The sequence below is a fragment of the Roseateles puraquae genome (assembly GCF_002205845.1).
GTDB classification, from domain to species: Bacteria; Pseudomonadota; Gammaproteobacteria; order Burkholderiales; family Burkholderiaceae_C; genus Pelomonas; species Pelomonas puraquae.
In genome coordinates this window covers 339,104-395,799 of the sequence record NZ_NISI01000005.1, presented here as the reverse complement: position 1 = coordinate 395,799, position 56,696 = coordinate 339,104, and the positions used below count along the sequence as shown (strand labels likewise).

At 69.7% G+C, this 56,696-nt stretch carries 47 protein-coding genes, 2 tRNA genes and 1 pseudogene (2 of these 50 running past the window's edge); 31 read left to right on the top strand and 19 right to left on the bottom strand.

Features of this window, described 5'->3' with window-relative positions; translation table 11 throughout:
* The 3 genes in view from CDO81_RS14295 to CDO81_RS14285 are tightly spaced (at most 20 nt apart) and all read left to right on the top strand, a layout consistent with a single transcriptional unit that may run on beyond the window.
* Positions 1-15, top strand: partial view of a TonB C-terminal domain-containing protein gene (locus tag CDO81_RS14295; protein WP_088483891.1) — the 3' end only. The gene continues 666 nt to the left of window position 1, outside the view; only the last 15 of its 681 coding nucleotides appear in the window; its start codon lies off the left edge, out of view; it ends in the stop codon at positions 13-15.
* A 20-nt stretch (positions 16-35) separates the two neighbouring features.
* The gene (locus CDO81_RS14290; RefSeq protein WP_088483890.1) at positions 36-1,685 is read left to right on the top strand and encodes a putative porin; all 1,650 of its coding nucleotides are present in this window, start codon (positions 36-38) and stop codon (positions 1,683-1,685) included.
* 17 nt (positions 1,686-1,702) lie between these two features.
* Positions 1,703-2,350 (top strand): hypothetical protein, encoded by a 648-nt coding sequence (locus CDO81_RS14285; RefSeq protein WP_158218286.1) that lies wholly within the window; start codon positions 1,703-1,705, stop codon positions 2,348-2,350.
* A 3-nt stretch (positions 2,351-2,353) separates the two neighbouring features.
* Here the strand turns inward: CDO81_RS14285 and ligD are convergent.
* Positions 2,354-4,650: pseudogene (gene ligD / locus CDO81_RS14280) on the bottom strand (DNA ligase D).
* Between the two features lie 311 nt (positions 4,651-4,961).
* Between ligD and CDO81_RS14275 the strand changes: the two are divergent.
* On the top strand, positions 4,962-6,974 hold the full coding sequence (locus CDO81_RS14275; RefSeq protein WP_144397251.1) for an ATP-binding protein: 2,013 nt from the start codon (positions 4,962-4,964) through the stop codon (positions 6,972-6,974).
* A gap of 51 nt (positions 6,975-7,025) precedes the next feature.
* On the opposite strand, the gene CDO81_RS14270 is transcribed toward CDO81_RS14275, so the two are convergent.
* From CDO81_RS14270 to rpoN, 4 genes are all read right to left on the bottom strand, one after another.
* Positions 7,026-8,882: a PAS domain-containing sensor histidine kinase gene (locus CDO81_RS14270; RefSeq protein WP_144397250.1), complete on the bottom strand. Its 1,857-nt coding sequence runs from the start codon at positions 8,880-8,882 to the stop codon at positions 7,026-7,028.
* Between the two features lie 171 nt (positions 8,883-9,053).
* Positions 9,054-9,713: a YiaD family glycine zipper/OmpA-like lipoprotein gene (locus CDO81_RS14265; RefSeq protein WP_088483886.1), complete on the bottom strand. Its 660-nt coding sequence runs from the start codon at positions 9,711-9,713 to the stop codon at positions 9,054-9,056.
* 89 nt (positions 9,714-9,802) lie between these two features.
* Positions 9,803-9,991, bottom strand: coding sequence for a CsbD family protein (locus CDO81_RS14260; protein ID WP_088483885.1), 189 nt, complete (start codon positions 9,989-9,991; stop codon positions 9,803-9,805).
* 435 nt (positions 9,992-10,426) lie between these two features.
* Entirely contained in the window at positions 10,427-11,887 is a 1,461-nt protein-coding gene (rpoN, locus tag CDO81_RS14255; protein WP_088483884.1) for an RNA polymerase factor sigma-54, read from the bottom strand.
* 420 nt (positions 11,888-12,307) lie between these two features.
* Here rpoN and CDO81_RS14250 point away from each other — a divergent pair, with 420 nt between their 5' ends.
* The 3 genes from CDO81_RS14250 (at position 12,308) to CDO81_RS14240 (ending at position 16,376) form a co-directional block, all read left to right on the top strand.
* Entirely contained in the window at positions 12,308-13,435 is a 1,128-nt protein-coding gene (locus tag CDO81_RS14250) for an AI-2E family transporter (RefSeq protein WP_158218285.1), read from the top strand.
* A 78-nt stretch (positions 13,436-13,513) separates the two neighbouring features.
* Positions 13,514-15,814 carry a response regulator gene (locus CDO81_RS14245; protein WP_088483882.1) on the top strand — a complete coding sequence of 767 codons (2,301 nt, stop codon included), beginning with the start codon at positions 13,514-13,516 and terminating at the stop codon, positions 15,812-15,814.
* A gap of 106 nt (positions 15,815-15,920) precedes the next feature.
* The gene (locus CDO81_RS14240; RefSeq protein WP_088483881.1) at positions 15,921-16,376 is read left to right on the top strand and encodes a PA2169 family four-helix-bundle protein; all 456 of its coding nucleotides are present in this window, start codon (positions 15,921-15,923) and stop codon (positions 16,374-16,376) included.
* 100 nt (positions 16,377-16,476) lie between these two features.
* Here the strand turns inward: CDO81_RS14240 and CDO81_RS14235 are convergent, their stop codons facing one another.
* The 4 genes from CDO81_RS14235 to CDO81_RS14225 are packed head-to-tail and all read right to left on the bottom strand — an operon-like array spanning position 16,477 to position 19,436.
* Positions 16,477-16,998 (bottom strand): GNAT family protein, encoded by a 522-nt coding sequence (locus tag CDO81_RS14235; RefSeq protein ID WP_088483880.1) that lies wholly within the window; start codon positions 16,996-16,998, stop codon positions 16,477-16,479.
* A gap of 53 nt (positions 16,999-17,051) precedes the next feature.
* Complete coding sequence (locus tag CDO81_RS14230; protein WP_241517004.1) at positions 17,052-18,161, bottom strand: zinc-binding metallopeptidase family protein; 1,110 nt, start codon at positions 18,159-18,161, stop codon at positions 17,052-17,054.
* A gap of 26 nt (positions 18,162-18,187) precedes the next feature.
* Positions 18,188-18,325: a hypothetical protein gene (locus CDO81_RS28100; protein ID WP_158218284.1), complete on the bottom strand. Its 138-nt coding sequence runs from the start codon at positions 18,323-18,325 to the stop codon at positions 18,188-18,190.
* A gap of 55 nt (positions 18,326-18,380) precedes the next feature.
* Positions 18,381-19,436, bottom strand: a complete 1,056-nt coding sequence (locus tag CDO81_RS14225; protein WP_088483878.1) for a DNA topoisomerase IB — start codon at positions 19,434-19,436, stop codon at positions 18,381-18,383.
* A 70-nt stretch (positions 19,437-19,506) separates the two neighbouring features.
* Between CDO81_RS14225 and CDO81_RS14220 the strand changes: the two genes are divergently transcribed.
* Positions 19,507-20,754 carry a glycosyltransferase gene (locus tag CDO81_RS14220; protein ID WP_158218283.1) on the top strand — a complete coding sequence of 416 codons (1,248 nt, stop codon included), beginning with the start codon at positions 19,507-19,509 and terminating at the stop codon, positions 20,752-20,754.
* The gene (locus CDO81_RS14215; RefSeq protein ID WP_088483876.1) at positions 20,727-21,581 is read left to right on the top strand and encodes a DUF2334 domain-containing protein; all 855 of its coding nucleotides are present in this window, start codon (positions 20,727-20,729) and stop codon (positions 21,579-21,581) included. The genes CDO81_RS14220 and CDO81_RS14215 overlap by 28 nt, the downstream gene beginning before the upstream one ends.
* A gap of 78 nt (positions 21,582-21,659) precedes the next feature.
* Here the strand turns inward: CDO81_RS14215 and CDO81_RS14210 are convergent, their stop codons facing one another.
* Positions 21,660-23,126 carry a sigma-54-dependent transcriptional regulator gene (locus CDO81_RS14210; RefSeq protein WP_088483875.1) on the bottom strand — a complete coding sequence of 489 codons (1,467 nt, stop codon included), beginning with the start codon at positions 23,124-23,126 and terminating at the stop codon, positions 21,660-21,662.
* Positions 23,127-23,280: 154 nt separating this feature from the next.
* Between CDO81_RS14210 and CDO81_RS14205 the strand changes: the two genes are divergently transcribed.
* Positions 23,281-24,705 (top strand): phospholipase D-like domain-containing protein, encoded by a 1,425-nt coding sequence (locus CDO81_RS14205; RefSeq protein WP_088483874.1) that lies wholly within the window; start codon positions 23,281-23,283, stop codon positions 24,703-24,705.
* A 75-nt stretch (positions 24,706-24,780) separates the two neighbouring features.
* Positions 24,781-25,284 carry a hypothetical protein gene (locus CDO81_RS14200; protein ID WP_144397249.1) on the top strand — a complete coding sequence of 168 codons (504 nt, stop codon included), beginning with the start codon at positions 24,781-24,783 and terminating at the stop codon, positions 25,282-25,284.
* Here the strand turns inward: CDO81_RS14200 and CDO81_RS14195 are convergent.
* The 3 genes from CDO81_RS14195 to CDO81_RS14185 form a co-directional block, all read right to left on the bottom strand.
* Entirely contained in the window at positions 25,227-25,916 is a 690-nt protein-coding gene (locus tag CDO81_RS14195) for an N-acyl amino acid synthase FeeM domain-containing protein (protein ID WP_088483872.1), read from the bottom strand. The genes CDO81_RS14200 and CDO81_RS14195 overlap by 58 nt on opposite strands.
* Before the next feature lie 232 nt (positions 25,917-26,148).
* A complete protein-coding gene (locus CDO81_RS14190; RefSeq protein ID WP_088483871.1) occupies positions 26,149-26,883 on the bottom strand; it encodes a SapC family protein in 735 nt (244 codons plus the stop codon).
* Positions 26,880-28,184: a hemolysin family protein gene (locus tag CDO81_RS14185; RefSeq protein ID WP_088483870.1), complete on the bottom strand. Its 1,305-nt coding sequence runs from the start codon at positions 28,182-28,184 to the stop codon at positions 26,880-26,882. The genes CDO81_RS14190 and CDO81_RS14185 overlap by 4 nt, the downstream gene beginning before the upstream one ends.
* A 162-nt stretch (positions 28,185-28,346) precedes the next feature.
* Here CDO81_RS14185 and CDO81_RS14180 point away from each other — a divergent pair, with 162 nt between their 5' ends.
* From CDO81_RS14180 to CDO81_RS14160, 5 genes are all read left to right on the top strand, one after another.
* Positions 28,347-29,171: a symmetrical bis(5'-nucleosyl)-tetraphosphatase gene (locus CDO81_RS14180; protein ID WP_088483869.1), complete on the top strand. Its 825-nt coding sequence runs from the start codon at positions 28,347-28,349 to the stop codon at positions 29,169-29,171.
* Between the two features lie 14 nt (positions 29,172-29,185).
* A tRNA-Ser gene (locus tag CDO81_RS14175) sits at positions 29,186-29,275 on the top strand.
* Between the two features lie 274 nt (positions 29,276-29,549).
* Positions 29,550-30,113, top strand: a complete 564-nt coding sequence (locus CDO81_RS14170; protein ID WP_158218282.1) for an RNA polymerase sigma factor — start codon at positions 29,550-29,552, stop codon at positions 30,111-30,113.
* Positions 30,110-30,679, top strand: a complete 570-nt coding sequence (locus CDO81_RS14165; protein ID WP_088483867.1) for a hypothetical protein — start codon at positions 30,110-30,112, stop codon at positions 30,677-30,679. The genes CDO81_RS14170 and CDO81_RS14165 overlap by 4 nt, the downstream gene beginning before the upstream one ends.
* Before the next feature lie 42 nt (positions 30,680-30,721).
* Positions 30,722-32,350 (top strand): serine hydrolase domain-containing protein, encoded by a 1,629-nt coding sequence (locus CDO81_RS14160; protein ID WP_158218281.1) that lies wholly within the window; start codon positions 30,722-30,724, stop codon positions 32,348-32,350.
* Positions 32,351-32,380: 30 nt separating this feature from the next.
* On the opposite strand, the gene CDO81_RS14155 is transcribed toward CDO81_RS14160, so the two are convergent.
* The 4 genes from CDO81_RS14155 to CDO81_RS14140 form a co-directional block, all read right to left on the bottom strand.
* Complete coding sequence (locus tag CDO81_RS14155; RefSeq protein WP_088483865.1) at positions 32,381-34,297, bottom strand: hypothetical protein; 1,917 nt, start codon at positions 34,295-34,297, stop codon at positions 32,381-32,383.
* Positions 34,298-34,373: 76 nt separating this feature from the next.
* A complete protein-coding gene (locus CDO81_RS14150) occupies positions 34,374-35,942 on the bottom strand; it encodes an ABC transporter substrate-binding protein (protein ID WP_088483864.1) in 1,569 nt (522 codons plus the stop codon).
* Between the two features lie 80 nt (positions 35,943-36,022).
* Complete coding sequence (locus CDO81_RS14145; RefSeq protein WP_088483863.1) at positions 36,023-37,270, bottom strand: HD-GYP domain-containing protein; 1,248 nt, start codon at positions 37,268-37,270, stop codon at positions 36,023-36,025.
* A 128-nt stretch (positions 37,271-37,398) separates the two neighbouring features.
* Positions 37,399-38,043, bottom strand: a complete 645-nt coding sequence (locus CDO81_RS14140) for a c-type cytochrome (protein ID WP_088483862.1) — start codon at positions 38,041-38,043, stop codon at positions 37,399-37,401.
* Positions 38,044-38,143: 100 nt separating this feature from the next.
* Between CDO81_RS14140 and CDO81_RS14135 the strand changes: the two genes are divergently transcribed.
* Genes CDO81_RS14135 through CDO81_RS14115 form a run of 5 tightly spaced genes read left to right on the top strand, consistent with a single transcriptional unit; the run spans position 38,144 to position 43,472 of the window.
* A complete protein-coding gene (locus CDO81_RS14135) occupies positions 38,144-38,998 on the top strand; it encodes an AAA family ATPase (RefSeq protein WP_088483861.1) in 855 nt (284 codons plus the stop codon).
* Positions 38,998-39,225, top strand: a complete 228-nt coding sequence (locus CDO81_RS14130) for a hypothetical protein (RefSeq protein WP_088483860.1) — start codon at positions 38,998-39,000, stop codon at positions 39,223-39,225. Before CDO81_RS14135 ends, CDO81_RS14130 begins: the two co-directional genes overlap by 1 nt.
* Positions 39,222-39,818: a GNAT family N-acetyltransferase gene (locus CDO81_RS14125; RefSeq protein WP_088483859.1), complete on the top strand. Its 597-nt coding sequence runs from the start codon at positions 39,222-39,224 to the stop codon at positions 39,816-39,818. Before CDO81_RS14130 ends, CDO81_RS14125 begins: the two co-directional genes overlap by 4 nt.
* On the top strand, positions 39,815-41,818 hold the full coding sequence (locus CDO81_RS14120) for a S9 family peptidase (protein WP_241517003.1): 2,004 nt from the start codon (positions 39,815-39,817) through the stop codon (positions 41,816-41,818). Before CDO81_RS14125 ends, CDO81_RS14120 begins: the two co-directional genes overlap by 4 nt.
* A gap of 4 nt (positions 41,819-41,822) precedes the next feature.
* Positions 41,823-43,472 (top strand): M28 family metallopeptidase, encoded by a 1,650-nt coding sequence (locus CDO81_RS14115; protein WP_088483857.1) that lies wholly within the window; start codon positions 41,823-41,825, stop codon positions 43,470-43,472.
* On the opposite strand, the gene CDO81_RS14110 is transcribed toward CDO81_RS14115, so the two are convergent.
* The gene (locus tag CDO81_RS14110; protein WP_088483856.1) at positions 43,456-44,709 is read right to left on the bottom strand and encodes an EAL domain-containing protein; all 1,254 of its coding nucleotides are present in this window, start codon (positions 44,707-44,709) and stop codon (positions 43,456-43,458) included. The genes CDO81_RS14115 and CDO81_RS14110 overlap by 17 nt on opposite strands.
* Before the next feature lie 135 nt (positions 44,710-44,844).
* Between CDO81_RS14110 and CDO81_RS14105 the strand changes: the two genes are divergently transcribed.
* The 6 genes from CDO81_RS14105 to CDO81_RS14080 all read left to right on the top strand — a co-directional run bounded on the left by CDO81_RS14105 (position 44,845) and on the right by CDO81_RS14080 (position 52,654).
* Positions 44,845-46,035 (top strand): vWA domain-containing protein, encoded by a 1,191-nt coding sequence (locus CDO81_RS14105; protein ID WP_088483855.1) that lies wholly within the window; start codon positions 44,845-44,847, stop codon positions 46,033-46,035.
* Complete coding sequence (locus tag CDO81_RS14100; RefSeq protein WP_088483854.1) at positions 46,032-47,840, top strand: autotransporter assembly complex protein TamA; 1,809 nt, start codon at positions 46,032-46,034, stop codon at positions 47,838-47,840. Before CDO81_RS14105 ends, CDO81_RS14100 begins: the two co-directional genes overlap by 4 nt.
* Positions 47,837-51,727, top strand: a complete 3,891-nt coding sequence (locus CDO81_RS14095; protein WP_088483853.1) for a translocation/assembly module TamB domain-containing protein — start codon at positions 47,837-47,839, stop codon at positions 51,725-51,727. Before CDO81_RS14100 ends, CDO81_RS14095 begins: the two co-directional genes overlap by 4 nt.
* A 114-nt stretch (positions 51,728-51,841) precedes the next feature.
* Complete coding sequence (locus tag CDO81_RS14090; protein WP_241517001.1) at positions 51,842-52,075, top strand: hypothetical protein; 234 nt, start codon at positions 51,842-51,844, stop codon at positions 52,073-52,075.
* 98 nt (positions 52,076-52,173) lie between these two features.
* Entirely contained in the window at positions 52,174-52,506 is a 333-nt protein-coding gene (locus tag CDO81_RS14085) for a hypothetical protein (protein ID WP_144397248.1), read from the top strand.
* Positions 52,507-52,579: 73 nt separating this feature from the next.
* Positions 52,580-52,654 (top strand) — tRNA-Arg (locus tag CDO81_RS14080).
* A gap of 9 nt (positions 52,655-52,663) precedes the next feature.
* Here the strand turns inward: CDO81_RS14080 and CDO81_RS14075 are convergent.
* The gene (locus CDO81_RS14075; RefSeq protein WP_206602105.1) at positions 52,664-53,257 is read right to left on the bottom strand and encodes a DUF2306 domain-containing protein; all 594 of its coding nucleotides are present in this window, start codon (positions 53,255-53,257) and stop codon (positions 52,664-52,666) included.
* Positions 53,258-53,712: 455 nt separating this feature from the next.
* Here CDO81_RS14075 and CDO81_RS14070 point away from each other — a divergent pair, with 455 nt between their 5' ends.
* From CDO81_RS14070 to CDO81_RS14060, 4 genes are all read left to right on the top strand, one after another.
* Complete coding sequence (locus CDO81_RS14070; protein WP_088483849.1) at positions 53,713-55,590, top strand: potassium transporter Kup; 1,878 nt, start codon at positions 53,713-53,715, stop codon at positions 55,588-55,590.
* A gap of 127 nt (positions 55,591-55,717) precedes the next feature.
* Positions 55,718-55,870: a hypothetical protein gene (locus CDO81_RS28095; protein ID WP_158218280.1), complete on the top strand. Its 153-nt coding sequence runs from the start codon at positions 55,718-55,720 to the stop codon at positions 55,868-55,870.
* 2 nt (positions 55,871-55,872) lie between these two features.
* The gene (locus CDO81_RS14065) at positions 55,873-56,196 is read left to right on the top strand and encodes a hypothetical protein (RefSeq protein WP_088483848.1); all 324 of its coding nucleotides are present in this window, start codon (positions 55,873-55,875) and stop codon (positions 56,194-56,196) included.
* A gap of 9 nt (positions 56,197-56,205) precedes the next feature.
* Positions 56,206-56,696: the 5' portion of a cell division protein FtsI gene (locus CDO81_RS14060; protein WP_088483847.1), read on the top strand. 46 nt of this gene lie beyond the right edge of the window; only the first 491 of its 537 coding nucleotides appear in the window; the start codon lies at positions 56,206-56,208; its stop codon lies beyond the right edge, outside the window.

The following is a 56,696-nucleotide window of genomic DNA, read 5'->3' as shown; positions in this document are numbered from 1 at the left end:
CGGCCCCAAGCCTGATTCCCACCTTTCATCCCGCCATGAAACCCCTCTTTGCCCTGCTGACCGCCGCCCTCGTGGCCGCACCTGCCAGCGCCCAGAATTCCGACAAGGAAGAGCTGGTGCGCCTGCGCGCCACCACCCAGGCCCTGATCGACGCCTTGGTGGCCCAAGGCCTGCTGACGCGCGACAAGGCCGAGGCCATCTTGCGCCAAGCCCAGGCCACGGCTGCCGCCCCCGCCGCCGCAGCCACGGTCCAGCCCGAGCCGCCCAAGGTACTGCGGATTCCCTACGTCCCCGAATCGATGCGCCAGCAGATGCGCGACGAGATCAAGACTGAAGTCCTGGCCCAGGCCAAGACCGAGCGCTGGGGCCAGCCCGACGCCCTGCCCGACTGGATCGGCCGCATCCGCGTGAGCGGTGACATCCGCGCACGTGCCCAGGCCGAGTTCTTCGACGACCACAACCTGCCCGCCGAGATCTACCGCGCGCAGACCGCCTCGCCCGCCTGGGCGCCCGACCTCTCCAACACCTCCACCGACCGCCAACGCATGACTCTGCGTGGCCGCCTCGAGGTGGACGCCAAGCTCAGCGACCAGGTGCTCGCCGGTGTGCGCATCGCCACCGGCAACACCGCCAATGGCGCCACCTCGACCTCGCAGACGCTGGGCAACAACTTCAACCGATATACCCTCGGGCTGGACCGTGCCTACATCCGCTGGCAGCCGCCACTCTTCATGAACGGCCTGTCAGCCGATGTCGGCCGCATGGCCAACCCGTTCTACAACACGGACCTCGCCTGGCCCGAAGACCTCGCCTTCGACGGCGTGGCGGCCAAGCTCAGTCATGCCTTCACGCCACAACGTTCGGCGTTCATCACCGCGGGCCTGTTTCCCCTGGAGGAGCTCAACCTCGCCACACGCGACAAGTGGCTGCTGGGCGCCCAGGTCGGCGGCGAGTTGGCGCTCGCGCGTGGCGTCCAGTTCAAGATCGGCTTGGCGGGCTACCAGTTCCGCCACATCGAAGGTCGGCGTGAAGCCGCACCGCCGCCCAGCGGCCCGCGCAACGGGGCGACCAACTACTTTGCTTCGCAGTACGCCAGCAGCCTGCGCCTGAAGGGCAACACCCTGATCAACATCAACGACCCGACCAGCACCGCCGCCCCCACCTGGGGCCTGGCCTCGCGCTTCAAGCCGATGGACCTGACCCTCGGCCTCCAGCTCACCGAGCTGCTGCCGGTGCCGCTGAACATCACGGCAGACTTCATCAAGAACACCGGCTTCAACCTGCAGGACATCCAAGCCCGCGCCGGCATCCCCCTGCCAGACCTGCGCGACAAGACCAAGGCAGCCCAACTCCGCGTGCAGGCCGGCGCGCCCAAGCTCGCCCGGCGGGGCGACTGGCAGGCCTTCGCTGCGCTGCGCCTGGTGGAACGCGACGCCTGGGTGGACGGCTTCACAGACACCACCTGGCATCTGGGCGGCACCAACTACAAGGGCTGGAGCCTGGGCGGCAACTACGGTCTGGACCACAATTTCTGGCTGGGCGCGCGCTGGACCAGCACTCGCAACCTCGATGACGGCGTGCGCTTCCTCGCCGTGCCCGGTGACCCGACCTCGCTCAGCGGCAACCTGAGCAGCGCGCCGCTTCGCATCGACGTGTTCCAGCTCGACCTGAACGTGAGGTTCTGACCATGAGGGGCCTTGCCATGCTGCCGCTTTCGGCGCTGCTGCTCTCAGCCCTGCTCGTGTCGGGCGTGCAGGCCCAGGAGGGCAAGCCCTCCAGGGAACGCGAAGCCCTGCGCCGCGCCCAGGCCGCCCTGCGCACCGCCCAGGAGCAACAGGCCAGCCTGAGCGCCGACAAAACCAAGGCCGAAGCAGCCGCCGCCAGCTCACGCCAGGAAGCTGCCAGCGCCAGGGCCCAGATGGCTGGCACTGCGGCACGCCTGAAGGCACGCGAAACCGAAGTCGAGACCCTGCGGTCGCAGCTGCAGGCCGCACAGGGCGCGCAGCGCGACACCGAGGCTCGAGCCACCGAACGGGAGCAGACCCTGCAACGCCAGTTGCTGGCGGCACGCCAGGACGGCAGTGCGCTGCTGCAAGCCAACCAGGCCCTGGCTCAGTTGCTGGAGCGCAGCACCCAGGCGCTGGCCGATGCCGAGGGCAAGAACCACCAGCTCTACACCCTGGGCCAGCAACTGGTGCAACGCCTGAGCCAGCGCAGCCCGCTCGAACAGGCGCTGCAACAAGACCCGGTGCTGGGCCTGACCGCCGTCCGCCTGGAGGACCAGGCCGAGGCCCTGCGCGCCGAATTGGCCGCCAAGCGACTGGTACGCCCCGGTGCCGAAGCCCGCTGAGTTTCAGTCCTGCGGCGGCCAGCGCTTGATCGCCTGGCGCGCGCGCCAATAGTCGGCCCAGGGATCGTCCGGCACCAGCGACAGATACTCGCGCGCGGTGCGCACGGTCCACTGGGCGGCGCTCTTCAGCTCCGCCAGCTGGGCCCAGTCGATGGGCATGGACACGCCCATGCCGGGCCGTGCGCGCGGCGAGAACGCGGCGACGGTGGTCTGGCCCTCGCCATTGCGGAGTTAGTCGATGAAGATGCGACCCACGCGATTGGCCGGCCCGCTCTTGGCCACGAAGCGCTGGGGCAGCGTGCGGGCCATGTGCAGGGTCACCGCCTTGGCGAACGCCTTGACCTCGTCGTCCTCGCGCCGCGCCTGCAGCGGCACCACCACGTGCAAGCCTTTGCCGCCGCTGGTCTTGAGCCAGCCGCGCAGGCCGAGTTCCTCGAGCAGGGTTCGCATCAACAGCGCCGCCTCCTTGACCTGCGACCAGGGCACGCCCTCGCCGGGGTCCAGGTCGAACACGACCCGGTCCGGCCGGCGCAGCTGGCGCGTGGTGGCATTCCAGGTGTGGAACTCGATGACATTGAGCTGCGCGGCCTCGACCAGCCCCTCGGCCCGGCTGACCACGAGCAGAGGCGCATGCCCCGGCCAGCGCTCAGCGTCCAGCACCCTCACGCCGGCCATCGGCGCCTCGGCGTGCTTCTGGAAGAACTGCTGCCCGGCCACGCCCTGCGGCGCCCGCACCAGCGACACCGGCCGCTGGCGCAGATGCGGCAGCATGCGATCGGCCACGCTCTCGAGATAGCGCACCACATCGATCTTGCGCAGGCCGGACGTGGCATCAACGACACGATCGGGATGCGTGATGACGACCGGCGCCGTCACCCGGCCCCCAGCGCTCGTCGAGGCCGCCCGCACGGGCTGCGCGGCCTCCCGCTGCACCCCCGCTGGCGCCTTGTCTGCGCGTACACCCCGGAACACCGCATGGCGGATGCGCCCCTCCGGTGCCCAGCCGCCGAAGGCCACCTCCACCACCATCTCCGGCTTGACCCAGCGCTCACTGCCCGGCGCCCGCCGCGACCAGCGGTTGCCCGGGGTGGCCACCGTAGCAGGCTCGGCGGTCTCCTGCCGGGCCAGCTGCCGGTGCAACGCCCGCCCCTGTGCCGCCGACCAGCCGGTGCCCACCGCACCGGCCGACTTCAGTTCCCCCGCTTCGTGGTAAGCCAACAGCAGCGCGCCGACTTCCTCCGGTGCATCACGCCGATCGGTGAAGCCGATGACGATGAACTCCTGGCGCTGCTGACACTTCAGCTTGAGCCAGCTGTCGGAGCGACGACCCACGTACGGGCTGTCGGCCCGCTTGAGCATCACGCCCTCCAACCCCAGGCGGCAAGCCGCGGCCAGCGCCTCGGCGGGTGACGCGGGCAGCGCCTCGCTGAAGCGAAGCTGCTGCGTTTCTCGTGCCGCCAGCAGCGCCTGCAATTGCCCCCGACGCGCTCGCAGCGGCACCTCGCGCAGGTCCTGGCCGTTCACGAATGGCAGGTCGAACAGGAAGAACACCAATTCGCCCGTGTGGGCGTTGTCGATGGCGTTTTGCAGCCGGTTGAAGTCCGGCAGGCCGTGTTCATTCAAGGCCACGACCTCGCCATCCAGCCAGGCAGGCGGCAGCTTCAGTGCCTCAAGCGCCTCGGCCAGGGGACGCAGACGATCGGTCCAGTCGTGCCCCGCGCGCGTGAAGAGCGCCACACGGCCGCGCTGCACGCGGGCCGCGATGCGGTAGCCATCCAGCTTGTGCTCGACCACCCAGTCCCCACCGGCCGGAGGTTCGGCCGCCAGCGTCGCCAGCTGCAGATCGAGCCGCGCCGGCAGGGCTGCACGGCGCGCGCTGCCCGGTCTGGCGGCTCGTCTCGGCCTCCCGGGTGCCGGAGACAACACACTGTCGGGCATCGCGGTGATCACGTCGAACTCGTCGCTGGGCCGCACCGCGGCATCACCGCGGCGCTTGATCAGCAGCCATGTCTCCTGCTTGGACGAGCCCGGCCGCAATGTGCGGATCAGCTCCCACGCCCCGCGCAGCTTCTCCCCCTCCAGCTCGAAGGTCAGCTTGCCGCGGGCGAGGCCGTCGCGCGGGTCCCCGAGCGGCCGCCAATAGCCCTGGTCCCAGACGATGACGCGCCCGGCGCCGTAGTGGCCGGCTGGAATGCCGCCCTCGAAACTCCGGTAGCTCAGCGGATGGTCCTCCACCCGCACCGCCATGCGCTTGTGCGCCGGGTCCAGGCTGGGGCCCTTGGCACGGCCCAGCTCAGCATGACGCCGTCGAGTTCCAGCCAGAAGTCGTAGTGCAACCGCGAAGCCCAGTGCTTCTGGATCACGAAACGCAGCGACGCCACCGTGCGGGCGCGGGCGAGCCGCCCCTCAGGCTCGGCTGTCACGCCGAAATCGCGCTTGGCGTTGTAGCGGGCAAGCGGCGCGTCAGACGCCGTCACCCGGCGAGAGGAGGTGGTCATGGCGGTGACGATGGGTCAGCCCGCGCGAGCCGCGTGTCAGACAAGCGGCCGATCTGGGAGCGGCGCGTTCCACTGGGCACAATGCAAGCGCTCCGATCCCACACCAACTGCCCGTGCCCTTCGACGTCGTTCACCAGCAGGCCTCTCCGCGTCAGCGGCGCGCAGTGGCGGCGTTATGCGTTGCCGTCTGCCTCTCCGCCGTGGCGGCCTTGCCGGTGGCGTCGGTCAAGCTGCCGGCAATGCCGCATGTTTCCGGCATCTATGGCGCGGCGGCTGCGATGATCAACTTTGCGACCTTCTGGTTGCTGCTGTCAGCGCCGCGCCCTTCACGACCCTTGCGCATCATCGCGTCGGCGTATTTGTTCGCCGGCCTGATGGCCGTGCTGCATGTCCTGACCTTCCCGGGCGCGCTGCTGCCCGAAGGCTCGGTGCTCGGCACGGGCAATTCGGTCAGCTGGCTGTTCATCGCTTGGCGTGCGGGGTTCCCGCTCTTTGTCGTCTGGGCTTTGCTGAATGAACCGGCGCCGCGCATCAGTAGCCCGAAGCCCGGCATCAGCCCCATCCTGGTTGCTTTGTCGGCAGCCTTTCTGAGTGCCGCCGTCGCGCTGGCGGCCGGCGATGTGCAGGCGCTGGTCCCCGGTCCAGCGGGGCCTCAGTTCAGCAGCATCAGCAACCTGGGCGCAAACCTCGGCGGCGTGTTCTGTGCGGTCGCCCTGGGCCTCATCCTGCATCGTCGGCTTGCCGGCCGCTCGCTGTATCTGTGGCTGGTGTTGGTGCTGCTGGCCGAGGCAACCGGCGTCTGGCTGAGTACACGCAGCGGGGGGCGCTACACCCTGGCCTGGTACGGGGCACGAGCCGAGGGGCTGATGGCGAGCGCCGCCATGCTTGCGCTACTCGCTGCGCACTATCGCGAAGTGCAGGCCCGGCTGGACAGCCTGGTCGTGGAGCTCAGCCGCCGCACCGATGCCCTGCAAGCCGAGATGCAGCACCGCGAGCGGGCCGAGCGGATGATGGTGCAGTCGCAAAAGCTGGAAGCGGTGGGCCAGCTCGCCGCAGGACTGGCCCATGACATCAACAACTACCTGCAGGTCATCGCGGTGCGGGCCGAAATCCTGAAGCGGCGGCTGGGCCAGCCGGCTGAGTCTGACGTCGAGGTCGTTCAGCGCAATGTGCGCAAGACTGAACACCTGACGCGCCAGCTGCTGGCCTTCGCCGGGCGGCGGCAGCTGCAGCCCCAGGTGGTGCTGATGTCGGCGCAGGTCCCGGAGTTCGTCAACTTCTTCCGCTCCGTCCTTGGCGCGGGCATCACGGTGCAACTCGAGGTGGCTCACGACACATGGCCCGTGAAGCTGGACCCCAGCGAGCTCGAAACCGCGCTGGCCAACCTGCTGACCAACGCCCGTGATGCGATGAGTGGTGACGGCCTGCTGCACGTACGCGCATTCAACCTGCCGGGCGTGGGTGGCACGCCCGACCGCGTCGCGCTTGAAGTCCAGGACCCGGGTGCCGGCATCCCACCGGCCGTGCAGGAGCGGGTGTTCGAGCCCTTCTTCACCACCAAGCCGCCGGGCAAGGGCAGCGGCCTGGGGCTGTCGCAGGTCTATGCCTTCGCCAAGGCCAGCGGAGCCGAGGTTCTGCTGACCAGTGAAGTCGGCGCCGGCACGACCGTACGGCTGTCATTTCCCCGCCACGTCGAGACGACTGCACCAGCAAAGGCATCTCAAGAGGGCAGCCCGCTACCCGCCGTCGCCGGCCGCCTCGTGCTGCTGGTAGACGACAACCAGGACGTGCTGGAGTCCACCTCCGGGCTGCTGACGCTGAACGGCATGGTCGTGACAACAGCCAACGGCGTGGCTGGGGCCTGGGCGCTCATCGAAGGTGGGCTGCGTCCTGACGTGGTGCTGTCGGACATCGTCATGGCGGGCACGGCCGACGGTGTGGAACTGGCCTTGCGCTTGCGCAAGGCCCACCCGGACATGCTGGTCGTACTGGCCAGCGCCTACAGCACGGCCGCTGCCGAGGCCACGGCGCAGGGCTTCACCGTGCTGCGCAAGCCCTACGACGCCGCCCAGTTGCTGAACGCGCTCGCTGCAAGGGTGGCGCCGGCAAACGTCGTGTCAGCCTGAACCGCCGACCGCCATGAAGGCTGCCGCCGGACAACCGGCGGTCCTCCGGATTCAGGGAAGGCGGCCGATCGCCTCGGCCGACAACTGCTGCACTCCGCTGTCGCCATGCAGCGGCAGGCGCAAGGTGAACGTAGCGCCACGACCCACGCCGTCGCTGTGCGCCCGAAGCTCCCCGCGATGCCCCCGCACGATGTGCATGGCAATCGCCAGGCCGAGGCCCAGGCCTTCGCTGCGGCCGCTGTCGCGCGAGCCCGCCTGCCAGAACTGATCGAACACATGCGCCAACTGGGCCGGCTCGATGCCCACCCCGTGGTCCGTCACATCCAGCTGCGCCCACCCCGGCTCGGCGCGCAGCGTCACCTGCACCAGGCCACCCGCCCGCGAGAACTTGACCGCATTGGTCAGCAGGTTCCACACGGCCTGCCGCAGCCGCAGCTCATCGGCCATCACGGGCAGCGGTGCGTCGGTCAGGTCCTGCGCCAGCACCACCTGGGCCGCAGCGGCGATGGGCGACACCGTCTCGATCGCCGCACGCACGATGCGGCCCATGTCTTCCTGCGCCGGTGTCATGGCCATCTTGCCGGCCGCGATGCGGGTCACGTCCAGCAGGTCATCCACCAGCCGGCTCTGCACCAGCACATTGCGGGCAATGGCGGCCAGCCCGCGCTCCAGCAGGTCCGGCCGGCTGCCACGCTGCAGCGTCTCCGCCCAAGCCAGGATCGCGCTCAACGGCGTGCGCAGCTCATGCGACACCGCTGCCAGGAAGAGGTCGCGCTGACGCTCCGCCTGCTTGAAGGGCGTCACGTCGTACCAGACGACCGTGCCCCCGACGACGGCGCCCTGTTCGTCGTGAATAGGGCCCGCATTGCAGTTGACCGGGATCAGCCGGCCGTCCATCGCCTGCATCAGCCAGGCTTCGTCACGGATGACCTGCCCCTCGCAGGCCCGCGCCAGCGGCAGGTCCTGCGCCCGGGCCAGCACCTTGGTGTCCGGGCAGCGCAGCTGCCAGGCGCCCCAGGTGCGCGACTGCTCTGGCGTGGCCCCCACCATCTCGGCGCCGAACCGGCTCACATAGGCCAGCTCGTTCTCCCCTTTCAGCGCAACCGCGATGCCGACGGGCGCATAGGCCATCACAGCCCGCATGATCTGCTCCTGGCGGGCACGCTCCAGCCGTTCGGCGTCCAGGCGCTGCTCGGCCTCGACGGTGTCCGTCACATCGAAGTTGACGCCCACGAGGCGGGTCAGGGGCTGACCCGGCGCCCGCTCGGTACGCGAGCAGCTCATGATCCAGCGCTGGCTGCCATCACCCGCTCGGATGCGGAACACGAAGGGGTCGATCCCGCCCCGCGCGGCGGCCGCCGCGACGGCCGCGTCGATGCGCGGCGCATCGTCGGGGTGGATCATGTGCAGAAAGCGCTCCCCGGGCTCCAGGCCCGAGCCTCGCGGCAGGCGGAACACGTCATACATCTCCGGGCTCCACAGGCAGTCCCCCGTGGCGGGGTTCCATTCCCACAAGCCCATGCGGCCGGCGCGCACCGCGGCATGCAGGCTGAGCTTGATGAGGTTGTCGTCGAGGGGGTCGTCCAGGCTCTCGCGTACCAGGGTCACGAGCCAGCACCGGCGGCCCTCGCCATCACGAAGCACCGGCGAGGCCCGGTAACGCCAGCGGCCGAGCGCCTGGAAAGGGCGCAAAACCTCGGCAAACGCGACACCGGCCTCGATCCCTCGCTGCCAGCGCGTCAAGCCTTCCGGGCCGAGGCACTGCTGCCAGGCGGCATGGCGATTGCCGCCCACGTCCATCGACAGCAAACCCACGAAATCCTCGTTCACCGCGCAGACCTGGCCCTGCCCGTCTGCCGCGAAGGCAGGCTGCTCGATGCCGTCCAGCGCGGCCTGTACTGCTTCCATGATCACCCCTCTGGCCCGCACCTCGGTCGCGGTGCAGCAGCCAGCATCATCGGTGAGTCACGGGATCGTCACCAAAGACGAGCCTCGCGCAAGGCGATCGGCACTTCAGGTGCAGGTCAGACATGCGGCGCCAGGCGTGCAAGCCAGGCGCAGGACGGCGTGCCTCCTCAGTCAGCCCTGCTCCGACAGGAAGATCTCCACCCGGCGGTTGGCCGCCCGGCCGCTGTCGGTGTCATTGTTGGCGACCGGCTCATGGGAGCCTCGCCCCGCCACCGTCACCCGCGAAGCGGCCACGCCGAGGCTGGAGAGGTAGTCGCGCACGGCCATCGCCCGCTCGCGCGACAGGGGGTCGTTGATGGCGTCGCTGCCCGTGCTGTCGGTGTGACCCACGATGGTCAGTCGCACGTTCGGGTCGAGGTTGCGGCTGACCTCGTCCAGCACTGGCCGCATCTGGGGCTTGATGTCGGCCCGGCCGGTGTCGAAGGACACGTCGCTCGGCACGTTGAGCTTGAGTCGGTTGTCGTCGGTACGGGCGACCTGCACGCCGGTGCCCTCGCTGGCGCGCTCCAATGCAGCGCGCTTTTCCTCCATCCGCTTGGACCATAGGTTGCCCGCCACCGCGCCCACTGCGCCGCCGATGACGGCGCCGCGGCCGGCGCTCCCGCCCGTGATTGAGCCGATGACCGCACCGGCCACCGCACCTGCACCTGCACCTTGCGCTGTGCCGCGCTCCCGTTCACTCATGGAGGAACAGCCGGTCGCCACCAACGTGACGCTGACGAGCGCGACGAGGCTGAAGCGATGACGGAGCGGGGTGGCGTTGGCTTGCATGGCGAATCTCACGAGCTGGAAATCATTGGAAAAGAAAGGGGGATGCAGGCGCCGCACGCCTGCAGACGGCGGCGCCCAGCTCAGCCTGATCAGGCCTTGCGGTTGCCCGCATCCTTCAGTGCCTCGCGGGCATTGCCCACGGCCTTCTGGAGCTTGCCCTCGGCCTGGGTCGCGGCACCCTTGACCTGCTGCTCGGTGCTGCCCACGGCCTCACCCAGCTTGCGCTGCGCCTTGCCGGCGATGTCCTTCACGGTGCCCTTGATCTGATCGCTGTTCATGGATCGCTCCTTTGCGGTTGCCCTCGCAGCGGAATTGCCGGAGGGGCTGTCGTCAGCGTAGGTGCGCGACCGTCTGCGCCACGCCAGCCTGAGCCGGCTCCGTGAGTGGGCCAAGTCCTACGAAACGCCTGCCCAGGAGCCCGCCCTCAGGCCCCGCTGCCAAACCCTGCGCCGCTCTTCCTACGCCAGTGACAGGCGCTGTCCGCTGGCTGTGCCCACCGCTGGCGGCGAAGCTCAGCTCACCTTCCCACTTCACAGGAGACTCTCATGGGCAAATACATCCTCGCCTGGCTGCTCGGCGTTCCGGGCATCGTGCTGGTGCTGGTCTACCTCTTCTTCCACTGACCGCTCGGCCGGCGGCTGGCCCGCGGGTGGCGGCCTCAACACACCAAACCGAGGGTCGCCTCGCGCGGCCCTCAGCTCAGTTGGCCACGATCAGGCCACGCGGCGGCGACGCTCGACCGCGTCGATCTTCAGCATCTGCCGGTACTTGGTGACGGTGCGGCGGGCCACCACCAGGCCCTGCTGCGCCAACTGCCGCGTGATCTCGGCGTCAGACAGCGGTGCGTCGGGGCTCTCAGCCTCGATGATGTCCTTGATGAGGCCCCGGATGGCCGTGCCCGAGCAGGCACTGCCGTTCGCGCTGATCATCGCGCGGCTGAAGAAGTACTTCAGCTCCAGCACGCCCACCGGCGTGGCCATGTACTTGTTGTTCGTCACGCGCGACACCGTGCTCTCGTGGATGCCGACCTCGTCGGCGATCTCCTTCAGGCCGAGCGGCTTCATGGCCATCGCCCCGTAGTCGAGGAAATTGTGCTGGCGACGCACGATGGCCTCGGCGACATCCAGGATGGTGGAGAAACGCTGCTCGACGTTGCGCAGCGTCCAGCGCGCCTCTTGCAGATGTGCGCTCATCTCGGCATTGCCCGAGGTGCGATGACGCTGGAACAGATTGGCATAGACCTGGTTGAGCCTGACCTTGGGCACGATGGCCGGGTTGAGCTGCACCTTCCACTCGCCGCGGATCTTCTTCACGATGACGTCCGGCACCACATACGCCACCTGCGAAGCACCGAAGCGCCAGCCCGGGCGCGGGTCCAGACGCCGGATGCGGTCGCATACCGCCTCCACCCTGGCCGGGGGCTCGCCGAGCTGCCGCGCCAGCCCGGAGACATCGCGCGCGGCCAGGGCCGCCAGATGGTCCGTGATGATGCTCCGCGCCAGGCCGCGCATGTCGGGGCAGTCGATGGCGGGCAGCTGGAGCAGCAGGCATTCGCCCACGCTGCGCGCCGCCACCCCCGCCGGGTCCAGGGACTGCACGCGCTTCAACGCGATGAGCATCTCCTGGCTTTCCACGGCCGGATCGAGGGCGGCCACCTCCTGCAGTTCCTCCAGCGGCGTGCGCAGATAGCCATCATCGTCCAGCGACTCGACGATGGTGCGGGCCAGCGCCAGGTCACGCGCGGAGAGCGGCAGCACATTGAGTTGACCGTGCAGATGTGCAGTCAGCGAGGTCTCGACGGCCATCAGGTCCAGTGCACTCACCTCGCCGTCCTCGGCGCGGCGCGGGCCGCTGCTCTCGGCGTTCCACAGGTCACGGTCACCGCCGTCGTCGGGCGGGCCCGCAGCGTCGACCTCAGCGTCGATCTCAGCACCGAGCCGCGGTTCGGCGTCGCCGGCTGCGGCGGCAGGGGCCACCTCGCCCGGCGCCAGCGGGCCCGTCGCGGGCTCCGGCTCGCTGCCATCGGCTTCGTCCACCTCCAGGAACGGGTTGCGGCCCAGGGTGTCACGCAGCATGGCCGCGAAGTCGAGGGAGGACATCTGCAGCAACCGCACGGCATGCTGCAGTCGGGGAGACAGGGTCTGGGTTTGCCGATGATCGGCACGTAGGTCCATGGAGGGCACGTGGGTTCCTCTTGCGCGCGGTGGCGGCGGGTTCACAGGGGCGCCGCCCCACTGCAGCGCGGCGCGGCCCAAGCCCCCAGATTGCAACCACCATGCCGGACGGCCCGGCTTGTCGCATCCCGTCACAAACGCAGGCGCCGCCCTGGGGCGGGCACTGGATTTGCACCGCGGCCCTTCGCCCGTCTGACACCCACGGCCGCTTCGACCAACCTGCAAGATTTACCGATCGCGCGGCTCGCCAGCGACGATTGCGGTAAAGACTGCCGGCTTTTCTGTGTCGAAAGCGGCTCTGGCGGCTTCGGCAGGCACGCTGTTTGCCGTCGGCGCGGCCATGAACTCATCCCGCGCGTGATGGACGCTCTTCCATCAGACACCCCTCGGGCAGCCGCGAAAGACGCCACGACATGGCCCTTGCCACGCAGCACGCGGGCGCTGCAGGGGCTCTTCCTGCTCGCGCTGGTGTTCGCCGTTCGCGAGGCCCGCCCCTTGCTGGCGCCCGTGCTCATCGCCGTGACGTTGACCCTGGCGCTGGCGCCCGCCGTCCGCGCCCTGCACCGACAGGGCATACCGGCATCGGTCGGTGCGCTTCTGTTGGTGCTGGCCTTGCTGCTGAGCACCCTGACGGTCGCCACCTCGCTCGCCCGCCCCGCCGCACGCTGGTGGGAGGCCGCACCGACGACGGTGGCCCAACTGCTGGAGCAGCTGGAGAAACTGCGCGAGGCCGTGCCCGGGCTCGGGCGACCGGCTCCTGCGCCGCGCAGCGGCCGCCTGCCCGCTGCCACGCCAGCGCCGGACCCGCTGAAGGACAAGCTCGCCAGCGAAGGTGTCGCGCTGACCGGGCTGGTGCTGGCTCACAGCTTTTCGTTCCTGCTTTCCGCCTCGGCCACCGTCATCCTGACCTACTTCCTGCTGGCCTCCGAGCACTGGCTGCTGCGGCGCACGGTCGAAGCCCTGCCCCGGCGGCGCACCCGAGCGCTGCTGCTGGGTGGCGTGCGCGCAGCGCAGCGCGAGATCAGCCGCTACATCGGCGCGCTCGCCCTCATCAACAGCGCCGTGGGCCTGCTGACCACCCTGGCCTTGTGGATGCTCGGCCTGCCAAACCCGACACTGTGGGGCTTTCTGGCGGCACTGTTCTGCTTCATTCCCTACATCGGCCCGATGGCCATGATGGCGATGCTGCTGCTGGCCGGCATCAGCAGCTTCGACCCCGGACCACAGGTGTTCGGGCCAATGCTGGCTTTCATGGCCATCCATGCCGTGGAAAGCAACCTCGTCAGCCCGTTCATCGTGGGCCAGCGCCTGTCGCTGAGCGCCCTGTCAGTGTTCCTGTCGGTGCTGTTCTGGGGGTGGCTCTGGGGCATCGTCGGAGCGCTCATCGCCGTGCCGCTGCTCATCATCCTGCGCAGCCTGAGCCGCCGCCGCCGCAGCCTGCGCCTGCTGCGCTTCTATCTCGAGGGCGACCACTGCGCGCCACCGCCATCGATGCGCAGCCTGCTGCGCGCCCCGCCCAGGCCCAAGCCTCGCAGCCGCTACACCTGAAGCCGCCGGGCACGCCGCTTGCCCATACGCACGATCCGACAACCGAATCGCGGCCCGAGGCAGGGCCGCAGCGTCTGCATGCACGGCAACACCATGGTGGCAACTCCCGACTCCGCTTCGCCCGCCGTGCCCCCCATCGCGACACCCGTGCGCATCCGTTCCCGGCTGCTGCTCCTGGTGCTGTCGGTGGTACTGCCGTGCATGCTCGGCGTGGCCTGGCTGATCGCCAGCACGTATGAAGCCGAGCGCGATGCCCACCAGCGCACGCTGCGCGATACCGCCCGGGCGTTGTCGCTGCTCGTGGACGGCGAACTCGCCCGGCGGGCCGCGATCGCCCATGTGCTGGCGCAGTCCCCGGCGCTGGACGACGATCCTGCCACGCTGAACGACGACCGCCGCCTGGGCTTCGAGCGACTGGCGCGCCGGGCGATGCAAGGCATGGACGGCTGGGTGGAGCTGCGCGAGCCAGGCCGCGTGCTCATCAGCACCCGCCTTCCCGAGGGTCGCTTCACCGTGGAAGCCGGCCCGGAGACGCTCGCCGACACGGCACAGATGCTGCCTTTGCAGCCGCTGTCAGGCTCGCCCACGGGCGAGGGCTCGCTGCATGCGGCCTGGGTGGAACCCGTCACGCGGGACGGCCGGCTGCTCTACAACCTCGTTGTGACGGTGCGTCCGTCCGAGCTTCAGCGCCTGGTGCAAGCTCAGGCGCATCACGCGGGCTGGATCGGCACCGTCATGGACAGCGCCGGCCGCATCGTGGCCCGTCTGCCCGGTGGTCATGCCTTCGTCGGCATGACCGCCACCGCCGATCTGCGCCAGAAGATGGCCCAGGCCAGCGAGGGGGCATTCCAGTCGGTCTCCCTGGATGGCGTTCAGACAGCGGGTTACTTCAGCACCTCGCCGCTGGGCTGGACGTTCATCAGCGCCATGCCGAGGCAGGAGTTCGCCGGCCGCATGCCGCAGGCCGTGCGGCGCGTGGTGGTCGGCGCCCTGGTGTTGCTGGCCCTCGCCATGGCCGGCGCCGTGTGGGTGGCCTGGCGCATCGAGCGCCCCATCCTCGCGCTCAAGCGGCTGGCGCAAGACCTGCAGGCCGGCCGCCCCGTCCAGGCGCGGCCCACCGGCATGACCGAGACCGACGGCGTCGCCGAGGCGCTGGCCGAGGCCGGGCACAGCATGGCCACCGCCCGGGCCGAACTGGAGCGCAGCGTGGCCGAAGCCGTGGAGCGAACCCGCCAGGTCGAGCAACGTGGCGCCCAAAGCCAGCGCGTGGTGGCCCTGGGTCGCCTGACGGGCGGCGTGGCGCACGAGTTCAACAACCTGCTGGGCGTCATCAGCAACAGCATGCACCTCATGCAGCGCCATCCCTGCGCGCCTGACCTCCAGGGGCCGCTGGGCGCGGTGCAGCGCTCCGTGGACAAGGGTAGCCAGCTCACCCAGCACCTGCTGCGCTTTGCCGGCCGCCGGCCCGTGCGCGTGCAGACGCTGTCGCTGGCGCGCTACCTGCCGGAGGTCCAGGCGCTGATGCGCAGCGTGCTGGGCCGCAGCATCGACATCCACGTCAAGGTGTCGCCCGATATCGGCCCGGTGCGGGTGGATACCAACGAGCTGGATCTGGCCCTCGTCAACCTGGCGCTGAACGCCCACGACGCCATGCCGGCCGGTGGCGAGCTGCGGCTGCGCGCCGGCAACGCCAGCGCCGCCGACACCGAAGGCCTGCCGCCGGGCGACTACGTGCTGCTGACGGTGGGCGACGATGGCATGGGACTGGACCCCAGCCTGGTCGAGCACGCCTTCGAACCCTTCTTCACCACCAAGGGCGTCGGCCAGGGCACCGGGCTGGGGCTGAGCCAGGTCTATGGCTTTGCCACCCAGGCCGGCGGTACGGCCCGCCTGGCGAGCACGCCGGGCCTGGGCACGACCGTGTCGCTGCTGTTGCCGGTGGCGCGCCCCGGCGACGCCACGGAAGACAGCGGGATGGCCGCCCCGCCCGGTCAACGCAGCATCGCCGGCGCCACGGTGCTGCTGGTGGAAGACGACGAGTCCCTGGCCGACGTCACGACCGAGCTGCTGCGCAGCCACGGCGCCCGCGTGCTGCGCGCTGCAGATGCGCGGGCCGCCCTGCAAGTGCTGGACGCCGGCAGCCCGCCCGATGTGGTGCTCACCGACGTCGTCATGCCGGGCGCCATGAATGGCGTCGCGCTGGCGCGCCATCTGCGCGACCAGCGCCCCGGGCTGCCGGTGGTGCTGATCAGCGGCTACAGCAATGCCGACATCGCCGAAGGCGAGTTCGTTCAGCTGCGCAAGCCCTGCTCCCCGGCTGATCTGGTTGCCGCGCTTCACGCGGCGATGGCCGCGGCCCATGCCGAGCAGGACGCCTGAAGAGCCACGGGCAGGCATGCCGCCTGCCAGTGGGCGGACTGGACATGCCGGCATCGCCAGCTCCCGGCGTTGCGGCATCCCTCGACCCCTTCGAAAGGATTCCCTCATGAGCAATGACGACATCATCGACACCCTGAACGACCTCATCGAGACCTCCAAGGACGGCGAATACGGCTTTCGCGCCTCGGCCGAATACGTGACCGACCCGTCCCTGCGCCAGAGCTTCGAGCGGCGCGCCGAAGAATGCCGCATGGCCGCCGCCGAGCTGCAGACGATGGTGGTACGCCTGGGTGGCAAGGCCGAGGACAGCGGCACCGCTGCCGGCGCCATGCACCGCGGCTGGGTCGCCGTGAAGGGCACCCTGGCCGGCTACACCGACAAGGCCATCCTGGAAGAGACCGAGCGCGGCGAAGACCGCGCGCTGGAGAGCTACCGCAAGGCGTTGGACGAGCCCCTGCCCGCGGACGTCCGCCTCGTCGTGGAGCGCCAGTACGAGGGTGTGAAGCGCAACCACCAACAGGTGCGCGCCCTGCGCGACCAGGCCCGCGCCGCAACGGTCTGATCTCCAGGCCCTCGGCCCGCGACTGCCACCTCAGCGGCGGTCGCGGGCTCCTGCGTCTTGGTGAACTTCTTCTGCGTCGCCCTCGACCTCAGTTGCGGCCTCAGCCCTCAGCCTTGCGCAACTCGCCCGCTTCGCCCTCCAGGCCCGACGGCGTCTGCGCGTCCAGGCCCCGGTCGGGTGACTCGGCCACTTGCGCCAGGCCGCCGGGCCGCTCGATCAACTCCTCGATGATGAAACGGCCGTAATGCTGGGCCCGCTCCGCCCCGCAATTGCGAGCCACCGCGGCGATGCGGGCCGCCTGCTCGTCGTCCGCTGCATAGACCAGCAACCAGTGATAGCCCTTCTCGGCCAGCACGCGGTGGGCGCGCACGAGATTCATCTCCTGGCCGACCGAGGCGAGGGGACTGGCATGGGCCATGTCCTGATCGATCTGGTGCAGCATCTCCCGATCACTGTAATGCCGTACCGCACCCGGCGCGAGGCCGAGCCCGGCCAGGGCGTCGGCCGCACGGTCGGCCTGGCTCTCCTGCGGGAATGAAATGACGACGTGGCCGACTGGCTTGAAGACGCCAAAGCTGCGCGGGGTCTCCGCGGGCGCCGGGGAAGCATCGAGTTGACTCATGGGGGCAATCTCCGTGAAAGCCCACCGCGGGCAAACGGCATGCCTGCGCTGACTCAAGCGTCCGTCGAGTGAACGATGCGATGCACCAGATGCAGCTTGCGCACCGCCAACCCGGACAGCACGAAGGGATAGAAGTCATGCACGCCCATGCTGCGCGACAGCTCATTGAGCACGCCGGTCAGCTCCATCCAGCTGTTGATGAGGTGCAGGAAGCCGCCCGCGTCGGGGTCACCGCTGTCGTGCAGCAGCGCCTCGGAGAAGCGCTCGTAGCTCAGCTCGACCCGCTCCCCGTCCAGGCCGAAGCTGCGCGCCGTGTCCAGGGTATCGACCAGATGCAGATAGTGCGCCCAGGTCTCGGCCCAGTCTTCCCACGGATGCGCACTGGCATAGGCGCTGACGAAGCGCTGCCACCAATCCGCCGGCGCGCCCTGCGCATAGTGGCGTTGCAGCGCGGCGGCGTAGTCCTCGCGCTCGTCGCCGAAGAGCGCGCGGCAAGGTTCCAGCCACGCCGTGTGCTCCACGAGCCGCTGCCAGTAGTAGTGCCCGGTCTCGTGGCGCAGGTGGCCGAGCAAGGTGCGGTAGGGCTCGCCCAGTTCGCCCCGGCGCTGCTCGCGCCGAGCATCGTCGGCCTCCGAGGCATCGAGGGTGATGACGCCGTTGGCATGCCCGGTGATGACGGGCGTGCCGTCAGCCGCTGGCATCAGCAGGTCGAAGCACAGGCCCTCGTCGGTGTCGGCCGTCTTGGGCACGACGGGCAGCTTCAGGCCGACGAGGGAAGACACCAGCCGCCGCTTGGCCAGTTCGATGCGGCACCACCACGTCGCCGCCTCTGGCTGGCTCAGGTCGGGCACGGTGCGCGTCAGCCGGCAGCACAGGCACAAGCTGTGGCCGGCCTGGCTCTCGGCGGCAGGGAGCAGCCAGTTGCAACCGGCTGCCGACGTCAGGTTGGCACAGCGCACATAGCGGGCCGCACGCCGCGGTGGCACGCCCGCCTGGCGCCAGCCCCCGCCACGCACCGGGTCCAGGGCCAGCAGCGCGCCGCGATGGGCGTCGTAACCCAGGGCGCGGCGGCAGGCCAGGCATTCGCTGTTGCGGAAGAACACCGGCCGGCCGCAGGCGCAGCTGTAGGCGCGCGGCGTGAGCGGCGTCTGAAAGGACGGCACGGCAGGAGGAGTGGGCGCAAACGGCATCACGGCGCCAGCAGCATAAAGTGGCCAGGGCTGTCGCGGCTCGGCAAGCTGACCCGGTCGGGCACCATCAGGCAGGCACGGGCGCCCGCCCATTTCTTCTCGGGCGGGCAGGTCTCGCAGACGTCGTCGATGCGCACGCACACTCCTGGCAAGGGCAGAAGCATCCGCACAAGCAAACCCGGTGCCCGCTCGTCAGCCGCCACGTCGGCGCAGCAACGCCAGCAGTTGGCGCTCGGGGACCGTCAGCCCCGGCTGGCGGTCTGGTGGCTGTGCCCAGGCGCGACTGCGCAGCGCCGCACGAGACGTCTCGTCGCCCAGGGCCTCGCCCAACCCCAGCACCTGCGGATGGATGTAAGCCTTGCGGCAAACCGCGGGTGTGTTGCCCAATCGTCGCGCCACCTGTTGCAGCACCTGCTGCGGGCGGCAGGGCGCCGCACCGTCGGCGCAGGCTTGTAGCGTCAGCTGCAGCGCCAGCACGCTGCCGTGCCAGGTGCGGAAGTCCTTGGCCGTCACGCGCTGGCCGGCCGCCGCCAGGAGCCAGGCATTCACATCCGCCGAGCCCACGGCGCGGCTTTCGCCGGTTTCGTCGAGGTAGCGGAACAGTTCCTGACCCGGCAGTTCGCGGCAACGGCGCACGATGCGAGCCACCCGGCGGTCCGTCACGCGCACCTGATGGCGCACACCGCTCTTGCCCACGAACGACAGCTCGATCGCAGGCCCCTTCACGTCCGCATGGCGGTTGCGCAGTGTGGACAGTCCGAAGGAGCCGTTCTCCCGCGCATAGGCGCTGTTGCCGATGCGCAGCCAGGTGGTGTCCAACAGCCACACGAGGGTGGCGAGCACGCGCTCACGCGTCGGCACGGCCGGCCCGGCCAACACCCGCTGCACACGCCGGCGCAGCCGCGGCAGCACGGTGCCGAAGCAGCGCAGGCCGTCGAACTTGGTCTGCCCCCGCCCCGCCATCCAGTCCGGGTGATAGCGGTACTGCTTGCGGCCACGGGCGTCACGGCCGGTGGCCTGCAGATGGCCGTCCGGGTCAGGGCTGATCCACACGCCCTGCCAGGCGGGCGGAATCGCGAGCCGGCGGATGCGCTCGAGCGTGTCGGCATCGCGCACAAGTCGTCCGTCCGCATCACGGTAGCGAAACCCACCCCTTCCCGCCTCGCGCTGCAGGCCGGGCTGGCGGTCGTCGATCCACCGCAGGCCGGCATGGCGAGCCTGCGCTTGAGGGCTGAGGGCTTGGGGCATGCGCAGGCCAAGCAACCACCGGGCCAGCGAACCGCACGACTGCAGGCACGCCGATTGCCAGTGTGTGCAGATGCAAAAGCCCCACCCATCGCCCGAGCAGCCGGTGCACAACGACGGCGTGGCGGCCAGCCCGCATCTGCTCGATGTCTCGATGTTCTGGGGCGCCACGGGCGGCGTACGCCGGGTGCTGACCAGCCGCCATGCGCGCCTGCGCACCCTGGGCTGGCGCCACACCATCGTCGCGCCCGGCGCCCAGGGCCCGGGCATCCTGGATTGCGGCGGCTGGCTGCTGCCGGGCACGGGCGGCTACCGGGCGGTGCTGAGCCGTGGGCGGGCCGTGCGGCAGATGACCTTCGTCGCGCCCGACATCATCGAGTCGGCCGACCCCTACACCCTGGGCTGGGCATCGGTCGCGGCCGCGCAGCAGCTGCAGGTGCCTGCCGTGGCCTTTTGCCACAGCGATCTGCCGCAGTTGATGGCACGGTTGATCGGCGGCCCCGAGGGCACTGCCCATCGGCGCGGTGCTACCGCCGAGCGGTGGGCCCGGCGCTATCTCGTCAATCTTTACCGCCATTTCGATGTCGTGCTGGCGCCCAGCCGCGGGCTCGCAACGCGGCTTCGCGGTTGGGGTGTGCCGCGCGTGAGCGTGCAACCCCTGGGGGTGGATTGTTCGGTCTTCACCCCCTGCGCGCGGGACGACACCTGGCGTGCTCGCTTCTGCGCCGCGCACGGGCTGCCACGTGACGTTCGCCTGCTGGTCTACACCGGTCGATTCGCCCCGGAGAAGAACCTGCAGTTGCTGGCGGATGCCGTCCATCTGCTCGGCCCCCGGCATCGCCTGGTGGCGGTGGGCAACGGGCCGGCGCCCCCGGTGGGCCCCCAGGTGCTGTGCCTGCCGCCCGAGCACGATGGGGCACGGCTCGCGCGACTGGTGGCGAGCAGTGACGCCTACGTGCATGCCGGCGACCAGGAGACGTTCGGCCTGGGCGTGCTGGAGGCCATGGCCTGCGGCACGCCGGTGGTGGTGGCCGGCTGCGCGGGCCTGGCGGAGCTGGCACGAGATGCGGGCGTGGTGGTGGACGCGCCGCGCATCGGGCATTGGGCGGATGCCATCGAGGCCTGCCTGGAGACGCCCAACTCCGCGCAGCGACGGACCGCACTCGCGCGCGCCCAGGCGCTGGACTGGCCACGCGTGCTCATGCAGATGACACAGCGTTACGCCTCGCTGATCGGGCGCCCGAGCGCGGTGGCACCGGCCGCCTCGCCTTTCGCACCCCCGGCAAGCCGCCCATGGTCACAGCTGGCCCGTCAGCGTTGAAGGCCGGGCCGCCCGCCGGGGTCGCCGCCGAAGCCCGGGCGACGGGCGCCGTCTGCGTCGTGCTGCACGACGTGTGCCCCTCACACTGGGCGGCATGCCGGCGCGTGCTGGCCGCAGCCGAGGCCTGCGCCATCGATGCCGGGGTCCGGCTGCCGGTCACGCTGCTGGTGGTGCCGCATCTGCATGGCGACCCGGCTCTGCCGCCCGACTACCTGCAGTGGCTGAGACAGATGGCCGTGCAAGGGCATGAGCTGGTGCTGCACGGCCTCACCCACCGGGACGATGGGCCGCCGCCCCGGCGCGTGGGGGCCTGGCTGCTGCGCCGTCACTACACCGCGGGTGAGGGCGAGTTCGCCGCCCTGCCGCCCAGCCAGGCCCTGCAACGCATGCAGGCCGCACGCCACTGGGCGCGGGCGCACCGGCTGCCGATGCGGGGCTTCGTGGCACCGGCCTGGCTGATGGGCCCCGGCAGCCTGGGCGCCGCTTGTGAAGCGGGGTTCCGGCATACCTGCACCTTGAACCGCGTCATCGCCCTGCCCCAGGGCCGCAGCCTCCACGCGCCGAGCTTCGTGTTCAGCACGCGCAGCGTCTGGCGCCGCGTGCTGTCGGTGGCCTGGAACCGGCTGCTTGCCTGGCGCGTCGGCGTGCTGCCGCTGCAGCGGCTGGAGCTCCACCCCCACGACGCCGACCACCCGGCCGTACGCCGGTGCTGGGAGGGCCTGCTGCAGCAGGCCCTGCGTCACCGCACCCCGCTGCGCCTGGGAGAGGCCGCCGAACTGGCGCGCCGGCACGGCCAGGACGTCGGCGGCTTCGTCCACCAGACCTGAAGGAGCCATGGTCGTCCTCCGGAGTGGCAGTGAAGCCCTGCCGTGGCAAGCCTCGCGCCCGGTTTGGCAGACAACAGGTCAGTCTTGCGCGGCCGTACCGTGCTCGGGCGGCGCCGCGCCTTCGGCGGCATATTCCTTGAGCCGGTTGTAAAGCGTCTTCAGGCTGATCCCCAGCACGGCCGCGGTGCGCTCCTTGTGGTGGTTGTAGTGGCGCAGCGTGGCCAGCATCAGCGCCCGTTCGGCTTGCGCCACGCTGGTGCCGATGGGCAGGGTGATGGAAGGCGCATCACTGTCTTGCACCGGCTCGGCGAGCCGGGCCGGCGCGGGCGCGGGCGCTGCCGGCAACTCCGGCCCACCCAGGCCGCCCCAGGCCGAAGCCGCGGCAGCCTCGTGGCCGCCCGGCAGCCAGGTCTCGTCGATGGCCTCGCCCTGGGCCATCACGAACGCCCGCTGGACCACATTGCGCAGCTCACGCACATTGCCTGGCCAGGGGTAGGTGACGAGGCTGGCCATGGCCTCCGGCGTGAAGTGGCGCACGGCGCCCTCCTGCTCGCAGATGGCCGCCAGGAAATGGTTGGCCAGCAGCGGAATGTCGGCCACCCGATCGCGCAGCGGCGGCAGGGCGATCGGAAAGATGTTGAGCCGGTACAGCAGGTCTTCACGCAGCTTGCCCGACGACACCGCCTGGTAGGGCAGGCGGTTGGTGGCGGCCACGATGCGCACATCGGTCTCGATGGCCGTGGTGCTGCCTACCCGCATGAAGCGGCCGGTCTCGAGCACCCGCAGCAGCTTGACCTGCAGCTCCAGCGGCATCTCGGTGATCTCGTCCAGGAAAAGCGTGCCGCCGCTGGCGCGCTCGAAGAAGCCCTGGTGCTGACGCTCGGCGCCGGTGAAGCTGCCCTTCTCGTGGCCGAAGATTTCGCTCTCGATCAGGTTGGGGCTGATGGCGCCGCAGTTGACCGCCAGGAAGGGCCGTTTGCGGCGGCGGCTCAGGTCGTGGACCGTCTGCGCCACCACCTCCTTGCCGGTGCCCGACTCGCCGGTGATGAAGACCGACACGCTGGTGCCGGCCACGCGCGAGATCTGCTCGTAGATGCGCTTCATCGGCGGGCTTCGCCCCCAGAGATGGCCGAAATGCCCGGTCTCATCGAGATTGGCGGTGAGGCCCTGCACCTCCGCCTGCAGTGCCGCGGGCTTCATGATGCGCGACAGCACGCCCTGCAGCTGCGTCAGGTTGACGGGCTTGACGAGGTAATCGGCCGCACCCAGGCGCAGCGCCTGGATGGAGGTCTCCAGGTTGGCGTGACCCGTGCACAGCACCACCTCGGAATTGGCCACCAGCTTGGGGTCCGCCAGCAGGTCCATGCCGTTGCCGTCGGGCAGGCGCAGGTCGAGCAAGAGGATGTCGGGCTGTTGCAGCGCGATCTGGCGGCGCGCATCGCGCAGGTTGTGCGCCACCGCCACGGTGAACTGCTCGCCTGCGATCAACTCTCGCAGCGAGGCTGCGGAGTCATGGTCGTCATCCACCACCAATGCATGGGGCATGCGTGTGATTGCCTTCGGGCCAGAGTGGGATGCCGGGGCATCGGGGCGTCCATTGTGAACAGATTCAACCGAGGCGGGAAAATTTTCCGGTCGTCGGTAACACCTTCATCAAGGGGAGGCACCGGGCACGTCGATTGCCCACGCGGGGCTCCATATGACCCCGACGCGCCTCACCGCCCTCCCCGCCTGCGCCTGGTTGCTGGCCTTGCTGCTGCTGGTGGCCGGCACGGCGTCGTGCGTGAGCCTGCCAGGACCGGACCGCACGCTGAAACCGCTGCCGCCCCAGCAGGCCGCGGAGCGCGTGACCCTGCAGGGGCGCACCGGCCCGGTGCCCGAGGCTGTGCAGGCGCGCGACCTGGCTCGCGTGCGCGCGGAGGGCAATGCGGCGTTGTTCGAGCGTCATCTGGGCGTGCTGGCGGCGGCGGGCGAGGCGCAGCTGCTGCGCGGCAACACCGCCAGGCTCCTGGTGGACGGCCCCGCCACCTTCGCTGCCATGAAGACCGCCATCGCCGCCGCGCGACAGCGGGTGCTGGTGGAGTTCTATATCGTCGAGGACGAGGGCGTGGCTGCCGAGGTGGGTGAGCTGCTGCTGCGCAAGGCCGCCGAAGGTGTGAGCGTGGCCCTGATGTATGACAGCCTCGGCTCGGTCGGCACCGACAGCGCCTTTTTCGAGCGCCTGCGCCAGGGCGGCATCGCGGTCTGCGCCTTCAACCCGCTCAACCCGCTGGAGCGCCCGGGGCACTGGGGCGTGCTGCAGCGCAATCACCGCAAGATGCTGGCGGTGGACAGCGACGTGGCCTTCACCGGCGGCATCAACCTGAGCAACGTCTACGCGGAGGGCTCCTTCGGCAGCGCACGCCGCAAGAAGCCGCCCGCCGACGCTGACCGCCAGGGCTGGCGCGACACGCAGATCGAGCTCCACGGTCCGGTCGTGACCGCGCTGTCCGCGGTGTTCCGGCAGTCGTGGGCGAGCCAGGGCTGCCGAGGGGAGCTGCCTGCCGATCCGGCGCCGCGGGTCGCGCTGCCGGGGCAACGGGTGGTGAAGCTGGTGGCAGGCAACCCCGACCAGGGCGTGAACCCCAGCTACACCGCGCTGCTGCATGCCATCGAGGCCTCGCAGCGCAGCGTGCAGCTGACGATGGCCTATTTCGCACCCGGCGACGAGTTGATCCGCAGCCTGTGCGACGCCGCCCGGCGCGGCGTGGCGGTGGCCCTGGTGCTGCCAGGGCGCAGCGATGTGTCCATGGTGCTGCATGCGGCACGCGCCCGGTACACGCAGCTGCTGGAAGCCGGTGTGCAGATCCACGAGATGACGCAGTCGGTCATGCATGCCAAGACGGCCGTCGTGGACGGGGTGTATGCCAGCGTGGGCTCCAGCAACCTCGACTGGCGCAGCATCGTCGGCAATCACGAGCTCGACGTCATCGTCCTCGGCGACGACTTCGGCCAGCAGATGCAGGCCCTCTTCGCCCAGGACTTGACGGTCAGCCAGCGCATCGATGCCGACCAATGGGCCCGCCGCAGCCTGGGCCAGCGCCTGTTGCAGGGCTTCGCGCGGCTGGTCGAACCCCTACTTTGAAGCGCCGCCGCAGCCCAGGCGGGAACGCGGCTTGCCCCAGAGCCATGGGTTCATACGCACCACTGGAGTCTGACCATGACGATTGAAACCATGGACACCGAGGCCATGGCCGGCGCTGCCAACGCGGCGGCTGCCGAACGCTTCCTGAACGAGTTGCGCCTGGAGCGCCCGCGTCGCCCCGGCGGCAGCACGATGGGCCGCCTGATGCGTCGCAGTCGCACGCGCACCGCGGGCATCCGCTTCGAATGGGTGCTGCGCACCGTGGGGCCCGTGCTGCGCGTGGTCGCCACCTGGACCGACCGGCTGGGCCAACCCCACCACACCTCGTTCTCGGTGCAATGCAACGGGCTGGAAGGCGCACTGGACCGCGCCATCGCCGCCCGCATCTCCTGCGGCGCACCGATGCCCGACCGAGAAGATTTGCTGCAGCGTCTGCAGCAGGAATTCGCCACCGCGCCTTATGTGGCCGCCACGCTGGCTGACGGTGAGCCGGGCCGCACCGCACCGGCGCGGCTGTTCACTCAGGGGAGCTTGGCCAACATCGCCGCTTCGGTCGCGGCATCCCAGGCCAACGGGTAGAGGCAGCGCGCCTGGGTCAGCACCTCGGGGCGCCCGCCCCAGAGGGCGATCTGGTCACGCACCGTGGCGAAATCAATGCTCATCAGCACCGCGGGGGCATTCACCCGCGGGTTGTGGCGCGCGGTCGTGAACGGCAGCAGGCCGAGATAGCGCCGATAAAAGGCCACGTGGCGCGGGTTGACCTCGATGACGAGGCGCTCGCAGCCCGCCTTGCGGTGCGCATGCAGATAGCCCAGGTGGAAGATCTGGGCCAGCACCCGCTTGGCATTGTGGGAGTGGCGGTCGACCGCCAGACTGCCGAACTCGCAGAGCTTGACGCCGACGGCGCGCCACTCGGCCAGCTCTGCCTCGAACAGCGCATCGGCATGCAGGCCGGACTTGCCGTCAAAGCGCACCGACAACGTGCCCACGATCTGCTCGCCATTGCGCGCCGTGCAGATGATGTCACCGGCTTCATTGCGGCTACTGAACTTTTCCTTGCTGACCGCCAGGCCACGGTCTCCGTAGCGACGCTCGACCAGGTCGTAGGCGTCACCGTCCAGCGAGCCAAAGTCGCTGTCCAGCTCCAACGGCGGGCCGCCGTCGGGGTTCAGCGGCTTGCGCCGGCTTTCTTCAAAGAAGGTGGAGATCATTGCACTGCATTCCTGATGCCCGATGCATCGCGGGCCCGAGTCTAGAGATACAAACCTGTCAAAGCGTGCCGCTTACAGACCGATACACAGTCATCGGACCGTTTCGCGGGTTGTTGCGTCGCTCTTTGCAGGGACAGCCGCGTGCAAAAGTCTCGTCTTGTGCTTGCCCGCACGAAACGAAGGCCACGCAGGGCGTGGCCTTCTCACAGCGTGCGAGGGCGGCAGCAGCCGGTCAGGCCGCGTACTTGCCGACCAGACGGTTCATGTTGCCCAGCGAGAGGCGATGCATCTCGATCAGCGCGATGAGTCCGTTGCGGTGCAACTCCAGCACCTTGGCGTCGGGCAATTCGGCGTAGGCCTTCTCGTCCAGGGCCAGGAAGCCTTCCACGTCGAACTTCTCGCCGTTGGGCAGCGTGGCTTCAAAGCGCATGTCCTGCAGCAGGTTCAGCTCGACCAGCAGGTCGCAGATCAGGCGGGTGCGCTCGGCTTCCTGCTCGAAGTTCTCCAGGAAGGCCTTGGCGTTCATGACGAACTCGGTCGGCTCGCCGTCCTTGAACAGGGCTTCACCCGTGGTCTCGTTGAAGGCAGGCCACGTGGTGTCGAAGCACACCGCCATGTTGTTGGTGTTCTCTTCCAGGCGCGCCATCACGAACGGGAAGCGGCGCACGTAGGCGGGCACGTAGTTGCCCTTCCACTGGTCGCCGTCGACGAACAGGTTGGAACCCGCGCGCAGGCCCAGCACGGCCAGCGGTGCCACCGCGGCCTTGCCTTCGGGGCCGGCGTTGCCGGCGCGCACGAAGACGATGGGGTACTCCTTGCAGGCGTCGGCAAACTCGACCGCGGCCAGGAAGACCGAGTTCTGATCAGCGACGCGGCCCACCACGGATTGGCTGGTGTCCAGCTTGAGGTTCTTGTGGACTTCGCGGTCCAGCGGCAGCAGTTCGCCGTACATCGGGGGTTTGCTCATGATTCTTTCTCTCCAGGTTCGGCCAGGCGACTGACCAGCACTTTGTCCACACGCTTGCCGTCAAGGTCCACGACCTCGAATCTCCACGCGTCCCACTCCACGACATCGGCCGTGCGCGGCAAGCGCCCCAGCAGCAGCATGATCATGCCGGCCAGGGTGTTGTAGCGCCCACGATCTTCTTCGGGCAGTTCCTTCAGCTCCAGGCGGTCCTTCAGTTCGGGCACCGGGATCAAGCCGTCCAGCAGCCAGCTCCCGTCCTCGCGTTGCACCGCCCAGGCGTCACCATCACTCGGGGCGTTGAACTCCCCGGCGATGGCTTCCAGCACGTCGCGCACCGAGATCACGCCCTGCACCTCGCCGTACTCATCGACGACGAAGACCAGCGGCGCATCCGACACGCGGAAATGTTCCAGCAGTTCCATGCCCGACAGCGTCTCGGGCACGAACAGCGGGGGCTCCAGGCCTGCCGTCAGGTCCAGCGGCTGGCCCTCCAGCATGCTGGCCAGCAAGGCCGGGGCATTCGCCACGCCCAGCACCTCGTTGAGGCCGCCGCGGCAGACCGGGTAGCGGTTGAAGCCATGCTCACGCAGCACCGCCAGCACCTCGGCGGGGGTGGACTCCACGTCCAGCCACGCAATCTCGGCACGCGGGATCATCATGGAGCCGATCTGGCGCTCATCCAGCCGGAACACATTGCGCACCATCTGGTGCTCGTGCTCCTCGATGACGCCGGCATCCAGGCCCTCTTCCAGGCTGGCCGCGATCTCTTCTTCGGTCACGCCGCGCTGGCCCTTGTTGTGCAGGCCCATCACGCGCAGCGTGGCCTCGGTCGTGACGCTGAGCAGCCGCACCAGCGGCCGGGCCGCCATCGAGATGAAATTCATCGTCGGCGCCACCAGGCGGGCCACCGTCTCGGGGTAGATCTGGCCAATGCGCTTGGGCACCAGCTCGCCGAACACGATGGTCAGCAGCGTGATGATGACCACCACCAGCGCAGTCGCGGCGATCTCGGTGGCATGCGGGTTCAAGTGGAAGGTCTCGGTCAGCCACTGCGACAGCGGGCCTGAGAAGGCCGCGTCACCCACGATGCCGTTGAGCACGCCGATGCCCGTGATGCCGATCTGCACCGTGGACAGGAACTTGGTGGGGTTGTCGTGCAGGTCCATCGCAGCCTGCGCCCCGCCCTCGCCACTCTCCACCATCACCTGCAATCTCGCCTTGCGGCTGGCCGTCAGCGCCATTTCCGACATGGCGAAAAGTCCGTTGAGAAGGATCAGGAAGAGAACGAGTGCGGTATCCATCGAAGGCGCCGATGCGGGTTAACCCGAGGTGGCGCGCGATCAAAAACGAAGCCCGGGAGACTATCAGAAGCCCGTGACACCGCCCATCGTGCGTTCCCTTGCTTGGGGGCCGGGCGGTCGGGTTGCCGGAGCGGCGTGCCACCACCCGGACAATGCCGCGCCATGAACTACCTGATCGGCGACCTCCAAGGCTGCTGCGACGCGCTGGACCGCCTGCTGCAGCGCATCGACTTCTCGCCGTCGCGCGACCGGCTCTGGCTGCTGGGCGATCTCGTCAACCGCGGGCCGGCCTCGCTGGCCACCCTGCGCCGGCTCATCAGCCTGGGCAACGCGGCGACCTGCCTTCTCGGCAACCACGACCTGCATCTGCTGGCCACCGCCCACGGCGTGCGCCGCCCCCACAAGGGCGACACGGTGGACGACATCCTCAGCGCCCCCGACCGCGCCGCCCTCATCGACTGGCTGCGCCAGCAACGCATGGCCGTCTTCGACGCCGGCTGGCTGATGGTGCATGCCGGCGTCCCGCCCGCCTGGACGCGCGCCGACACCCTGACCCTGGCCGCCGAGGTCGAAGCGGTGCTGCGCAGCCCCGACCTGCCCGACTTCCTGCATGCCATGTACGGCAACGAGCCGGCTCGCTGGAGCCCGACCCTGACCGGCACTGACCGCCTGCGGTTCACGGTCAACGCCCTGACGCGGCTGCGCTTTTGCAGCGCCGACGGGACGCTGGACTTCAAGACCAAGGACGGCGCTGGCGCCGCGCCCGACGGCTTCATGCCCTGGTTCGACGTGCCCGGCCGCGCCAGCCAGGGCACTCCCATCGCCTTCGGCCACTGGTCCACCCTCGGCCTGCTCGACCGAGCCGACCTGCTCGGCCTGGACACCGGCTGCGTCTGGGGCGGCCGCCTGACCGCCGCGCGGGTCGACGGCTCGCGCCGCGAGATCATCCAGGTCGATTGCGAACAGGCACAGAAGCCGGGCCCGTAGAATGCGCGCCTTCCGGAGGCTTGGGGGAGTGGTTTAACCCAACGGTCTTGAAAACCGTCGGCCGGTCAAACGGCCCGTGAGTTCGAATCTCACAGCCTCCGCCAGATCTCCAGGGACGCGGCCACGTCGTGTGCGACGGGAACCATCGCCGGGCACCAGGGACCGATTTCCAGTTCATTCAGCCGCTGCAAATTTCGAACACGACAGCCTCCGCCCGGAGGCTGTTGCGCTTGCTGCACGGCCAGGCCCCTGTGCGATGGACACTGCGCTTAGCCAGCGGATGCACACCCAGCGCATCACGATGCACTCGCCGGGGCAAGCCCTCGATTGAGACGCTTGTAAGAAACCCCGCCAGCGCATGACTACCTTGCCATGCCGATGACGAATCCCCTTGCCGCCGAGCCGCCAGCGTTGCGGATGAGTGATGCCAGCCAGGACGAGGCTTACCAGCAGGCCGTGCAATGGCACGGGCGCGACCTGGCCCGTTTCGTGGCGGGCTATGAGCGCGATGCCGCGAAGCGCCAGGAACTGCTGCAGGAAGTGCACGTCGCCCTGTGGCAGAGCTTCGCGAGCTTTCGCGGTCAATGCTCGGTGCGCACCTGGGTCTACAGGGTGGCGCACAACGTGGGCGCCACGCACATCCAGCGCAGCCTGAGGAAGGCGGACCGCCAGTACCTGACGCTCGAAGAGATCGAGTCACTGCCCGGCGACGACACCGGCATCGAATCGACGGAGCGGCGCATCGACCTCGCCCGGCTCTTCGGCCTCATCCACCGCCTGCAGCCGCTCGATCGCGAAGTGATGCTGCTTTACCTGGAAGACCTGGACGCCGCCGGCATTGGCGACATCACCGGGCTCTCGGCCCGCAATGTCGCGACCAAGGTGCATCGCATCAAGAAGCTGCTGGCCGCACAGATGAACGGCCCGGAGGCCCAGCCATGAATGACCACGACCTGAAGCAACTCTGGCAGGAGCAAGACATGACCCTCGCCCCCCTCACCCTCGACACCGTCAAGCAGGAAGTCCAGCGCACGCACCGGCGCGTGGCCCGGCGCAATGCCATGGAGTACGCCGCCTGCGTGCTGGTGATCGCCGTGTTCGGCTTCTACATCACGGTCTTCCCGTCGCCGCTGATGCGTGCCGGCAGCGCCCTCATCATCTTGGCCACCGTGTTCATCGCCTGGCAGCTGCACCGGCGGGCTTCCAACCAGGCGCTGCCAGGAGCGGCGGGCGAGCAGGGCTGGATGCAGCACCAACGTGCCCAGCTGGCCCGCCAGCGCGACGCGCTGCGCAGCGCCTGGCTCTGGTACGTGGCGCCTTTGCTGCCGGGCACCGTGCTGTTCCGCTGGGGTGTGGAGGTCGACCTCGCCCCGGGTGGCCCCTTCGCCCGCGGCTGGGCCGCCAATCTCGCGATCGCCCTCATCTTCGGCGCCGTGGCCCTGGTGAACTGGCTCGCGGCTCGCCGCCTGCAAAAGCGCCTGGACCAACTCGACCGTGACGCCCGCTGATCAAGCCTCACCCACCGAAAGCCCCCGATGATGAAGCAGCGATTGACCGCACTCACCCTGGCCGCGGCGGGCACCCTGCCCGCTTCGTTCAGCCATGCTGCCCTGCCGGCGGACGCCACTGATCTGTCCCGGCGCCTGGCGGCGCGGTTCGAGGGTGACCGCACCGGCGCCTGCGTGGCAGCGGCCGTCATCGACCGCGACAAGGTGCTGCGCGCCCAGGCCTGCGCCGGCACACGCAGCGACGGCCCGCCCGGCGAGAATGCCGCCTTCGAGATCGGCTCGGTCACCAAGACGATGACGGCCTATCTCGTGGCAGACCTGATCGAGCAAGGCCGCTGGTCGCTCGACGACCCGATCGCCCGCCACCTGCCCGCGGGCACGGTGCTGCCACGCCAGGGCGACCGGCAGATCCTGGTGCGCGACCTGCTGACCCATACCGCAGGCCTGCCCGCGCTGCCGCCGGGCATGCGCGCCACGAACGCCGCCAACCCGTACGCCGACCTGACGGAAGCCGAACTGCTCAAGGCCCTGGCCGACGTGAAGCTGACCCGCCCCATCGGCAGCCGCGCGGAGTACTCCAACTTCGGCATGATGCTGGTTTCGCTGGCGGTGGCCAACAGCCACGGCGGCGATCTCGCAGCCGCCTGGCAGCGCCGCCTCTTCGAGCCGCTGGGCATGACTGCCACCCTGGGCCCCGACGCCCGTCGACCGCAGGCCCAGGGTCACCTGCCCGGCGGCTCGCCGACGCCGGCATGGACGATCACGCCCCGCCTGGCCGGCGTGGGCATGGTGCGGGCCAGCCTGGGCGACATGGTGGCCTACGCCCGCGCCGGCCTCGGTGACGGCCCGGCGGATGTCGTCGCCCGACTGCGCCTCACCCAGCAGCCGCTGGCCCAGGGCTTCGCGATGAACTGGATGCACCGTGAGCTGCAGGGACGCGCCCTGCTGCTGCACGAGGGCGGCACGGGCGGCTTCTCCTCACTGATCGCGCTGGATCCCCAGCGGCACCAGGCCGTCGTGTTGCTGGCCGACACCGCACTGACCGATCTGGGCGGCCTCGGTGACCTTGGACTGTCCCTGCTCGGCCTCGACGTTCCCGTGCAGCCTCCACGGCGCACGGAGGAGGCGCCGGCAGCCTTGCGCCAGGCGCTGGCCGGTGACTACCGCCTGGGCCCGATGCGTGTGCGGCTGTGGCAGACGGCTGAGGGGCGGCTGATGCTGCAGGCACAGGGCCAGCAGGCGTTCGAGCTCCGGTACGACTCGACAGGCGACTTCTACCCCCTGGGCCTGAATGCGCGGCTGACGCCGCTGCCCGCGAGCACCGATGCGGCCGTTGCCGGCTTCACCTGGCACCAGGGCGGTGGCGTGGTGGAGGCCACGCGGGTGGGCACGGCCTCCACGGTGGCGTCGGCCCCGCCCGCTGATGCCAAGGCCTGGACCGGCTACTACGCACTGACACCGCAGTTCAGCCTGCGGGTGTTCGAGCAGGGCGGGCAATGGAAGGTACAGGGCACCGGGCAGCCGGCGATCACCGCAACCGCGGCAGGCACGGACCGTCTGGAAATCACCCAGGTCGGCGCTGTCGTGACCTTCGAGCGCAATGCCGCGGGTGAGGTGGTCGCCGCGGTGCTCACCCAAGGCGGGCAGGTGCTGCGCGGGGCGCGCCGCTGATCGACGCGCGACGAGGCCGAATTCGCGGGGTCAGACCTTGCCGGTGTAGCGCGTATGAAAGCGCCGCCCCTGCGAGTCCACGGCTTGCAGCCACAGCTCCGAGGTGACGGCATCGACCGGCGTGTAGCTGGTGCTGAGGGTGACGGCCGTTTTGCTGGGCAAGGGCACGGTGGTGTCCAGCACGGTGGGCGAACCGCCGGCCGTGGGCGTGAAAACGCGCTTGATCTCGATGATGCGCAAATCCGGGTTGGCGGCGGCCCAGGTGGTCCAGCTGATGCTGAGGGTGCCGCTTTGCAGGTTGGCGGCGAACAGCGGCGCGGACGTGGTGATGCCGTCCAGCGTCGGGAAGCGCGAGGTGGCAGGGTCGCCCAGCACGTCAGCGCGCAGGTAGGCGGTGCGGGTCTCGGCAGTGCCGGCAATCGTGTAGCTGGCCACGAACTTGGCCGCGCGCACACTGTCGGCGGTGCCGATCCAGCCCACGGCCGCACGCTGGATGGCCAGGTCGCCCACGCCACCGGTCGGCACCAGGCTGGTGGCGCCCGGCGTGCCGGACACGCACAGCAGCGGGCGGCTGCAGTAGCCGAAGGGAATGCTGAAGCCGCCGGGCAACTGCACCGTGGCCGCGCTGAGCAGTTGGTCTGCCGGCAGCGTGGGGATGGGGTTGGGCGTTTGCGCCTGGATCTCGACCTGCAGCCCGATGCCCGGGTTGGGCGACACGGCCGTGCTGGCCGTACCATCGGCATTGAGCGCGCGGAAGGCCAGCGGGAAGACGCCGTAGGCCAGCTTCTTGCCGTTGCCGATCAGGTTCCACTTGTTGGAGGTGGTGGCCGCCTTGTTGTAGCTGACCGCGTCGGCAAACACGTCCACGACCGCGCCGGTCGAGTCGCTGATGAGCGCGCTGACCAGTACCTTGGTGCAGTTGCCGGTGGCGGGCGCGTCGTCGGCGCAACCCACGAGCTGGAAGCGGCCGAACTGGCGGTTGGCGGCGGTGTAGGTGGCCAGGATGTCGACCAGGTCGGTCTTGGTGCGGCTGTTGTGCTTGTCGTAGCCCGTCACCAGCGGGTGCGCCAGGATGGCACTGACGCTGGTGCCCTGGGCGATCAGCTGGTTCAGAGCCGCGCCCAGGTCGTCCAGGCCAGGCAGATTGCCCAGCAGCGTGGTGGCACTGGTGACCGCCTTGAGCGTTGAGGTGATGGCCGTGGCCGGGGTGCCGCCGCTCTTGAGCAGCTCCGTCTGCGCGGTGGGCAGCTCGACCACGACCTCGGCCGTGGGAGCCGCCAGGAACTTGTTGCCGATCTGCAGCAGCGGCACGTTGCGGCTGGAGCGGGCCAGGTCCACGCGGACGCTTTCGATCAGCAGGTCATGCGCGCCCTTGTTGGCAGCGAAGGTCGCATCAGCCAGCAGGTCCAACGCGGTCGCATCGCTGAACTTCAGGTCGCTGACCTGGGTCTTGACCAGGGTCTTCAGGAAGGTGCCGGCCGCAGGTGCAGCGCTTGCCAGCTGCGTGAGCTGACTGCCGCTGCTGGACGCCGCCGCGAAGACGGGTGCCGGCTCCGTGCCCAGGGCCAGCGCCACGATCGCGTTCGTCAGCGGCGTGACATGGGCCACCATCGCGGACGACACCGTCGGCACCGTGGAATGCAGCACCTGCATCGCGCCCGTGGCGTCCATGCCGCGCACCTGGATGAACAGGGGCGCCGCGGGGTTGGTGCTGCTGAGGGTGAGGCTGTAGCTGCCGTCTGCCGGGTGCGTGGTGGCGGTGCCGACCGACTTGCCCTGCCCGTCCACCACGCTGACCGCCGCATTCACCAGCGGTGCGCCGGTGGCCGCCACACCGCGCAAGGTGGGTGGCGTGGACGAGCCGGACGAGCCCGAGCCGCCACCTCCGCCGCCTCCACAGGAGGCGAGCAGCAGGGTCAGGGCAAGGGCGGCGAAGCGGTACAGCATGGCGCGGGCATGGAACGGTGCTCGGGCCAGTGTGCCGCGCCGCTTGCGGGCGCGGTGGGCGGGAAAGGGGCGGGATTCAGGGGTTGATCTTGACCCAGGCCAGCTCCAGCCAGTTGTCTGGGCGGTGCACGGCTATCACGCTGGCGCGCGCGCCCCAGGGCACCACCTGGCGGTGCAGCGGGATGATGTTGACCTGCTCGCGCAGCTCCGCCAAGGCGCCGCGCACCAGCTGCTCGCGCTTCTTCGGGTCGGGCTCGACGCTGGACTGGGCCGCCAGCGCATCGGCCTTGTCGTTGCGAAAACCACCGAAGTTGTAGTTGCCCACGCCCTTGTCGCCGCGGCTCCGGTACAGCGGCGTCAGGATGCTCTCGGCATCGGTCACCGAACCGCCCCAGCCGTACAGATACAGGCTGGTGTCGTACTTCTCCAGCTTGGGGAAGTACAGCACCCGCGGCATGGCGTTGACCTTGACCTTCACCTTCAGCTGCGCCCACATCGAGGCCAGCGCGGTGCAGATCTCCTCGTCGTTGATGTAGCGGTTGTTGGGGCAGTCCAGCGTCACCTCGAAACCGTCAGCGAAGCCGGCCTCCTGCATCAGCTTGCGGGCGGCGGCCAGGTCATGCGGCAGGCGGGTTTGCAGCGCCGGGTCGTCGAAGGACGCATTGGCCGAAGGCGTGAGCGCGCCGGTAGGCACCGACAGGCCATTCATCAACTTGGCCCGGATGGCCTCGATGTCGATGGCCTGGTAGAGCGCCCGGCGCACGCGCACATCCTTGAACGGGTTGCGGTCGCCCGGCACCTTGCCGTAGAGCAGCTTGTCGCGCGACTGATCCATGCCGATGAACACCAGCCGGTTCTCCGGCCCCTCGATGACCTTCACGCCGGCGGTATTGCGCAGGCGGGCCACGTCGCGGGGCGCGGGGTCGAGCACGAAGTCGACCTCGCCCGACACCAGGGCCGCCAGGCGCGTGGCGTCGGTGGCGATGGGCATGTAGACGACCTCCTGCACATTGCCCTCGAACTTGTTCCACCAGTTCGGGTTGCGCTTGAGCACCGTCTTGATGCCCGGTTGGCGCGAGGCCAGCATGTAGGGCCCGGTGCCGTTGGCGTTCAGCGCGGTGTAGGCCTCTTCCTTGTTCTTGAAGTCCAGCGGGCGCGTGACCTTGTGCGTCTCGCACCACTTGCGGCTCATGATCCAGAGCTGGTCGATGTGCTGCAGGAAGATCGGGTTGAAGGTGCTGAGCTGGAAGTCGACCGTCAGGTCGTCCACCTTCTTCGGCGTGCCCACGGCATTGGCCCAGACCGCGATCTGCGAGGTGGGCTCCTTGGCGCGCTGCACCGAGAAGACGACGTCATCCGCCGTCAGCGGCGTGCCATCGTGGAACTTCACGCCGGGGCGCAGCTTGAAGCGCCAGGTCAGCGGCCCGGTCTGCGTCCACGACGCCGCCAGCCCCGGCACGATGGCCAGCTTGGCGTCACGGCTGGTGAGGCGCTCGTAGATCTGGCCGTTGACCATGTTGGTCAGGCTCTCGTTCTGCGAGTCGGGGTCCATGGTCTGGGGGTCGCCCTGGCTGGTCCAGCGCAAGGTCTGCGCCGACACGCCACATGCCGCGGCCAGCAAGGCCCATCCCAACCATCGTTTCATCACTGCGCTCCAGACTGCAAGGCTCGGCAGTTTAGGAGGCTGGGCAATAGCCCTCCAGCGCCACCCCAGGGCGCGCGACGTCAGCGGCGCGCGCTGGGGTTCCAGAGCTCCTCGAGATGGCTGAAGTTCCAGTTCTCGGGCGGCTCACGGCCAGCGATGCGGTCGTTGGTCAGCGGCGCGGCCAGGTCCACCAGCTGCACCGGGATGGGCATGTTGGACTTGGTGGAATAGAACACCTTGACCCGCGGCGTGACGAGCGACGTGGGGTTCTGGTCCACCACCACCGCCAGGCGCCCGGACTGCAGCTTCACCAGCGTGCCCACCGGGTAGATACCCACGCTCTTCACGAACGCCTGGAACACGATGGGATCGAACTGCCCCTTCCACTGCGCCATGCGCTGCAGCGAACCGGCCGGGTCCCAGGCCGCCTTGTAGGGGCGGGTGGAGGTGATGGCGTCGTAGACGTCGCACACCGCTCCCATGCGGGCCATCAGGCTGATCTGCTCGCCGGCCAGCTTGTGCGGATAGCCGGTGCCGTCGATCTTCTCGTGGTGGTGCAGGCAGACGTCGAGCGCCGTGGGCGGCACCTTGGCGCCATCCTTGAGCATCTCCCAGCCGCGCTCAGGGTGGCTGCGCATGACGGCGAACTCGGCATCGGTCAGCGAGCCGGGCTTGTTCAGCACCTCCAGCGGCATCTGCATCTTGCCCACGTCGTGCAGCAGGCCTGCCAGGCCGGCCTCCCGCGCCTGGTCGTCGGGCAGGCCCATGTGGCGGGCCAGGGCCACCATCAGGCCGCAGACCGCGACGGAGTGCATGTAGGTGTAGTCGTCCTTGGTCTTGAGCCGTGCGAGGCTCACGAAGGCCGACGGGTTGCGGGCCAGCGAGCTCGCCACTTCTTCCACGATGGGCAGGCAGCTCTCGGGGTCGATGGCCTTGCCCAGGCGCGCTTCGTTGAACAGCGCCGTGACGGCCTGCTTGGAGCGGTGCAGCACCTCAGCCGCGCGGCCGACTTCATCCTCGAAGTTCGCACGCGGCTCCGGCGGCCGCGGGGCGGGCGGGGGCGGGGGCGGCGCCACGACCTCGACCCGAGGCGGCTCGGGCGCAGCCGCAGGCTCGGGAGCGGCGGGCGGCTCGGCCTCGGGCACATCGCAGCCCTTGCTCACATCGATCCACACCGCGGGTACGCCACTGCTCTTGAGCGCAGCGACGTCCGCCGGGTCGGCCAGGACGAACTTCGTCTTCCAGAAGGGGTGGGACAGCCAGGAACCCTCCAAAGACTGGAGGTACATCCCAAGCATCACATCGGAAACAGGAATCTTCTTGAGCATGGCGAGGTAGCGGTGAAGTATGACCGCGGGGTCCTCAGGCCGGCGTGCAGCAATGCACAGCCACGCACCACTTGCAAAAAAAGAAAAGCCGCCCAGCGGGCGGCTCTGTCAGCAGGGGCGCGCAGGCCTCAGCGGAACTTGCCTTGCGGCACGGTGGCCAGTTCGGTCGGCAGCGAGCCGATGTAGCTGGCGATGGCCTTCAGTTCGGCATTGCTGAACTGCTTGACCTGGCCCGCCATCACGCCATTGCTGCGGCCGACGTTGTTGTTCTTCTCGGTCTTGTAGGCCTTCAGCGCCACGGTGAGGTAGTCGGCATGCTGGCCGGCGAGCTTGGGGTAGCTCGGGTCGATGGGCTTGCTGAAGTTGGCGCCGTGGCAGGACACGCAGGCGCCCTTGGTCAGCAGTTCAGCCACGTTGGCGGGCGCGGCCGGAATGGCTTCGGGCACGGCGGGCAGCTTGGCCTGCTGCTCATAGAAGGCGGCCACGTCGTTCATGTCTTGCTCGGACAGCGAGGTGGCGATGCCGCGCATCGTCGGGTGCTTGCGGTCGCCCTTGGCGTAGGCCTGCAGGGCCGACACGATGTACTTGGCGTTCTGGCCCGCGATCATGGGCACCTTGTGGACTTCGGGGAAGCTCGCCTGATAGCCCGGGATGCCGTGGCAGCCGATGCACATGGCGATCTTCTTTTCGCCCGCCTTCACATCCTGGGCCTGAACGGTAATGGCACCGAAGGCAGTGGCCAGGGCGAGCGAGATCTGCAGCAGTTTCTTCATGGTCCCAGGGGGTGTCGTGGCTTGGAGCGGCCGCGATTATAGGAGGCCTCCTATACTGGTCCGGCCCCCTTCCAGCACCGGTTTCGTCCCGGTTTTCCCCATGAAATTCCAAGGTTCCGACCACTACGTCGCCACCGCCGACCTGATGCTGGCGGTCAATGCCGCCGCCACGCTGCAGCGGCCATTGCTCATCAAGGGCGAGCCCGGCACGGGCAAGACCATGCTCGCCGAGGAAGTCGCCGCGGCCCTGGGCCGGCCCCTGCTGCAGTGGCACATCAAGAGCACCACCAAGGCCCAGCAGGGTCTGTACGAGTACGACGCGGTGAGCCGGCTGCGCGACAGCCAGCTCGCCGGCATCGAGGGCAGCGACCGGGTGCGGCATGTCGAGAACTACATCGTCAAGGGCGTGCTGTGGCAGGCCTTCGAGGCGGAGGAGCCGGTCGTGCTGCTGATCGACGAGATCGACAAGGCCGACATCGAGTTCCCGAACGACCTGCTGCGCGAGATCGACCGCATGGAGTTCTATGTGTACGAGACCCGCCAGCTGGTGAAGGCCAAGCACCGGCCGCTGGTGTTCATCACGTCCAACAACGAGAAGGAGCTGCCCGACGCCTTCCTGCGCCGCTGCTTCTTCCACTACATCAAGTTCCCCGATGCCGAGACGATGCAGAAGATCGTCGACGTGCATTTCCCGACGCTCAAGAAGGACCTGCTGGCCGCCGCGCTCAAGAACTTCTATGACGTGCGCAACCTGCCGGGCCTCAAGAAGAAGCCCAGCACCTCGGAGCTGATCGACTGGCTCAAGCTGCTGGTGGCGGAAGACGTGCCCGTGGAGGCGCTGCAGGCCAAGGACGAGAAGGTCAGCATCCCGCCGCTGGTGGGCGCCCTGCTGAAGAACGAGCAGGACCTGACCCTGTTCGAGAAGCTCGTGTTCATGCAACGCAACAACCGCTGATGTCGCAGCCTGACTTCGACCGCGCAATGCGCGAAGGCCTGGCCGATGCCATCGGCTTCGTCGCCGGTGCATTGGCCGGCTGGTGGCTGGGCCGCCAGTTCGGGATCGACTTCATCGCCAGCCCCGAGTGGAACGCCCGGCAGATCATCGGCCTGCTGCTGATCGTGGCCGGCTGCGGCGTGGGCCGCGCCGTGGCACGCCGGCTGATGCTCAAGGACAAGGCATGAAGCCGGTGCAGCCCGTGTCGCTGGTGGCCGGCCCGATCCGGCTTGAGCCGCTGACGCTGGCGCACGTGCCGGGCCTGGCCGCCGCGGCGGCCGATGGCGAGTTGTGGAACCTGCACTTCACCAGCGTGCCCGCGCCCGACGAAACCGAAGCCTATGTGCAGACCGCACTGGCCGGCCAGGCCGCGGGCCATCGCCTGCCCTTCGCGGTACTGGACGCCGCCAGCGGCGAGGTGCTGGGCTCGACGAGCTATCACGACATCGTGCCGGCCATCGAGCGGCTGGAGATCGGCTACACCTGGTACGCCCGGCGCGTGCAGCGCACCGCGGTCAACACCACGGCCAAGCTGCTGCTGCTCTCGCATGCCTTCGACACGCTGGGCGCGGCCCTTGTGGGCTGGCGCACCGACAACTTCAACCACGCTTCGCAGCGCGCCATCGAGCGCCTCGGCGCGCGACGCGACGGCGTGCTGCGCCACCATGCCGCCCGCCGCGACGGCACGGTGCGCGACACCGTCATGTACAGCCTCACCGCCGGCGAATGGCCCGAGGTGAAGGCGCATCTCCAATGGCAACTGACCCGACCCCGCGCATGAAAAACACCAACAGGGCGTTCGATGTGGAGGCCCTGTGGGCCCTGGACCGCATCGCCGAACCCAGCCTCAGCCCCGATGGCGCCCAGGCCGTGGCGAGCGTCACCCGCTACTCGATGGACAGCAACAAGGCGCAGAGCAGCCTGTGGCTGTTCTCGACGCTGGGCGGCGAACCGCGCCGGCTGACCGAAGCCGGCGAGAAGGACGGCCAGCCGCAGTGGAGCCCGCGCGGAGACCTGATCGCCTTCACCGCCCGCCGCGAGCAGGGCGGCACGCGCGACGAGGAGACCCAGCTCTACGTCATCGCGCCCGATGGTGGCGAGGCCCGGCGCGTCGGGCCGGTGGCCACCGGTGTGGAATCGTTCAAGTGGTTCCCGGACGGCCGCCACATTGCCTTCGTCTCCTGGGTCTGGCCGGACCGCAAGGCCGCCGCCCAGGCGGACGCCTTGCGCGAGTTCAAGGCCCGCAAGGAAAGCGCCTACGTGACCGACGAGGCCGTCTACCGCTTCTGGGACCACCACATCCCGATGGGCCGCGTGCCGCACCTGCATGTGCTGGACGTCGCCACGGGCAAGAGCCGCGACCTGTTCGAAGGCACCGCCTGGGAACTGAGCCGCGCCGAGCCGGACGCGAACAGCTACGACATCTCGCCCGACGGCCGGCGCATCGCCTTCGCCTTCGACCCCGGCACCGAGAAGCAGCTCGGTGCCTGCTATGCGCTGGCCGAGGTCGACGTGAAGACCCGCCGCGTGCAGACCCTGCTGCAGGACGCCGACTGGGACTTCACCGCGCCGCGCTACAGCCACGGCGGCCACCATCTGGCCTTCCTGGCCGGTCACCAGGCGCAGGGCCACAACCAGCCCAACCGGCTGGCCGTGCTCGACCAGAGCGGCCACTGGGCCGTGTTCAGCGAGGACTGGGACCACGAAGTCAGCGCCCCGCTGCGCTGGACGGCCGACGACCAGACCGTCCTCTTCGCCGCCGAGGACCGCGGCTGCCGCCACCTGTGGCAGTTCATGCTGGGCGACCGGGTGGCCGAGCCCATCTTCCAGGGTGGTCATGTGGGCAGCTTCTCGGTGGCGGCCGATTTCGTCGTGGTCAACCACGACAGCGTGCAGTTCCCGCCGCGCCTGTCGGTGCTCAGCGACGACGGCGTGCGCCGCATCGAGGCCCTGAATGACGAGCGCCTGGCGGCCCACCGCTTCGGCCGGCATGAGGAAGTCACGATCACCGGCGCCCGCGGCGATGACGTGCAGATGTGGCTGATCTACCCGCCCGATTTCGACCCCAAGAAGAAATGGCCGGTCATGCACGTCATCCACGGCGGCCCGCACACCGCCTTCGGCGACAGCTGGCACTGGCGCTGGAACCACCAGGCCTTCGCAGCCCAGGGCTATGTCGTGGCCTGCGTGAACTACCACGGGTCGTCGAGCTTCGGCCATGAGTTCCTGGACAGCATCACCGGCCATTGGGCCGAGTACGAACTGCAGGACATCGAGGCCGGCACCGACTGGCTGCTCAAGAAGCGCTGGGTCGACGCCAAGCGCATCGTCGCCACCGGTGGCAGCTACGGCGGCTACATGGTCGCGTGGATGAACGGCCATGTCGCGCCAGGCCGCTACCAGGCCTACGTCTGCCACGCCGGCTGCTTCGACTGGCAGGCCATGTACGCCGACGACGCCTACAACTGGCACCGCAAGGAGCTGGGCGCGGCCTACTGGGAAGACCCTGCCCGCGTGGCGGCGCAAAGCCCCATCAGCTTCGCAGCCCACTTCAAGACGCCGACCCTGGTCATCCACGGCCAGCTCGACTACCGCGTGCCGGATGCCCAGGGCCTGGCCTACTACAACACGCTGAAGTCGCTCGGCGTGCCGGCGCGCCTGGTGTGGTTCCCGGACGAAAACCACTGGGTGCTCAAGCCGCGCAACAGCCGGCTGTGGTACGGCGAGTTCTTTGCGTGGCTGGCCCAGCACGGGTCGGGCGCGAAGAAGAAAGGCCGATGAGCTGATGAGCACCCGTCGACAGTGGCTCGCCCGCGCGGGCGGTGCCGCGGCAGGGCTGGCGGCCTGGCCCGCCTTCGCACAGAGCGCATCGCCTGCGCGTGCCAGCCTCGCGGCGCTGCAGGCGCATCTGCGCTTCCTGGCCAGCCCGCTGCTGGAAGGCCGTGAAACCGGCTCGCGCGGCTTCGACATCGCCGCGGCCTATGTCGCCAGCCACTTCGCGCGCCTGGGCCTGCAGCCGCTCGGCGCCGAGGGCAGCTTCGCTCAGCCGGTGCTGCTGAAGACCGCGAAGCTTGCCAGCACGCCGCCCGTGCTGCGCCTGTGGCGCGGCGCCACGGCCGAGACGCTGACCTATCTCGACGACTTCAGCACCCGGCCTGACCTCGCGGCCACCCACAGCGAGGTGACGGCGCCCCTGGTGTTCGCAGGCTTCGGCATCCGCGCGCCGGCCTTCGGCCTGGACGACTACGCCGGCCTCGACGTCAAGGGCCGCATCGTCGTCGTGCTCAGCGGCCGGCCGCTGCAACTGCCTTCCGAAGAAGGCGCGCACTACGCCAGCCGCCTGACCAAGGCCGCGCTGGCCGCGGAGCTGGGCGCCGTAGGCATGATCTCGCTGGCCACGCCGCGCAGCGAACGGGTGTCGCCCTTTCACCTCGCCCGCCAGTACGCCGGCAGCACGGCCATGGACTGGCGCGACGCTGACGGCCAGGGCGGCCAGGACAACCTGCCGCTGCGCGGCTGGGCGAGCCTGAGCCTGCAGCGGGCCCCCGCCCTGCTGGCTGCCCTGGGCCGCGACTACCGCCAGCTGGTGGCCGACGCCGAAGCCGGCAGGCCGGTGCCGCGCGGCGAGCTCGGCCTCACCGCCGAGATGGCACGCGACAGCCTGCATGGCGACACCCGCAGTGCCAACGTGGTGGGCCTGCTGCCTGGGCGTCATCCCGAACGCCGGCATGAGGTGCTGCTGCTCACCGCCCACCTCGACCACCTGGGCCGCAAGTCCGGGCCGCAGGGTGAGGTCATCTACCCCGGCGCGATGGACAACGCCCTCGGCATGGCCACGCTGCTGGAGACAGCCACGCAGCTCGCCCAGGCCCCTGGCGGTCTCGACCGGTCCATCCTCATCGCGGCACTGACCGGCGAGGAACAGGGCCAGTTGGGCTCGTCGATGCTGGCGGCCCAGCCGCCGCTGCCGGCGGCCCAGTTGATGGCGGCGGTCAACATCGACATGCCCATCCTGCTGCACGACTTCAACGAGGTCGTGGCCCTCGGGGGCGACCATTCCACGCTCGGCGCGACGGTCGCCCGGGTGGCCGGCGACATGGGCTTGAAGATGGCCGCCGACCCGCAGCCCGAGCAGGCGCGCTTCACAAGGTCCGACCAATACAGCTTCGTGCGCCGCGGCATTCCGGCGGTGATCCTGGGGCCGGGCGTCGGCTCGTTCAACCCGCAGGAAGATGGTGCCGCGCTGATGCGCGACTTCCGGCGCCTGCGCTACCACCAGCCGGGCGACGACCTCGGCCAGCCCTTCCACGCAGCGGCCATGCAGCGGTATGCGCAGCTGCACATCGGGCTGATGCAGGCCCTGGCGACGCAGGCCGAGGCGCCCCGGTGGCTGCCGGGCGACTTCTTCGGCGAGCTGTTCAGGCGGGGTCGCTGACCCAGTCGATGTCCACGCACAGCACCTGCAGACGGCCGGCCACCGGCACCGCCACCGACAGGGTCACGCACATGCGCGGCCCATGCAGGCTGAGATAGGGGCGCGTCATCTGCACCACGCCGGGCTCATCGAGCGCGCGGCGGAAGTAGGGCCGGCGCGCCCAGCGGGCCTCCGACGGCAAGCCCAGCGGCTCGAAGCGAGGATCGGCGTCGACGAGCCCGGGCGACTGCGGAAGCAGCTGCTCCGCCACATGCCGCCCCTGGTCGTCCAGCGCGAACACCGCCTGCACCCCGGGCAGGGCCAGCAGCGGCGCACAGGCCTGCGCCAGCCCCAGCGTGGGCAACACGGCCTGCGCCGCCTTCAACGCGCTGCGGTAGGGGTCCACGCGTGCGCCGAGTTCCGCCCGGCCCGCCGCATGGCGCTGATCCAGCAGTGACCAGATCTCGTCGATCTCCTGCGAAGCCCCGGTCGGCCCGAGCGTGCCCGGCACCGGCCGCCCGAACACGAAGCCCTGCACCAGGTCCACATCCACGTCGAGTGCCAGCAGCGCCTCGTCGCGTGTTTCCACGCCTTCCAGCAACACCAGCGAGCCGCATTCGTGCAGCAGCGACACCATCTGCGCCAGCACCCGCGCGATCCGCGGCGAGCCGCACGCCCGGCGCAGCAGGCTGCGATCGAGCTTCACGATCTCAGGGTGGATGTGCCAGATGCGGTCGAAATTGGAATGACCCGCGCCAAAGTCGTCCAAGGCCAGCAGGCAACCCGTCTCGCGCACCGCCGCCACGGCCTGCTGGAAGTCGGTCTCCTGGGCCATGACGTCCTCGGTGACCTCCAGCACCAGGCGGTGCATGGGCAGGCCCAGCGCCTGCACGGTGCGCACCGAGGCATCCAGCGCCTGGGTCTGCATCGCGCCGTGCACGAACACGGCCGGGTGGATGTTCAGGAACAGCCAGCCGATGTCGCCCGCCTGGTGCACGAAGTTGTTGACATGCAGCAGCCGGCACAGCCGGTCCGCCGCCCATTGGGCCTCGAAGCTCTCCAGCTGCTCGAAGAAGTGCAGCGGCGACACGGCATGCCCATCCGCCGCCGTCACGCGCAGCAGGGCTTCGTAGCCCACGGCGCGGCGATGCGGGAAGCTGAACACCGGCTGGAAATGGCTGTCCAGCAGCCAACCGCCCTGCCGAGCCCGCCAACGACCGCCCTCCTGCACCAGGGTCTGGGCAAGGTGCACGAGCATGGGATCGGCATCAGGCGGCGTCGCAGCGTTCAAAGGTGCTCCTGCACGAACGACATGAATCCCATGCTAGCCACGGCGCTTACAAAGTCGCGGGAATATCGCACTGCATAATGGATTTCGACCCCCACGACCGCCATGCTGATCCAGTTCTTCTACACGCTGCGCGCTGCCAAGCTCAAGGTGACGGTGCCCGAGTACCTGACCCTGCTGGAGGCCCTGCAGGCCGGCGTCATCGGCGGCCCGGACCACGGTGGTGTCGCCAGCATCGACGACTTCTATCACCTCGCCCGCACCAGCCTCGTCAAGGACGAGACCCAGTACGACAAGTTCGACCGCGCCTTCGCCGCCTACTTCAAGGGCGTGGAGATGCTCACCGACTTCACCGCCGAGGTGCCGCTGGAGTGGTTGCGCAAGACCTTGGAACTCGAGCTCACGCCCGAGCAGAAGGCCGCCATCGAGAAGATGGGCTGGGACGAGCTCATGGAGACGCTGAAGAAGCGCTTCGAGGAGCAGAAGGAGCGCCACGAGGGTGGCAACCGCTGGATCGGCACCGGCGGCACCAGCCCCTTCGGTAACAGTGGCTACAACCCGCAAGGGGTGCGCATCGGCGGCAAGGGCGGCAACAAGAGCGCCGTCAAGGTGTGGGAGCAGCGCGCCTACCGCGACTACGACGACACGCTGGAGCTCGGCACCCGCAACATCAAGGTGGCGCTGCGCCGCCTGCGCCGCTTCGCCCGCGAGGGCTCGGAGCTGGAGCTCGACCTCGACGGCACCATCCACGGCACCGCCGCCAATGCCGGGCTGCTGGACATCCGCATGCAGCCCGAGCGCCACAACAAGGTCAAGGTGCTGCTGCTGATGGACGTGGGCGGCACGATGGACGAGCACGTGCACCGCGTGGAAGAACTCTTCAGCGCCGCCAAGAGCGAGTTCAAGCACCTGGAGTTCTATTACTTCCACAACTGCGTCTACGACTTCGTCTGGAAGAACAACCGCCGCCGCTTCGCCGAGAAGCTCAACACCTGGGACCTGATCCGCAAGTACAACAAGGACTACAAGCTGATCTTCGTGGGCGACGCCACGATGAGCCCCTACGAGATCCTGCAGGCGGGCGGCAGCGTCGAATACAACAACGACGAGGCCGGCGCCGAATGGCTGCAGCGCCTCACCCACGCCTTCCCGCGGTATGCGTGGATCAACCCCGAGCCGCAAGGCGTCTGGCAGTACCGGCAGAGCATCGCGCTGATCCAGCAGCTGATGCAGCAGCGCATGTTCCCGCTGACCCTCTCCGGCCTCGAAGGCGCGATGCGGCTGCTGAGTAAATGACCCGTCTGATCGGCCTGCTGCTCCTGGCGGTACTGAGCGGCTGTGCAACCCGGGCCCCCGAGCCCAAGCCCGACGCCGCCGCCGCGGCCGCGACCGCGGTGCCCGCCGAAGGCCCGGCGGTCTACAGCCTCGACATCCGGGTCGACGACAGCGCCCTGCGCAGCCTGCTGCAGGAGAACCTCGACCTCGCCCGCTACCGCGCCAGCCAGGCCGCCCTCAGCCGCGTGGAGCTGGCACGCCTGGCCGCGGCGGCACCGGCGCAGGCCGAGGCCCTGCTGGAGACCGAGGGCTACTTCAACGCCAAGGTCGACGTCTCTCGCGACCCCGACGACGACACCCGCCTGCTGCTGACCGTCACGCCGGGCCCGCGCACGCGTGTGGGCGAAGCCAAGATCGAGTTCACCGAAGGCCTGGCCGACGACGACGCCCGGGCCCAGCGTGAGAGCCTGCGCAACAGCTGGGCACTCAAGCCGGGCGCCGCCTTCACGCAATCGCAATGGGCCTCGGCCAAGAGTGACCTGCTGCTGCGCGCGCGCACGGGGGGCTTCCCGCTCGCCCGCTGGGCCGACACCGCGGCCCGGGTGGATGCCGAAGCCCACACGGCCGACCTGCAACTGGTGCTGGCCAGCGGCAATCGCGCGCGCCTGGGCGAACTGCGCATCGAGGGCCTCAAGCGCCAGGACCGCGAAACCATCGAGCGTCTTACCGGCTACCGCCGGGGCGATGCCTACACCGAGCAGAAGCTGGCCGAGTTCCAGGAGCGGCTGGCCAAGACCCAGCTCTTCGACGCCGTGCGCGTGCAACTTCTGCCCGAGACGGTCGATGCGGATGGCACGACACCCGTGCAGGTCACGGTGACCGAGTCGGCGCTGCAGCAGGCGACCGTCGCCGTGGGCTATCACAGCAACACCGGCCAGAGCGTCAGCGTGGAGCACCTGCACCGCCGGCCCTTCGACCTGCCGGTGCGCGCCCGCAGCAAGCTGCAGCTCAGCCGCGACCTGCGTGGCGCGGAGTTGGAACTCAGCTCCCACCCCCAGCCTGACCTGCACCGCAACCTGGCCTCGCTGCAGTTCGAGCAGGACCGCACCGGCGACACCATCGCCACCAACCTCGGCATCCGGCTCGGCCGGCTGTATGAATCGACCCGCGACGAGCGGCTGAGCTATGTCGAGCTGCTGCGCGCGCGAGAGACGGTGGGCGGCGAGGTGAACACCAACCTGGCCGTGTCGGTGAACCAGCAGTGGATTCGCCGCCGCCTCGACAGCTCGCTGCTGCCCACCGATGGCCACCAGGCCCTGGCCCTCGTAGGTCTGGGCTATGCCCGGGGCGGCGGCAGCGATGACAGCGGCCCCTTCGGCCGGATGCAGTTCAAGCTCGGGGCCTACAAGCCGCTCGGTGGCTGGTATGCCTCGGCCCGTGCCGAAGTGGCCCAGGTGATCGCGCACGAGCGCGTCGGCGTGCCCGAGAAGCTGCTCTTCCTCGCGGGCGGCGATGACTCGGTGCGCGGTTATGCCTACCGCAGCCTCGGCGTGGAACGCAATGGCCTGACCCTGGGTGGCCGCGTGATGGCCACCGGCAGCCTGGAGATCGCCCGGCCGTTCACGATGAGCCTGCCCAGCCTCTGGGGCGCGGCGTTTGTCGATGCGGGCAATGCCGCCTCGCGCTGGACCGACTACCGTCCCGTGGTGGGCTACGGCGTGGGCGTGCGCTGGCGCAGCCCGGTCGGCCCGCTGCGGGTGGACGCGGCCCGCGCGCAGGAGACGGGCAAGTGGCGTCTGCACTTCTCCGTGGGCATCACGCTATGAGGCGCTCCCTGCGTGTGCTGCGCGCCAGCCTGATCGGGCTGGTGGCCATCGTGGTGCTGGTGGCCGGCATCGTGGCCTGGCTGCTGCATCGCCCGTCGGGCGGGGCCTGGCTGCTGGCGCACCTGCCCGGCGTGCAGATCGAAGAACCGCAAGGCTCGCTGATGGGCGAGTTCAGCGCGCGGCGCCTCGTCATCACCTGGCCCGGTGGCAGCGCCGAGCTGCGTGGCCTGCGCTGGAAGGGCCTGGGCCTGACCGCCAGCAGCGGCCTGCTGCTGGCCGAGGAGCTCAGCGTCGACGAGCTCAATGTCCGCAGCCAGGGCAGCAACGAGCCGCTGCAACCGCCGCCTGACCTGAGCCTGCCGCTGGGCGTGCAGATCGGCAGCCTGCGCATCGCCCGGCTGAGCTGGGCACCCGACCAGCCGCCCCTGCTCGGCCTGGAGGCGCAGCTCGACCTGCCCCGCCGCGGCACCCACCAGATCCAGTTGAAGGCCGCACGCTGGCAGCACCTGACGATGTCGGGCAAGGCCCGCATCGACAGCGCAGCGCCGCTGCAGACCGATGCCACCGTCACCGTACGGCAGACCGAGGCCACCGACCTGCCCTGGACCGCCATCGCCGCCGTCACCGGCCCGCTGGCCCGGCTGCAGGCCAAGGCCGAACTCGAAGCCGCGCACCAGACGCTCAAGGCCGCCGGCGAGGTGCAGCCCTTTGCGCCCTGGCCGGTCAACGTGCTGAAGCTGCAGGCCGAGCAGCTCAATGTGGCGGCCCTGATGCCCGGCCTGCCGCGCACGGCCCTCACCGGCAACGCCGAGCTGAAGGCGCCTGCCCGCGATGCCGAGGCCACGCTGCAGGCCGAGCTGCGCAACACCGCCGCCGGCCGCTGGGACCAGGGTGCCCTGCCCGTCAGCCGCCTGGTGCTGGCCGTGGCTGGCAAACCGACGCAGCTCGACAGCCTGCGCCTGACCGCCCTGGACGCCGACCTGCCCGGCGGCGCCCGCGTGCAGGGCCGAGGCCAGCGCGACGCCGAGGGCCGCTGGCAACTCGAAGCCCGCGTGCAGGGACTGCGCCCGGAGGCGCTCGATGCGCGCGCCACGCCTGCACGCCTGGACGGACCGCTCACCCTCGCCGGCAGCAAGACCGGCCCCCTCAGCCTGCGCGCCGACCTCGCCGGCACCATCGAAGCCCGCCCGCTGCGAATCAAGGCCCGGGTCGAGGGCCAGGGCACACGCTGGCAGATTGCCGACGCCCAGCTCGCCAGCGGCGAAGCCACGCTGCAGGCCAGCGGCACCGTCGACACCGGCGGCTCCGCGCAGCTCAAGGCACAGGTGCGGCAGTTCGACCCGCACCTGCTGTGGCGCGGCGCGCCGGGCTCGGCCTGGGCGCGCCTGCCCGGCCCCACACGGCTCAATGCCGACGCGGACATCGCCCTGCGCGGCAAGACCGCGGCCACCGTGACGGGCAATGTCTACGCCCGCCTGCTCCCAGGGGCCCTCGCCGGTCTGGCCCTGGAGGGCCGGCTCAAGCTCAGCCGCGAGCGCGCGACCGACCCCGCCGCCTTCGACCTCGAAGGGCGCCTGGGCAACAACCGCTGGCAGACCGCGGGCCAGGCCCGGCCCGACAGCATCGACGGCAAGGCCATGCTCAAGATCAGCTCGCTGGCCGAACTGAACCCGCTGCTGGCCGTGCTCGGTCAACCGGCACTGGCGGGCCAGGGTGAGGTGGACAGCAGCTACCAACTGCGGGGCGACCGCGAGGGCTGGCAGGCGGGCGGCAGTGGCCGGGCAGCCGTCAGCCAGGTCAAGGTGCAGGGCCGCACCCTGGCCAGCGCCAAGGCGCGCTGGGAGTTGCCACTGCCCGGCAGCGACGGCGACAGCCCCGTGGCGCTCACCTTGGAAGCCAGCCAGCTGCGCGACCCCGATGCCCAGCTCGCCAGTCTCAGGCTCGACCTGCAAGGCCGGCGCAGCGCCCACGAGGCAAAGGCCCAGGTGAGCGGCAAGATCCTGCGCGACGCGCAAGACCTGGCGCTGAACGCCCAACTGCAGGCCCGCGGCGGCTGGGACGGCCAGGCCTGGACCGGCCGCCTCGCCCGCCTGGACATCGGGCCGCTTCGGCCCAACACCCCCGCCCTGCTGGCTACCCGGGATGTTGACCTGCGCTGGGACGTCGCTGGCCCCCAGGTGGTGGCCCAGCCCGGCCGTGCGGAAGTGGGCGGCGCCTTCGTGCGCTGGCAGCGCCTGAGCTGGCGTGGTGGCGACCGGCCTGAAGCACGGGCCGAACTGCAGCTCGAAGACCTGCCCGTGGCCCCGCTGCTGGCCCGCTGGCAGCCCGACTTCGGCTGGGGCGGCGACCTGCGGGTCACGGGCCACGCCTCGCTGCTGCTGGACCAGCGCCTCACCGCGGAGCTGCTGCTGGAGCGCCAGGCGGGCGACCTGCGTGTGACCGACGAGTTCGGGCAGCGCGCGCTGGGCCTGACCGACCTGCGCCTGGCCCTCAACGTGCAAGACGGGACCTGGCGCTTCGCGCAAGGGGTGGCGGGTGCCGAGCTGGGCAGCTTTGGCGGCGCGCTGACCCTGCGCCCCACCGGCCTGTGGCCCGATGCCAAGACGCCGGTGGAAGGCGTGCTGCAGGCCAACGTGGCGCAGCTTGCCACCTGGGGCAGCTGGGTGCCGGCGGGCTGGCGGGTGGGTGGCCGTGCCTCGGCCACCGTGCAGCTCAGCGGTCGCCTCGGCGCGCCTGACCTCACCGGCCGCGCCGAAGGCGAGGACCTCGCACTGCGCCATCTGCTCTATGGCGTGGACGTGACCGAAGGCCGCTTCACGGTCGAGCTCAAGGGCCAGCATGCCGAGCTGACCCGCCTGCAGGCCCGCGGTGGCGATGGCTGGCTGCGCGCCACTGGCCGCGCCGAGCTCGGCGCCCAGCCCACCGCGCATGTGGAGATCACCGCCGACAAGCTGCGCGTGCTGTCCCGCGTGGACCGCCGCGTTGTGGCCTCCGGCGGCGCCACGCTCGATCTCGATGCCAAGGGCCTCAAGCTCGACGGCAAGTTCAGCGCCGACGAAGGCCTGTTCGACTTCACCCGCAGCGATGCGCCAGCGCTGGCCGACGACGTGACCGTGGTGCGCGGCACCCGCAGCCCGGCCGACGCGGCACCCACCGCACCACCACCCCCGAAAGCCGTGCGCAACACGCAGGTCAACCTTGCCATGGACTTCGGCCGTGATTTCAAGGTCCGTGGCCGCGGCCTGGCCACCACGCTGCGCGGGCAGTTGCAGGTCACGCAGAACAACGGGCCGCTGCGCGTCAACGGCAAGCTGGCAGCCGGCGGCGGTCAGTACGCCGCCTACGGCCAGAAGCTCGACATCGAACGCGGCGACATCACCTTCACCGGCCCCTACGACAACCCGTCGCTGGACATGCTGGCCGTGCGCCCCAACCTCGACGTGCGCGTGGGCGTGCGCGTCGGCGGCACCGCACTCGCCCCGCGCGTGAGCCTCTACTCCGAGCCCGAGATGGCCGACACCGACAAGCTCGCGTGGCTGCTGCTCGGCCGCGGCCCCGACGGCCTGGGCCGGACCGACACCGCCCTGCTGCAGCGCGCCGCCCTGGCCCTGCTGAGCGGTGAAGGCGAGGGCCCGACCGGCAAGGTGCTGCGCAACCTCGGGCTGGACGAACTCTCGCTGGCCCAGAGCGACGACGACACCCGAGCCACCATCGTGCGCCTGGGCAAGCAGCTGTCGCGGCGCTGGTACGTAGGCTACGAGCGCAGCCTGAACGCCACCACCGGCTCCTGGCAGCTCATCTACCGCATCGCCCAGCGCTTCACGCTGCGCGCCCAGGGCGGCGACGACAACGCGCTGGACCTGATCTGGCAATGGAAGTGGAACTGAGGACGGGCCGGCGTCCTACAAGCTGACACGCCCCGGCGCCGACAGGCCCGCCCCCGGGACAGCCCCACATTGAATTGCGCAGCGCCTCGCTGCCGAACTCGACGGAGGTTGTCCATGACCCAGAGCCGCTCGCCGGTGCGTGCCTGCCAACCCACCCACCTGCTGCACTTCGAGCCCCTCAGCCCGCAGGCCGCCGGCCTGGACGTGCCCTGCGACCCGCAAGGCCGCGTCTGGCTGGACGCGCTGGGCGAGCAGCTGCGCAACGACTACTTCTTCGCCCGCGCCCTCATTGGCCGGCTGTTCGCCCGGCCCACGGTACGCCCGGTCGCGCCGACGGCCCGGTGCTGAGCACCCAGCCGCGCCCCTCGTGACATCGGTCTCGTCCTACAGGCGCGCTGCGACCTGCCCCACAACGACTGTCACACAGCGCAACGACGATGCCGGTCATGTTGTACGCAGCCCCCTCCCTCCTCACCGCCCGCCCCCTGCCGGTGGCCGATGACCAGCATGTCGACGCCGACCTGGACGTGGCGCTCAGCACCCCGCACACCGTCGTCGTGAACGCGCAGCTCGAAGTCGCCGACGCCCAGCAGTCCAGCGTGGAACTGTCCCTCGTCATCCCTCGCTCGCAATGCCGTGGCGAGCGCCCTCGCCTGCCGGCGCTGCTGCACGCCGCCCAGGCCGCCATCGCCCGCGCCACCCGCGGCGGCACCCTGTACCAGCCCCGCCGCCTGCTGACGCTGGTCGCCGGCCAGCCCCACCTGATCGCCCAGTTCTGAGCCCGCGGCGAGCCCGCAGAGCCCGTGCGAGAATCCGCGCCGCTCACACGGCGTGCCTCCCACGCCTGCGGTGCTCTCCGTAGTTCAATGGATAGAACGGCCGCCTCCTAAGCGGCAAATACAGGTTCGATTCCTGTCGGAGGGACCAGCCGGGTGCTCACCCCCGGCGCCCGCGCAGTTCGCGCCAGTGCATGACCAGGTCGGCGACCAGCACCGACGCCAGCGTGGTGGCCGTGATCACATACACGCTCGACGCCTCCGGCAGGTTCCAGTAGGCCGGCCAGACCGACGGAATGCGCAGGCTGACGAAGGTGAACGTGACAGCATAGGAGCGTGCCACCCACTGCCGGTGCGCCGCGATCTGGCCATTGCGGGCCAGCACCCACGCAGCCGTCGTGACGACGATCCAGGTCAGGCCCTGGGCCAGCGTGGCCGGCAGCAGCGGTCGATCCCAGCCGATTGCGAATGCGGTGAGCGCCGCTGCGTAGACAGCGATCACGTAGCTGCGGCCCATCAGCCGATGCAGGCCGGGGCGGCGCTGGCGCAGGCGGGACGAAAACTGCAGCGGCCCGGTAAAGAAAGCCACGCAGCCAAAGACCGCATGCGGAATCAGCAGCGCGCGGTCCTGGATCATGAGCTGGCGGTACTCGCGAAAGAGCGGGTAGTCGATCAGCAGCAGCACCTCGTTGGAGAAGACCACCCACAGGGTGGCCACGGCCAGCAGCGACCAGAGGACCCTCTTGCCGTTCACGGACGACGGAGCGCGGTGCGCGGAAGTGAGGGGAGCAGATTCGGCGGGCATGAGGTGGTGCAAGAGGTGGTGCCAGAGGCAGCGTCGGGGCCGGGTGATACGAAAGGTGCGCCGCAGTACATCAAGGGTCTGGAATTCCACCAATCCGGAATTGCCTCAAGCCAGGTTCGGCAACCTCAGGACGTATTGGTCGGCGGAAAGCACGCGTCGCCCCCCCCCTGGGCTTCACGGCACGCGCACCAGCGGCACCGGAGCCACCGCTGCCATCGGCAACCCGTATGCGGCCAGACGCTGCCGCGGCTGCACCCGCCAGCCGCCATGCCGCGGGCCAATGCGCTGAGCAAGCTCACCCACAAGTCCTGCTCAGACGGCTTCCCGTCAGCCTGTCAGGGAATCCTTATGCGTTCCTTGCGCTGGCGCGCGGACACTCGGCCCCCTCGCAGGAGTTGCTTTTCATGAGCCACGACAGTCAACGCACCGGCCTCGCGGCCTTGACCCTGGGCGCCATCGGGGTCGTCTATGGGGACATCGGCACCAGCCCGCTCTACACCCTCAAGGAAGTGTTTCTGCCGGCCACCGGTGTGGCGCTGAACGAGCGCAACCTGATTGGGGCCACCTCGGTCATCGTCTGGGCGCTGATGCTGGTGGTCACGCTGAAGTACGTGGTGCTCATCCTGCGGGCTGACAACCGCGGCGAGGGCGGCGCGCTGGCGCTGACGGCGCTGGCCGCGCACGCGGTGGGGCAACGCAAGCGGCTGCGCGAGGGACTGCTGCTGCTCGGCCTGTTCGGTGCCACGCTGTTCTATGGCGACAGCGTCATCACGCCCGCCATCTCGGTCATGGGCGCCATCGAAGGCCTGGAGGTGGTCACGCCCACGCTCAAGCCCTTCGTGCTGCCGATCTCCGTGGCCATCCTGGTGGCGCTGTTCCTCGTGCAACGCTTCGGCACGGCCGCGGTGGGCAAGGTGTTCGGACCCATCATCGTGCTGTGGTTCGGCGTGCTGGCCGCCATCGGCGCGGTCCACATCGTGCAGCAGCCGCAGATCCTGGCTGCCTTGAACCCGCTGCAGGCCTGGGCCTTCATGAGCGAGCGCGGCTGGCATCTGTTCGCGGCGGTCGGGGCCATCGTGCTGGCGTTGACCGGGGCCGAAGCGCTGTATGCCGACATGGGCCACTTCGGTGTCAAGCCCATCCGCCTGGCCTGGACGGGGCTCGTCTTCCCGGCGCTGGCGCTCAACTACCTGGGCCAGGGCGCACTGCTGATGGGCGACCCGACGGCCATCGAGAACCCGTTCTTCCGCCTGTTCCCGGCGCCGCTGGTGCTGCCCATGGTGGTGCTGGCCGCGCTGGCGGCGGTGATCGCCTCTCAAGCCGTCATCTCCGGCGCCTACTCCATGACCAAGCAGGCCATCCTGCTGGGCTTTCTGCCGCGCCTGACGTTGCGCCACACCTCGGCCAGCGAGTCCGGCCAGATCTACGTGCCGGCCGTCAACTGGGCGCTGCTGGCCGGCGTGCTGGGCGCAGTGCTGGCCTTCGGCAGTTCTTCGGCCCTGGCCGGCGCCTACGGCATCGCGGTGACGCTGACCATGCTCATCACCACCGTGCTGACCTATTTCGTCATCCGTGACGGCTGGCGGCTGCCGGCGCCGGTCGCCATCGGCGCGACTGTGTTCTTCCTGTCGGTGGATGCGCTGCTCGTGGCCGGCTGCGCGATCAAGTTCCTGGACGGCGGCTGGTTCCCGCTCGCGCTCGGCCTGCTGCTTTTCATCCTGATGAGCACCTGGGCACGCGGCCGCAAGCTGCTGATGGCCAGCCTGCGCAGTGATGGGCTGGAACTGGAGCCCTTCATCGACAGCCTCGCCCTGGGCGGTGCGCATCGCGCCAGGCGCACCGCGGTCTACGCGGTGGCCGACCCGACGCTGGTGCCTCAGGCGCTGCTGCACAACCTCAAGCACAACCAGGTGCTGCACGAGACCAACATCGTGCTGAACGTGGCCTTCCACGACCGTCCGACGGTCGACCCGGCCGAGCGCGTGCAGGTGCAGCCCCTGGCACCGGGCTTCTGGCGGGTGCAGGTGCACTACGGCTTCATGGAGGAGCCCGACGTGCCCGCCGCGCTCGCACAATGTGCGCCGCTGGGCCTGGTGGTCGAGCCCTTCGACACCAGCTACTTCCTGAGCCGCGAGACGGTCGTCTCGACGCCGGGCGGTGGCATGGCGAGCTGGCGCGAGCGACTCTTCGCCGCGTTGAGCCGCAACTCCAGCGGCGTGGCGAAGTTCTTCCGGCTGCCGGACAACGCGGTGGTGGAACTGGGCACGCGGGTGCAGATCTAGACGCCAGGCGGCCTTGGGTGAAGTACTTCACCCAGGGCGCCGTCAAGCCGGCGCGAGACGCCGTCATCGCCCGACCGAGGCACCCGGGGCAGGCCAAGAATTTCCTCACCACTTCAGGAGTTCTGCCATGCACATCAAGCCCCTGCCTGCCACCCCGGCCACCCCCGCCGCGCCGCCTGCAGGCAAGCCCGCCCCGGCTGCCGCCGCGGGTGACTTCTCGCAGCTGCTCAAGACCGCCCAGGCCGCGGGCACGTCGCCCACGCCGACCAGCGGGAGCTGAGCATGACTTCGGTGGGCCTGCAATGCCGCACGGCGACCGAGGCCTCGCGCCCCGGCCGCACCACCGGCGCGCCGGCACCGGCGCGCAGCACCTGCGAGGCGCGGCTCAACAGCAAGAACCTTCACGCGGGCGTCGTCGTCAGCTTCAGCTGCCCCGCCGCGGCGTCGGCACTGCAACTGGCCCACTCGGCCATGTCGCTGGGGCAGCAAGGGGTGCAGCTGGTCAGCGATGCCGCACAGGCCACGGCTGACGTGGCCGGCGAGGTGCTGGAGCACGGCGTGCTCGCCGGTGTGGTCGGCGCGGCCGTGGTCGGCACGCTGCTGTGAGGTCTGGCCATGCCGCATCCTCCCCTGCGCATCGCCGCCCTGCTGTTGCTCGCGCCGCTCACGGGCTGCTCGTTGCTGAGCCCGATGGCGCCGATGGCGGCCTGGGAGGCCATCAAGTACGGCGGCAACGCCGCCATGGCGGCCCAGCCGCCGCGCCCTGTGAACACCGTGCACCACGGCGACGCCCCCATGGCCTCGGTCTGCGTGGAGTACAACCGCGAGCTGCCCCTGGACGAACTGGTACCGGCGCTGCAGGCCGAGCTCAAGACCCAGGGCGTGGACAGCCGCGTCTACGACGCCGGCACCGGCCCGCGCAGCTGCGTCTACTGGCTGCGTTATGTCGGCAGCATCGCGTGGGGCGTGCCGCCGCTCGGCCAGGGGCACCGCCCCTATCTGAGCAGTGCGGCCCTGAGCCTGCACCGCGCCGACGGCCAGCTCATGGCCACCAGCGCCTACGCCGGTGACGACAGCCTGGCCCGCTGGGCCAGCACCCGCAAGAA

Excerpts from the sequence above, each read along its gene's own strand:
- CDO81_RS14290 (WP_088483890.1), top strand. The coding sequence starts at position 36 with ATGAAACCCCTCTTTGCCCTGCTGACCGCCGCCCTCGTGGCCGCACCT.
- CDO81_RS14285 (WP_158218286.1), top strand. The coding sequence starts at position 1,703 with ATGCTGCCGCTTTCGGCGCTGCTGCTCTCAGCCCTGCTCGTGTCGGGC.
- CDO81_RS14270 (WP_144397250.1), bottom strand. The coding sequence starts at position 8,882 with ATGGAAGCAGTACAGGCCGCGCTGGACGGCATCGAGCAGCCTGCCTTC.
- CDO81_RS14265 (WP_088483886.1), bottom strand. The coding sequence starts at position 9,713 with ATGCAAGCCAACGCCACCCCGCTCCGTCATCGCTTCAGCCTCGTCGCG.
- CDO81_RS14260 (WP_088483885.1), bottom strand. The coding sequence starts at position 9,991 with ATGAACAGCGATCAGATCAAGGGCACCGTGAAGGACATCGCCGGCAAG.
- rpoN (WP_088483884.1), bottom strand. The coding sequence starts at position 11,887 with ATGGACCTACGTGCCGATCATCGGCAAACCCAGACCCTGTCTCCCCGA.
- CDO81_RS14245 (WP_088483882.1), top strand. The coding sequence starts at position 13,514 with ATGCACGGCAACACCATGGTGGCAACTCCCGACTCCGCTTCGCCCGCC.
- CDO81_RS14240 (WP_088483881.1), top strand. The coding sequence starts at position 15,921 with ATGAGCAATGACGACATCATCGACACCCTGAACGACCTCATCGAGACC.
- CDO81_RS14235 (WP_088483880.1), bottom strand. The coding sequence starts at position 16,998 with ATGAGTCAACTCGATGCTTCCCCGGCGCCCGCGGAGACCCCGCGCAGC.
- CDO81_RS14225 (WP_088483878.1), bottom strand. The coding sequence starts at position 19,436 with ATGCCCCAAGCCCTCAGCCCTCAAGCGCAGGCTCGCCATGCCGGCCTG.
- CDO81_RS14220 (WP_158218283.1), top strand. The coding sequence starts at position 19,507 with ATGCAAAAGCCCCACCCATCGCCCGAGCAGCCGGTGCACAACGACGGC.
- CDO81_RS14215 (WP_088483876.1), top strand. The coding sequence starts at position 20,727 with ATGGTCACAGCTGGCCCGTCAGCGTTGAAGGCCGGGCCGCCCGCCGGG.
- CDO81_RS14210 (WP_088483875.1), bottom strand. The coding sequence starts at position 23,126 with ATGCCCCATGCATTGGTGGTGGATGACGACCATGACTCCGCAGCCTCG.
- CDO81_RS14205 (WP_088483874.1), top strand. The coding sequence starts at position 23,281 with ATGACCCCGACGCGCCTCACCGCCCTCCCCGCCTGCGCCTGGTTGCTG.
- CDO81_RS14200 (WP_144397249.1), top strand. The coding sequence starts at position 24,781 with ATGACGATTGAAACCATGGACACCGAGGCCATGGCCGGCGCTGCCAAC.
- CDO81_RS14195 (WP_088483872.1), bottom strand. The coding sequence starts at position 25,916 with ATGATCTCCACCTTCTTTGAAGAAAGCCGGCGCAAGCCGCTGAACCCC.
- CDO81_RS14190 (WP_088483871.1), bottom strand. The coding sequence starts at position 26,883 with ATGAGCAAACCCCCGATGTACGGCGAACTGCTGCCGCTGGACCGCGAA.
- CDO81_RS14185 (WP_088483870.1), bottom strand. The coding sequence starts at position 28,184 with ATGGATACCGCACTCGTTCTCTTCCTGATCCTTCTCAACGGACTTTTC.
- CDO81_RS14180 (WP_088483869.1), top strand. The coding sequence starts at position 28,347 with ATGAACTACCTGATCGGCGACCTCCAAGGCTGCTGCGACGCGCTGGAC.
- CDO81_RS14170 (WP_158218282.1), top strand. The coding sequence starts at position 29,550 with ATGACGAATCCCCTTGCCGCCGAGCCGCCAGCGTTGCGGATGAGTGAT.
- CDO81_RS14165 (WP_088483867.1), top strand. The coding sequence starts at position 30,110 with ATGAATGACCACGACCTGAAGCAACTCTGGCAGGAGCAAGACATGACC.
- CDO81_RS14155 (WP_088483865.1), bottom strand. The coding sequence starts at position 34,297 with ATGCTGTACCGCTTCGCCGCCCTTGCCCTGACCCTGCTGCTCGCCTCC.
- CDO81_RS14150 (WP_088483864.1), bottom strand. The coding sequence starts at position 35,942 with ATGAAACGATGGTTGGGATGGGCCTTGCTGGCCGCGGCATGTGGCGTG.
- CDO81_RS14145 (WP_088483863.1), bottom strand. The coding sequence starts at position 37,270 with ATGCTCAAGAAGATTCCTGTTTCCGATGTGATGCTTGGGATGTACCTC.
- CDO81_RS14140 (WP_088483862.1), bottom strand. The coding sequence starts at position 38,043 with ATGAAGAAACTGCTGCAGATCTCGCTCGCCCTGGCCACTGCCTTCGGT.
- CDO81_RS14135 (WP_088483861.1), top strand. The coding sequence starts at position 38,144 with ATGAAATTCCAAGGTTCCGACCACTACGTCGCCACCGCCGACCTGATG.
- CDO81_RS14130 (WP_088483860.1), top strand. The coding sequence starts at position 38,998 with ATGTCGCAGCCTGACTTCGACCGCGCAATGCGCGAAGGCCTGGCCGAT.
- CDO81_RS14125 (WP_088483859.1), top strand. The coding sequence starts at position 39,222 with ATGAAGCCGGTGCAGCCCGTGTCGCTGGTGGCCGGCCCGATCCGGCTT.
- CDO81_RS14120 (WP_241517003.1), top strand. The coding sequence starts at position 39,815 with ATGAAAAACACCAACAGGGCGTTCGATGTGGAGGCCCTGTGGGCCCTG.
- CDO81_RS14115 (WP_088483857.1), top strand. The coding sequence starts at position 41,823 with ATGAGCACCCGTCGACAGTGGCTCGCCCGCGCGGGCGGTGCCGCGGCA.
- CDO81_RS14110 (WP_088483856.1), bottom strand. The coding sequence starts at position 44,709 with ATGCTCGTGCACCTTGCCCAGACCCTGGTGCAGGAGGGCGGTCGTTGG.
- CDO81_RS14105 (WP_088483855.1), top strand. The coding sequence starts at position 44,845 with ATGCTGATCCAGTTCTTCTACACGCTGCGCGCTGCCAAGCTCAAGGTG.
- CDO81_RS14100 (WP_088483854.1), top strand. The coding sequence starts at position 46,032 with ATGACCCGTCTGATCGGCCTGCTGCTCCTGGCGGTACTGAGCGGCTGT.
- CDO81_RS14095 (WP_088483853.1), top strand. The coding sequence starts at position 47,837 with ATGAGGCGCTCCCTGCGTGTGCTGCGCGCCAGCCTGATCGGGCTGGTG.
- CDO81_RS14090 (WP_241517001.1), top strand. The coding sequence starts at position 51,842 with ATGACCCAGAGCCGCTCGCCGGTGCGTGCCTGCCAACCCACCCACCTG.
- CDO81_RS14085 (WP_144397248.1), top strand. The coding sequence starts at position 52,174 with ATGTTGTACGCAGCCCCCTCCCTCCTCACCGCCCGCCCCCTGCCGGTG.
- CDO81_RS14070 (WP_088483849.1), top strand. The coding sequence starts at position 53,713 with ATGAGCCACGACAGTCAACGCACCGGCCTCGCGGCCTTGACCCTGGGC.
- CDO81_RS28095 (WP_158218280.1), top strand. The coding sequence starts at position 55,718 with ATGCACATCAAGCCCCTGCCTGCCACCCCGGCCACCCCCGCCGCGCCG.
- CDO81_RS14065 (WP_088483848.1), top strand. The coding sequence starts at position 55,873 with ATGACTTCGGTGGGCCTGCAATGCCGCACGGCGACCGAGGCCTCGCGC.